This is a genomic window from Streptomyces sp. CC224B (assembly GCF_030010595.1).
GTDB classification, from domain to species: domain Bacteria; phylum Actinomycetota; class Actinomycetes; order Streptomycetales; family Streptomycetaceae; genus Streptomyces; species Streptomyces longispororuber.
Window position 1 is genome coordinate 57,672 of sequence record NZ_JASCXL010000016.1, and the last position, 47,238, is coordinate 104,909.

The 47,238-nt window shown below is 73.6% G+C and carries 44 protein-coding genes and 1 pseudogene (1 of these 45 cut by a window edge); 21 read left to right on the forward strand and 24 right to left on the reverse strand.

Annotated elements, in window-relative coordinates:
• Nucleotides 1–427 carry the 3' portion of a hypothetical protein gene (locus tag QK440_RS08975; protein ID WP_282792471.1) on the forward strand. Its footprint begins 101 nt before the window's first position, so the window shows 427 of its 528 coding nt (coding positions 102–528); its start codon lies beyond the left edge, outside the window; its stop codon occupies nt 425–427.
• An 18-nt stretch (nt 428–445) separates the two neighbouring features.
• On the opposite strand, the gene QK440_RS08980 is transcribed toward QK440_RS08975, so the two are convergent.
• On the reverse strand, nt 446–1,018 hold the full coding sequence (locus tag QK440_RS08980; RefSeq protein WP_282792472.1) for a DUF6328 family protein: 573 nt from the start codon (nt 1,016–1,018) through the stop codon (nt 446–448).
• A gap of 165 nt (nt 1,019–1,183) precedes the next feature.
• Entirely contained in the window at nt 1,184–1,885 is a 702-nt protein-coding gene (locus QK440_RS08985) for a GNAT family N-acetyltransferase (protein ID WP_282792473.1), read from the reverse strand.
• 252 nt (nt 1,886–2,137) lie between these two features.
• Between QK440_RS08985 and QK440_RS08990 the strand changes: the two genes are divergently transcribed.
• On the forward strand, nt 2,138–3,340 hold the full coding sequence (locus tag QK440_RS08990) for a cytochrome P450 (protein ID WP_282792474.1): 1,203 nt from the start codon (nt 2,138–2,140) through the stop codon (nt 3,338–3,340).
• On the opposite strand, the gene QK440_RS08995 is transcribed toward QK440_RS08990, so the two are convergent.
• Nucleotides 3,303–3,875, reverse strand: a complete 573-nt coding sequence (locus QK440_RS08995) for a cupin domain-containing protein (RefSeq protein WP_282792475.1) — start codon at nt 3,873–3,875, stop codon at nt 3,303–3,305. The genes QK440_RS08990 and QK440_RS08995 overlap by 38 nt on opposite strands.
• The gene (locus QK440_RS09000; protein ID WP_282792476.1) at nt 3,872–5,068 is read right to left on the reverse strand and encodes a type III polyketide synthase; all 1,197 of its coding nucleotides are present in this window, start codon (nt 5,066–5,068) and stop codon (nt 3,872–3,874) included. The genes QK440_RS08995 and QK440_RS09000 overlap by 4 nt, the downstream gene beginning before the upstream one ends.
• Before the next feature lie 289 nt (nt 5,069–5,357).
• Here QK440_RS09000 and QK440_RS09005 point away from each other — a divergent pair, with 289 nt between their 5' ends.
• Nucleotides 5,358–6,536, forward strand: a complete 1,179-nt coding sequence (locus QK440_RS09005; RefSeq protein ID WP_282792477.1) for a polysaccharide pyruvyl transferase family protein — start codon at nt 5,358–5,360, stop codon at nt 6,534–6,536.
• 32 nt (nt 6,537–6,568) lie between these two features.
• A complete protein-coding gene (locus QK440_RS09010; protein ID WP_282792478.1) occupies nt 6,569–7,978 on the forward strand; it encodes an FAD-dependent oxidoreductase in 1,410 nt (469 codons plus the stop codon).
• Nucleotides 7,979–8,039: 61 nt separating this feature from the next.
• Here the strand turns inward: QK440_RS09010 and QK440_RS09015 are convergent, their stop codons facing one another.
• Complete coding sequence (locus tag QK440_RS09015; RefSeq protein ID WP_282792479.1) at nt 8,040–8,618, reverse strand: TetR/AcrR family transcriptional regulator; 579 nt, start codon at nt 8,616–8,618, stop codon at nt 8,040–8,042.
• A gap of 70 nt (nt 8,619–8,688) precedes the next feature.
• Here QK440_RS09015 and QK440_RS09020 point away from each other — a divergent pair, with 70 nt between their 5' ends.
• The gene (locus QK440_RS09020; protein WP_282792480.1) at nt 8,689–9,582 is read left to right on the forward strand and encodes an NADP-dependent oxidoreductase; all 894 of its coding nucleotides are present in this window, start codon (nt 8,689–8,691) and stop codon (nt 9,580–9,582) included.
• Nucleotides 9,583–9,836: 254 nt separating this feature from the next.
• Here QK440_RS09020 and QK440_RS09025 read toward each other — a convergent pair whose 3' ends face one another.
• Entirely contained in the window at nt 9,837–10,433 is a 597-nt protein-coding gene (locus QK440_RS09025; protein ID WP_282792481.1) for a hypothetical protein, read from the reverse strand.
• A 561-nt stretch (nt 10,434–10,994) separates the two neighbouring features.
• Between QK440_RS09025 and QK440_RS09030 the strand changes: the two are divergent.
• Nucleotides 10,995–11,828, forward strand: a pseudogene (locus QK440_RS09030) (chitinase); the annotation flags it as partial.
• Between the two features lie 134 nt (nt 11,829–11,962).
• On the opposite strand, the gene QK440_RS09035 reads toward QK440_RS09030, so the two are convergent.
• Nucleotides 11,963–14,851 carry a LuxR family transcriptional regulator gene (locus QK440_RS09035; RefSeq protein WP_282792482.1) on the reverse strand — a complete coding sequence of 963 codons (2,889 nt, stop codon included), beginning with the start codon at nt 14,849–14,851 and terminating at the stop codon, nt 11,963–11,965.
• Nucleotides 14,852–15,468: 617 nt separating this feature from the next.
• Here QK440_RS09035 and QK440_RS09040 point away from each other — a divergent pair.
• Both QK440_RS09040 and QK440_RS09045 read left to right on the forward strand, forming a co-directional pair.
• On the forward strand, nt 15,469–15,882 hold the full coding sequence (locus QK440_RS09040) for an SRPBCC family protein (RefSeq protein WP_282792483.1): 414 nt from the start codon (nt 15,469–15,471) through the stop codon (nt 15,880–15,882).
• Between the two features lie 30 nt (nt 15,883–15,912).
• The gene (locus QK440_RS09045; RefSeq protein ID WP_282792484.1) at nt 15,913–16,926 is read left to right on the forward strand and encodes a DNA topoisomerase IB; all 1,014 of its coding nucleotides are present in this window, start codon (nt 15,913–15,915) and stop codon (nt 16,924–16,926) included.
• Between the two features lie 42 nt (nt 16,927–16,968).
• Here QK440_RS09045 and QK440_RS09050 read toward each other — a convergent pair whose 3' ends face one another.
• Complete coding sequence (locus tag QK440_RS09050; RefSeq protein WP_282792485.1) at nt 16,969–18,363, reverse strand: aspartate aminotransferase family protein; 1,395 nt, start codon at nt 18,361–18,363, stop codon at nt 16,969–16,971.
• A gap of 90 nt (nt 18,364–18,453) precedes the next feature.
• Between QK440_RS09050 and QK440_RS09055 the strand changes: the two genes are divergently transcribed.
• On the forward strand, nt 18,454–19,362 hold the full coding sequence (locus QK440_RS09055; RefSeq protein ID WP_282792486.1) for a LysR substrate-binding domain-containing protein: 909 nt from the start codon (nt 18,454–18,456) through the stop codon (nt 19,360–19,362).
• Here QK440_RS09055 and QK440_RS09060 read toward each other — a convergent pair.
• Nucleotides 19,332–20,189, reverse strand: a complete 858-nt coding sequence (locus QK440_RS09060; protein ID WP_282792487.1) for a polysaccharide deacetylase family protein — start codon at nt 20,187–20,189, stop codon at nt 19,332–19,334. The two genes, QK440_RS09055 and QK440_RS09060, sit on opposite strands and share 31 nt — an antisense overlap.
• A gap of 226 nt (nt 20,190–20,415) precedes the next feature.
• Between QK440_RS09060 and QK440_RS09065 the strand changes: the two genes are divergently transcribed.
• On the forward strand, nt 20,416–20,565 hold the full coding sequence (locus QK440_RS09065; protein WP_282792488.1) for a hypothetical protein: 150 nt from the start codon (nt 20,416–20,418) through the stop codon (nt 20,563–20,565).
• A 17-nt stretch (nt 20,566–20,582) separates the two neighbouring features.
• A complete protein-coding gene (locus QK440_RS09070; RefSeq protein WP_282792489.1) occupies nt 20,583–20,948 on the forward strand; it encodes an STAS domain-containing protein in 366 nt (121 codons plus the stop codon).
• A gap of 79 nt (nt 20,949–21,027) precedes the next feature.
• Here the strand turns inward: QK440_RS09070 and QK440_RS09075 are convergent, their stop codons facing one another.
• The gene (locus tag QK440_RS09075; RefSeq protein WP_282792490.1) at nt 21,028–21,837 is read right to left on the reverse strand and encodes a TetR/AcrR family transcriptional regulator; all 810 of its coding nucleotides are present in this window, start codon (nt 21,835–21,837) and stop codon (nt 21,028–21,030) included.
• A gap of 265 nt (nt 21,838–22,102) precedes the next feature.
• On the opposite strand from QK440_RS09075, the gene QK440_RS09080 reads away from it, so the two are divergent.
• On the forward strand, nt 22,103–24,340 hold the full coding sequence (locus tag QK440_RS09080; RefSeq protein WP_282792491.1) for an MMPL family transporter: 2,238 nt from the start codon (nt 22,103–22,105) through the stop codon (nt 24,338–24,340).
• An 85-nt stretch (nt 24,341–24,425) separates the two neighbouring features.
• On the opposite strand, the gene dctA is transcribed toward QK440_RS09080, so the two are convergent.
• The 5 genes from dctA to QK440_RS09105 all read right to left on the reverse strand — a co-directional run bounded on the left by dctA (nt 24,426) and on the right by QK440_RS09105 (nt 30,570).
• Nucleotides 24,426–25,817, reverse strand: coding sequence for a C4-dicarboxylate transporter DctA (gene dctA / locus QK440_RS09085; protein WP_282792492.1), 1,392 nt, complete (start codon nt 25,815–25,817; stop codon nt 24,426–24,428).
• 148 nt (nt 25,818–25,965) lie between these two features.
• Nucleotides 25,966–27,024, reverse strand: coding sequence for a tartrate dehydrogenase (locus QK440_RS09090; RefSeq protein ID WP_282792493.1), 1,059 nt, complete (start codon nt 27,022–27,024; stop codon nt 25,966–25,968).
• 153 nt (nt 27,025–27,177) lie between these two features.
• A complete protein-coding gene (locus tag QK440_RS09095; protein WP_282792494.1) occupies nt 27,178–28,062 on the reverse strand; it encodes a LysR substrate-binding domain-containing protein in 885 nt (294 codons plus the stop codon).
• 183 nt (nt 28,063–28,245) lie between these two features.
• The gene (locus QK440_RS09100; protein ID WP_282792495.1) at nt 28,246–29,871 is read right to left on the reverse strand and encodes an amidohydrolase; all 1,626 of its coding nucleotides are present in this window, start codon (nt 29,869–29,871) and stop codon (nt 28,246–28,248) included.
• Nucleotides 29,872–29,928: 57 nt separating this feature from the next.
• Entirely contained in the window at nt 29,929–30,570 is a 642-nt protein-coding gene (locus QK440_RS09105) for a TetR family transcriptional regulator C-terminal domain-containing protein (protein ID WP_282792496.1), read from the reverse strand.
• A 68-nt stretch (nt 30,571–30,638) separates the two neighbouring features.
• On the opposite strand from QK440_RS09105, the gene QK440_RS09110 reads away from it, so the two are divergent.
• From QK440_RS09110 to QK440_RS09120, 3 genes are read left to right on the forward strand one after another with little or no spacing between them, the layout of a single operon-like run.
• Nucleotides 30,639–32,144: a cytosine permease gene (locus tag QK440_RS09110; protein ID WP_282792497.1), complete on the forward strand. Its 1,506-nt coding sequence runs from the start codon at nt 30,639–30,641 to the stop codon at nt 32,142–32,144.
• The gene (locus QK440_RS09115) at nt 32,141–32,872 is read left to right on the forward strand and encodes an MgtC/SapB family protein (protein WP_282792498.1); all 732 of its coding nucleotides are present in this window, start codon (nt 32,141–32,143) and stop codon (nt 32,870–32,872) included. Before QK440_RS09110 ends, QK440_RS09115 begins: the two co-directional genes overlap by 4 nt.
• A 14-nt stretch (nt 32,873–32,886) precedes the next feature.
• The gene (locus QK440_RS09120; protein ID WP_282792499.1) at nt 32,887–33,138 is read left to right on the forward strand and encodes a hypothetical protein; all 252 of its coding nucleotides are present in this window, start codon (nt 32,887–32,889) and stop codon (nt 33,136–33,138) included.
• Between the two features lie 33 nt (nt 33,139–33,171).
• Here the strand turns inward: QK440_RS09120 and QK440_RS09125 are convergent, their stop codons facing one another.
• Nucleotides 33,172–33,930: a uracil-DNA glycosylase gene (locus QK440_RS09125; RefSeq protein ID WP_282792500.1), complete on the reverse strand. Its 759-nt coding sequence runs from the start codon at nt 33,928–33,930 to the stop codon at nt 33,172–33,174.
• A 259-nt stretch (nt 33,931–34,189) separates the two neighbouring features.
• Here QK440_RS09125 and QK440_RS09130 point away from each other — a divergent pair, with 259 nt between their 5' ends.
• A complete protein-coding gene (locus QK440_RS09130; protein ID WP_282792501.1) occupies nt 34,190–34,612 on the forward strand; it encodes a hypothetical protein in 423 nt (140 codons plus the stop codon).
• 83 nt (nt 34,613–34,695) lie between these two features.
• A complete protein-coding gene (locus QK440_RS09135) occupies nt 34,696–35,403 on the forward strand; it encodes a DUF6766 family protein (RefSeq protein ID WP_282792502.1) in 708 nt (235 codons plus the stop codon).
• Between the two features lie 99 nt (nt 35,404–35,502).
• Here QK440_RS09135 and QK440_RS09140 read toward each other — a convergent pair whose 3' ends face one another.
• Entirely contained in the window at nt 35,503–35,883 is a 381-nt protein-coding gene (locus tag QK440_RS09140) for a helix-turn-helix domain-containing protein (protein ID WP_190136608.1), read from the reverse strand.
• Between the two features lie 262 nt (nt 35,884–36,145).
• On the opposite strand from QK440_RS09140, the gene QK440_RS09145 reads away from it, so the two are divergent.
• Nucleotides 36,146–36,547, forward strand: a complete 402-nt coding sequence (locus QK440_RS09145; protein WP_282792503.1) for a RidA family protein — start codon at nt 36,146–36,148, stop codon at nt 36,545–36,547.
• 17 nt (nt 36,548–36,564) lie between these two features.
• On the opposite strand, the gene QK440_RS09150 is transcribed toward QK440_RS09145, so the two are convergent.
• From QK440_RS09150 to QK440_RS09170, 5 genes are all read right to left on the reverse strand, one after another.
• Nucleotides 36,565–36,831 carry a hypothetical protein gene (locus tag QK440_RS09150; protein ID WP_282792504.1) on the reverse strand — a complete coding sequence of 89 codons (267 nt, stop codon included), beginning with the start codon at nt 36,829–36,831 and terminating at the stop codon, nt 36,565–36,567.
• 411 nt (nt 36,832–37,242) lie between these two features.
• On the reverse strand, nt 37,243–39,636 hold the full coding sequence (locus QK440_RS09155) for an excinuclease ABC subunit UvrA (protein ID WP_282792505.1): 2,394 nt from the start codon (nt 39,634–39,636) through the stop codon (nt 37,243–37,245).
• 357 nt (nt 39,637–39,993) lie between these two features.
• On the reverse strand, nt 39,994–40,929 hold the full coding sequence (locus QK440_RS09160) for a sensor histidine kinase (RefSeq protein WP_282792506.1): 936 nt from the start codon (nt 40,927–40,929) through the stop codon (nt 39,994–39,996).
• Nucleotides 40,926–41,282 (reverse strand): STAS domain-containing protein, encoded by a 357-nt coding sequence (locus tag QK440_RS09165; RefSeq protein ID WP_282792507.1) that lies wholly within the window; start codon nt 41,280–41,282, stop codon nt 40,926–40,928. The genes QK440_RS09160 and QK440_RS09165 overlap by 4 nt, the downstream gene beginning before the upstream one ends.
• 249 nt (nt 41,283–41,531) lie before the next feature.
• Entirely contained in the window at nt 41,532–42,380 is an 849-nt protein-coding gene (locus tag QK440_RS09170) for an RNA polymerase sigma factor SigF (protein ID WP_282792508.1), read from the reverse strand.
• 678 nt (nt 42,381–43,058) lie between these two features.
• Here QK440_RS09170 and QK440_RS09175 point away from each other — a divergent pair.
• Together QK440_RS09175 and QK440_RS09180 are read left to right on the forward strand one after the other, a co-directional pair.
• Nucleotides 43,059–44,183: an acyltransferase gene (locus QK440_RS09175; RefSeq protein WP_349239275.1), complete on the forward strand. Its 1,125-nt coding sequence runs from the start codon at nt 43,059–43,061 to the stop codon at nt 44,181–44,183.
• A 109-nt stretch (nt 44,184–44,292) separates the two neighbouring features.
• A complete protein-coding gene (locus QK440_RS09180) occupies nt 44,293–44,856 on the forward strand; it encodes a dihydrofolate reductase family protein (RefSeq protein WP_282792510.1) in 564 nt (187 codons plus the stop codon).
• 193 nt (nt 44,857–45,049) lie between these two features.
• On the opposite strand, the gene QK440_RS09185 is transcribed toward QK440_RS09180, so the two are convergent.
• On the reverse strand, nt 45,050–45,598 hold the full coding sequence (locus QK440_RS09185; protein WP_282792511.1) for a DUF1062 domain-containing protein: 549 nt from the start codon (nt 45,596–45,598) through the stop codon (nt 45,050–45,052).
• Between the two features lie 331 nt (nt 45,599–45,929).
• Nucleotides 45,930–46,496 carry a TetR/AcrR family transcriptional regulator gene (locus QK440_RS09190; protein ID WP_282792512.1) on the reverse strand — a complete coding sequence of 189 codons (567 nt, stop codon included), beginning with the start codon at nt 46,494–46,496 and terminating at the stop codon, nt 45,930–45,932.
• A gap of 237 nt (nt 46,497–46,733) precedes the next feature.
• Between QK440_RS09190 and QK440_RS09195 the strand changes: the two genes are divergently transcribed.
• Nucleotides 46,734–47,165, forward strand: coding sequence for a DUF3995 domain-containing protein (locus QK440_RS09195; RefSeq protein ID WP_282792513.1), 432 nt, complete (start codon nt 46,734–46,736; stop codon nt 47,163–47,165).
• Nucleotides 47,166–47,238 lie beyond the last annotated feature (73 nt).

Sequence of the window (47,238 nt, forward strand, 5' to 3'; positions counted from 1 at the left end):
CTTCATCCTCGCCTGGTGGGGCTTCGCCCTCACCTTCGGCGGGATGCGCCTGCTGACCTGGCTCATCCACATCGACGTGGCCGGGGTCGGTGACATGCAGGCCGGTGGCGTCCACATCCACCACTACGTCTGGGGCATCCTGCTCCTCACGGTGGTGGGCGCGGCCGGCCTCGCCGACCGGTCGGCGCGGGCGCGCGCCTGGATGGGGCTGGCCTACGGGGTGGGCCTGGCCCTGGTGGTCGACGAGGCGGCGCTGCTGATCAGCCTGGAGGACGTGTACTGGGACACGGAGGGCGGCATCAGCATCGCCCTGGCCATCGCCGTGATCGCCGTCGCCGGCAGCGTCCTCGCGTTCACCAGCGGCCGGCGCGCTTCGGCGGGCGACCGGGCAGACGGGCAGGCGGACGGTCAGAAGGGCGACGGCTGAGGCGTCCGGCCGCCGCCCTCAGGAACGCTCCCCGGCGGACCGCCGTCCGCGGCGGGTGGACCGCCGGCGCAGCCAGACCGGCAGGGCGTACCAGCACAGGGCGAACCACAGCATGACGCCGCCGACGAGGAGTTCGGCGAGGAGGCCCGGCACCACCACGTGGAGGAGCAGCAGCAGGGTGCCGCCGATGGTCAGCGCCAGGAGCACCATGCCGCAGACCATGAGGCGGCCCGCGATCGCGATGATGTCGTCCTTCATGCGCTGCCCGGACAGGAAGCGGTGCAGGGACACCGGCGCGATGAGCGCCCCGGTGCCGGACGCTCCGAGTATGACAGTGGTGACGTAGACGACGTGGTCGAAGGTCCCCAAGGAGTGGAAGTACGGCGTGAACGCCACGCTGAGCAGGAAGCCGAAGAGGATCTGCACACCGGTCTGCGCGACCCGCGTCTCCTGCAGGATCTCGTTCCATCTGCGGTTCACGCGCTCCTGCGCCGACTCCTGTGTCTCGTCGTCCGCGGACGGGACGGGCGCGGCGCAGGAGGAGCAGGTGTGCTGGGATGCGCGCGGCGTCGACTGTTCCGTCATGGTCATGGCAGCCTCCTCATCTGAGGTGGTTCGCATGCCCGCTCGTCGCGAATTTACGTCGTCGCACGTGAAAGCCGTGGTCCGGCACACGGGTAGCCGTCGCGTGGCCCGCCGTCCGAGTGCTGTGCGGGGCGTCGGCGCGGCGGAGACGAACGCCCGCGCGCGCCCGGGTCACGGGGTGCGGAAGCCCTGGAAGGTCACCGGCTTGCGGGTGTCGAACCCGAGGCGTTCGTAGAGGGCGATGGCCCCGGTGTTCGCCTCGGCCACATGCAGGAAGGGCCGTTCGCCCCGGGCGAGGACACGGGCGACCAGGGCGCGCAGCAGGCGGGCGGCATGGCCCCGGCCGCGGGCTTCCGGGTCGGTGCACACGGCGCTGATCTCGGTCCAGCCCGGGGGCCGCAGCCGCTCGCCGGCCATGGCGACCAGGCGGCCGTCGACGCGGACACCGAGGTAGGTGCCGAGTTCGCAGGTGCGCTGCCCGAAGGGTCCCGGTTCGGCCCGCGCGACGAGGTCGAGCATCTGCGGCACGTCGTGTGGGCCGAGTTCCACGACCGCGGCACCGGCGTCCGGCTCCGGGTCGCCGGGCCGGCGCCCGTCGGGCCAGATCATCTGCCGTCCCTCGAGGACGAACACGGGCTCCCAACCGGCGGGCGGAGCGGCCGTGTTGCTGAACATGTCGGCGAAACCGCCGCTGCCGAGCAGCCGCGCGAGGTCGGCCCAGTCCGACGGGACGGGCTCGGTCGGCAGCGCGCAGAAGGTCGACACGCCCGCCTCGTAGGTGGCTGCCTGCCCGATCCGTCGGGCGAGGTGGGCGTGGCGTCCGAGCAGCGACTCGGCCACGGGGTTGTCGAGCACGGCGGCATCACGGTTCACGCGTGCGATCCTCGCATTCCCGTACGGCCGAGCGGTCGCGGGGGTCGGCGGCACGGCTCGCCGGGGCACGTGCGTCCCGGGACGTTTGGCCCCAGCTACAGCCACAGCCACAGCCACAGCCACAGCCACGGCCACAGGCACAGTCGTACGACGTCACTCGCACGGGGTGGGGCGGCCCGGTGTACGGGGGTGGGCCCTGGGCAAGGTCCAAGGGTCTGTCAAGGCCGAAAGGCCCGTTCCAGGAGGGCGCCAGTGCACCGCGGATCCGTTCCTCTCTACCGCGTCGACGATCTTCCGGCGCTCGACTTCGACCCGTTCCTGCGTGAGTCCGTGGACGCGCATCCGGTGCGCCGCATCCGGCTGCCCCACGGCGAGGGGGACTGCTGGCTGGTGACCCGGTACGACCTGGTGCGCTCGGTGACGTCGGACCCCCGCTTCAGCCGGGACATCGTGGGCCGGCCGATCCCGAAGATGACCCGGCACTTCATTCCGCTGGACCGGGCCGTCAGCTTCGTGGACCCGCCGGAGCACGCCCGGGTCAGGTCGGTCGTCGCGCCCGCGTTCGGCCGGCCCGCCCTGGAGCGCCTGCGGTCCCGGGTGCGGGCCGTGCTGGACGCCCGCCTCGACCGGCTGGTCGGGCAGGGGCCGCCGGCCGATCTCGTCCACCACGTCACCTCGCCCTTCCCGCTCGACGTGATCGGCCTGGTCCTCGGCATCCCGGAGGGCGACCGTGCCCAGGTGCGGGACTGGGCGACGACCCTCTTGACGCGGGCGTCGAGCGAGGCGGCGGCCCGGCGTGCCGAGGGCGTCAAGCAGGACGCCCGTGCCTACTTCCGGGACCTGGCCGGGGCGCGGCGCACCGACCCCGGTGACGACGTCATGACGCTGCTGGTCCGGGCCGTCGACCGGGGCACGATCGACGAGGAGGAGCTGCTGGCGCTCGCCACGCTGATCGGCCTCAACGGGTGGCACGCGGTGAGCAACAACACCGCCAACATGGTGTACGCGCTGCTGACGTCGGACGGCCTGTGGGAGCGGCTGTGCGCCGAGCCGGAGACGGTGCCGAGGGCGGTGACCGAGCTGCTCCGGTGGGTGCCCCACAAGCACGGCGTGGGACAGCCCCGGGTCGCCACCGAGGACGTCGTCGTGGGCGGCGAGCTGATCCGCGAGGGCGAGTACGTGTACGTGTCGTACGTGGCCGCCAACTGGGACGCGCGCGTCTACCCGGACCCGGGGCGCATCGACTTCGACCGCCAGGGCCCGCCGCACGTCGCCTTCGGGCACGGGCCGCACTTCTGCGTCGGTCCCCTGCTCGCGCAGTTGGAGGCCGAGGTGCTGCTGGCCGCGCTCACCGAGCGGCTGCCGTCGCTGCGCCTGGCGGTGCCCGTGGAAGAGGTGCCGTGGCAGACGCGCGTGCTCATCCGCGGCCCGGAGGCGCTCCCGGTGCGCTGGTGACCGTCGGGCCGTGGCGCAGCGGCGTGAGCTGCTCGATGTCGTACCGGGCGCGCAGGGCGGCGACGGCCGCCTCGTCGGGGGGTCCGCCCGCCGAGAGGAGTTCCAGGAGTTCGTCGAAGTACCGCTCGTGGTCGGGCGGGGGCGACGACTGGAAGAACATCCTGGCCGGGGTGTCCGTGGGGTTGGCGAACGCGTGCGGGCAGCCCGGCGGTACGACGATGACCGTGCCCGGCGTCGCCCGCGCCACGCGGCTGCCGGAGGCCGACTCCCAGGCGCCCCAGCCGTCCGGCGTGCGGACGCGCGGTTCGAAGGCGAGCACGTCGACCTCTCCCTCCAGGACGTAGAACAGCTCCTCGCTGCGGCGGTGCACATGGGCCCCGACGTCGAAGCCGGGCGGCACCACGACCTCGAAGCTGGACGCGGCGCGCGCGTGCGCCCCGGTCACCTTGAACGTCACCTGCTGGGCGGGCGTGACGACCGTACGGCCCCCGCCGGGGGGCACGACGAGGCCTTCGCGCGCGGGGAGCGCGGTCATCGGGTCTCCTGCTCGGGTGCGGAGGGCAGGGGCGGCCGCACGGAGCCGGGCGGCGCGGGGACCGGCCGGGGCACGCGCGCGGCGGCGCCCGCCGTGCCGCGGGCTTCTTGGGTGCCTTGAGCGCCTTGAGCGCCTGGGGTGCCGCCGTCGGCGGTCCAGCGGCCGAGGGCCATCTCGGCCGTGATGCCGGGACCGAAGCCCGCGATGAGCCCGCGGGACCGTTCCGCCGCGCCGCCCGCGTCGAAGAAGCGGCGTACCGCGTCCAGGACGGCGGCGCTGGCGATGTTGCCGTACTCGGTGAGCGTGGCCCGGCTGAAGCGGAACTTGCCCGGCGGCACTCCGAGGAAGCGGCACAGGTCGTCCAGGATGCGCGGTCCGCCCGCGTGGACGATGAGGAAGTCGAGGGCGCCCGCCTCCCAGCCGTGCCCGTCGGTCAGGGCGCGCAGGGCCGGGGCGACGTACTCCATCGTGCCCGGCACGCGCCGGTCGAGCAGGAAGTGGAAGCCGGTGGCGCGGACGTCGTAGGCGATCCAGCCCTCGGTGTCCGGGACGAGGTAGGAGCCGTTGCGCTCCAGGCGGATGCCGTGCCCGCCCGTGCCGCGCACGACCGCGGCGGCCACGCCGTCGCCGAACAGGCCGTTGGAGAGCAGGGAGCCGACCTCCAGGTCGGTCGGCTGGTAGCACAGGGAGCAGAACTCGCAGGCCACGACGAGCGCGTTGCGGTCCGGGTACGCCGCGCAGAAGTCGTGCGCCCGGTTGACGGCCGCGGCGCCGGCGGCGCAGCCGAGCTGGGCGATCGGCAACTGCCGCGTGGTGGGCCGGAAGCCCATGGTGTTGATCAGCCACGCGGTCAGCGACGGCATTATGAAGCCGGTGCAGGAGACGTACACGAGCAGGTCGATGTCGTCGGGGCCCAGTCCGCCGTGGTCGAGCGCCTCCCCCACGACGCGCGGCACGCGGGCCTTCGCCTCGGACTCGTAGACCTGGTTGCGCACCGCGAACCCGGGGTGCTCCAGCGTCTCGGCCAGGGGCCGCACCAGGCGGCGGGTGCGGACGCCGGTGTTCTCGATGAGCCGCAGGGCGAGCGGCAGCTGCGGGTGGTCCGCGTGGCGCGTGCGGGCCAGGGCGAGGGTCTCCTCCAAGGTGATCACATGGTCCGGAACGGACACCGCGGGCTTGCACAAGATGGCCATGACGCGCCTTCCGTTCAAAACGCCCGGACCGGGGACCGCCGGGCGGGCGCTTGCGACCACGCCCGGCATGTCCAACGACGGGACCGCCACCCAGGAACCGCCTGTTTCCGGACATGTCGTGTACGCCACGTCATGGGCGCCGCCCCGTCCCGGCCGGGCGCCGTGACACGCCGTGTGGACTGCGGTCCCGCGCCCCTCCCCCGGCCCGGGAGGCGCCGCGCCGCACCTTGGGGTGAACTGGTGTGGATACGCACAAAACGGTGTGGCCTGACGCGAGCCGGGGCCGATCATGGATGAGCGAAGCGACGCGACCATAGGGGTGCTGGGTTCCTACGGGGGGCGGAACGTGGGCGACGAGGCGATCCTCACCGCCCTCCTCGACCGCGTCCGGGCGGAGCGCCCGGACGTGCGCATCCTGCTGTTCTCCCGGGATCCCGGGCACAGCCGCCGCGCCCATCCGGACGTCGAGGTGACCGGCTGGGAGGGCGTGTGCCGGGAGCGGATCTCGGAGCACCTGCGCCGGCTCACCCTGCTCGTGCTCGGCGGCGGCGGGATCCTCTACGACACCGAGGCGCGCCGCTACCTGCGGCTGGCCCGTACCGCCCAGGACCTCGGCGTGCCCGTGTTCACCTACGCCGTGGGCGCCGGCCCGCTCACCGACGGGACGGACTGTGCGTGGGTGCGTACGACGCTCTCCGACGCGGCCGAGGTGACGGTGCGCGACGAGGAGTCGAAGCTGGTCCTGGAGGAGGCCGGGCTGACCCGGCCGGTCACGGTCACCGCCGACCCGGCGCTGCTCCTGGAGCCGGGTGACGGCGGCGGGGAGCTGCTGCGGGCCGAGGCGGTGCCGCAGGGGGCGAGGCTGGTGGGGATGAGCGTGCGGGAGCCGGGCCGCGCCGCCGAGCACCTCGACGAGGAGGGCTACCACCAGCTCCTCGCGGACGTGGGCGACTTCCTCGTCCACCGCCTCGACGCGCACGTCGTCTTCGTACCGATGGAGCGCGACGACATCCGGCACGCGCACGCGGTGGTCTCCCGCATGGCGGACGCCGACCGCTGCACGGTGCTGCACGGCTCCTACCGGCCGCAGCAGGTCCTCGACATCGTCGCGCGGCTCGACCTGGCCATCGGCATGCGGCTGCACTTCCTGGTCTTCGCCGCGCTCGCGGGCATCCCGCTGCTGCCGCTGCCCTACGCGGGCAAGGTCTTCGACTTCGCCCAGCAGGTCGGCGCCCCCGCGCTGCGCGGTGTGGTCCGGGAGAACACCGGCCTGCTCCTGGCGGAGGTGGACCGCCTGTGGGACGAGCGGCCCGCGCGGGCGCCGCACACGTCCGCCCGGCTGGCGTCCATGCGGCTGCGGGCCGCGGGGACCGCGGACCGCCTCCTCGCCTGCCTGGACCGCACCGCGCCCCGCCCCCTCGCCGACCGCGACCGCGCCGCGCCGACGGTCGCCCCCGCGCCCGGCTGACCTCGCCGGCGCGGCTCTCCCCGGGAGGAATCGTGTCCCATCTGCTGCCACCCCGCGTCCCCCGCAGCGTGGAGCTGCCCCCGCGCCGGGCGCTGCACGCGGGGACCACCCAGGTGCTGGTGGTCGGCGGCGGCCCGGCCGGCATCGGGGCGGCCGTCGGCGCCGCGAACGCGGGGGCCGAGGTGGCCCTCGTCGAGCGGTACGGGTTCCTCGGCGGCAACGCCACCGCCGCGCTGGTCATGCCCCTGATGAGCTTCCACAACGAGGTCAAGCAGGCCGTCGCCGGAGACGCCGCGCGCCTGCTGCCGCCCGACCACGGCGAGGGCGAGCCGGTCGTCGGGGGCGTGCTGTGGGTGCTGCTCGACCACTTGGTGCGCGCGGGGGCGGCGATCCGCCCCTCGCTCGAGACCGGCTACACGGTGCCGTTCGACGCCGAGCTGTTCAAGCTGGTGGCGTACGAGCTGCTTGAGACCCACGAGGTCCGCACGCTGCTGCACGCCTTCGCCTCCGGGGTCGTCGCCCTGCCCGACCGCGCGCGGGCGGTGTTCGAGACCAAGTCGGGGCCCGTCGTCATCGACGCGGACGTCATCGTGGACTGCACCGGGGACGGTGACATCGCCGCGGCGGCCGGCGCCGCGTACGACATCGGGCGGCCGGAGGACGGCTGGACGCAGCCCATGACGCTGATGTTCCGCATGGTCCGCTTCGACCACGAGGAGTTCGCCGCCTACGCCCGCGCCCACCCGGACCAGTGGAAGGGCGTGCACGGCCTGTGGGACCTGATCCGCGCCGCCACCGACGCGGGTGAACTGGACCTGCCGCGCGAGGACATGCTCTTCTTCGCCACCCCGAACGCCGGCGAGGTCGCGGTCAACTCCACCCGCGTCACCGAGGTGCTCGGCACCAGCGTCTGGGACCTCACCCGCGCCGAGTTCGCCGCCCACCGCCAGATGGCGCAGATCGCGCGCTTCCTGCGGGAGCGGGTGCCGGGTTTCGCCGACGCGTACGCGGTGCAGAGCGGGGTGCAGGTCGGGGTGCGGGAGACGCGCCGGATCACGGGCGAGTACCTGTTGACGGGCGAGGACGTGCTGAGTGCCCGCACGTTCGACGACGCCGTCGCCCGCGGCGCCTACCCGGTGGACATCCACAACCCGAGCGGGCGCGGCACCACGCTCAGGCGGCTGCCGCGCGGCGCCTCCTACGACATCCCCCTGCGCTGCCTCCTCCCCCGCGGCGTGGACCGGGTCCTGGTCGCGGGCCGGTGCATCTCCGGCGACCACGTGGCGCACTCGTCCTACCGGGTCATGCCGATCTCGATGGCCACCGGGCAGGCCGCGGGCGTGTGCGCGGCGCTCGCGGCGACCCAGGGCAGGCGCCCCCGGGACATCCCGGCGGGCGCGGTCCAGCGGGAGCCGCGCACACAGGGCGCCAGCCTCCGGTGAGACGACGCCGACCCGCGCGCCCCGTCCCGGCGGCCGCGGGAGGGCTCTGACGGTCGCCCGCTCACACGGGGCTCGTGACCTGCCAGGCCGCTTCGATCATCCGGAAGACCTCCTCCACCGCGGCCTCCGGGTCGTCCGCCTCACGGGCCACCGCATAGGCGTCGACCACGAACCGGGCGATCGCCCGGCAGGCCGTCGTGGGGTGGGTGAGGCCGAGGTCGGCGGCGACGGCGGTGGCCAGCGCGTCGGCGTGGCGCAGCCGCATCGCCTCCTCGTACTCCCGCAGGGCGGGGGTCTCGTCGATCATGCGCCAGATCGGGGCGGCGCCCGGGGCCGTGCAGTGCCGCACCAGGGCCTGGACCTCGCGGCACAGCGCGGGCATGAGCGGCTGGTGCGGGCCCCGGTCGGTGACGGCCCGCGCGAGGCGCTGCTCGAAGCCCTCGTCCTGCTCGAAGACCAGGGCCTCTTTGCAGGCGAAGTGGGAGAAGAGCGTGGTCACGGCCACGTCGGCCTCGGCGGCGACGTCCCGGATGCCCACGGCGTCGTACCCGCGCTCCAGGAAGAGACGCAGGGCCGTGTCGGCGATCTTCTGGCGGGTCGCGGCCTTCTTGCGCTCACGGCGCCCGGGCGGCACGGTCATGCGCTCACCCTAGCAAATACGAAGACATACCTGTTTCAAAACCCTAACCGTTAGTGCTACGGTCGGCCGCATGAGGAAAGTGAGCTATGCCGAGTTCGGCGGTCCGGACGTGCTGCGCCTGGTGGACGCCGAGGAGCCCCACGCGGGCCCCGGCCGGATACGCGTCGCCGTGCGGGCGGCCGGTGTGAACCCCGTCGACTGGCGGATCCGCGAGGGCCAGGTCCTGGGGGCCCATCCGGTCGAGTTGCCCGCCGGGGTCGGCCTGGACGCCGCCGGGGTGGTGGACGAGGTCGGCGAGGGCGTCGAGGGGGTCGCGGTCGGCGACCACGTGTTCGGCGAGGGCGTGGACACCTATGCCGAGTTCGCCGTGCTGACGGCGTGGGCCCGGATGCCCGAGGGGCTGACGTTCGAGGAGGCGGCCGGGTACCCCTCCGTGGTGGAGACCGCGCTGCGCGTCCTCCGCGAGGTCGGCGTCCGCCCCGGGCAGACACTGCTGGTCAGCGGCGCTTCCGGCGGGGTCGGCTCGGCGGTGCTGCAGATCGCCCGTGAGCGGGGTGTCACCGTGATCGGCACGGCCGGGGCCGCGAACCAGGAGTACCTGCGCGGCCTGGGCGCCCTCGCCACGACGTACGGCGAGGGCTGGGTCGAGCGCGTGCGGCGGCTCGGCCGGGTGGACGCGGCGCTCGACCTGGCCGGCGCGGGCGTGCTGCGCGACCTCGTCGAGCTGACCGGGGACCCGCGCAAGGTGATCTCCATAGCGGACCTCGGCGCGCCCGAGCACGGCGTCCGCTTCTCCGGCGTGGCCGGAAGCGTGCCCGAAGCCCTCGCGGAGGCCGCCGACCTCATCGCCCGGGGGAAGCTCCACATCCCGGTCGAGCAGTCGTACACGCTCGCGGAGGCAGCGGCGGCGCACGTCGACAGCCGGGCGGGCCATACGCGGGGGCGGCGGGTCATCGTGGTCTGAGCCGCTGCCACTGCCCGCGCGGGTCCGCGGCTCCTGGGCCCGCGGGAGGTCCTTGACGAAGACCAGGACGCCGGTCTGCGCCCGAGCCGGGTCGGCGCCGTGTGCCGGGCATCGACGGAGCCGGCGGCGAGGGAGTCGCCGCCGGCCCGGTCATGGGGAAAATGCTGTCGAGGATGGCTCGTGGGCCCACGCGCCCGGGGCGTGTCACCCCTGTAGCGGTCGGGGCGTATCACCCCTGTGGTAGTCGGGGCGTTCTAGTCGATGCGGACGGGGTTCTTGGTGCCCGCGGGGCCGTAGCCGCACATGGAGGGCGCCATGACGTGCTGCGGATTGGTCCAGCCCGCGCACTGGTAGCCGGAGTGGCCGTACCAGTCGTGGCCGAACTCGTGCGCGGCCAGCAGGGCCTGGTCGCGGACGCCGCCCATGTAGAGCGCGATGCGCTGGCCGCGGCCCCAGTTGCAGCCGACGATCCGGCCGCCTCCGCCGCAGTCGGTGATGTAGGTGTTCCGGCACTCGACCGGGGTCCCCCTGTTCGGGGTCTCGTCCAGGTTGGCCCAGGCGGCCGCGCCCCGGGCGATGGTCGCGGCGTACGACCGGCAGGACGCCGTGAGGTAGTAGCTGCGGTCGGAGGGGACCGGCCAGCCGCCCGGTGGGGGTTCGAAGGCCTCGGGACCCGCTGCCGCGAGCGCCGAGAGCTCCTCCGCCGTGATGCCGTGGCCCTCCGCCGTGACGTCGGCCGCGGCGGGCCGGTCCAGGGGTGCGGGCGCGGCTTGGGCCCCGGATCCGAGCAATCCGACGGCCACGGTCACCACGACGGCGACGAGGTATCTCAGGAGCAGGTTTCCGCGCATGCTTCTCCTCCTGCTGTGGGGGTGCCGGCTGTTGTGGGGGGTGCCGGCGCGAACCCCGTCGAACGCCGCGCCCTTTGGTACGGGCCAACTGCGCCGTCCGGTTCCACAGTTCACGCACCGGCGCGGTGAGAACAATCCGGGTATCGATAGGTAGGGGTACGCAGAAAAAGGGCGGGTGGCGGCGGGGGCCGGGACGGTACGGGCACCCTCGTGGCCGCACGTTCCGCTGCCTATTGGTCCAGACCTTGACTTGATTGGTCCATGCCAATAGCCTCCGTGCTGTCGCCCCTCCTGTCGGTTCCCGCCGCGTCAGCGGCCTTCGCGCGGACCGGCAGCGCGGGCGCGTGTGCGACGGACGGCGAGCTCGTGCGTACGCGTCGTCCGGCCCCCCATCCGGACCCGACACTCGAGGGAGTCCCCTTGAGATCTCCCACCGGCAGACGCTTCGTCAGGCGAGCCGCGACGGCGCTCGTCACCCTGGCCGTCCCCTTCGCCGCCCTCACCGCTCCGGCGCAGGCGGCCGGCCCCGCCCCGACCACCGCCCCGGCGAACCGCGCGCCCGGCTTCGTCCAGGCCGCGCCCTACCTCTACCTCGGCTGGGGCAACCCGCCCAGCGCCACCGAGGTCATGCGGGCCTCCGGCATCAAGTGGTTCACCATGGCGTTCATCCTCGCCCGCAACGGCTGCAACCCCGCCTGGGACAGCCAACGCCCCCTCACCGGCGGCGTCGACGAGACCACCATCAAGTCGATCCGCGCGGCGGGCGGCGACGTCGTACCCTCGATCGGCGGCTGGAGCGGCAACAAGCTCGGCCCCAACTGCGCCACGCCGCAAGCCCTGGCGGGCGCGTACCAGAAGGTCATCGACGCCTACCGCCTCAAGGCGATCGACGTCGACATCGAGAACACCGACGAGTTCGAGAGCCCCGCCGTCCAGGACCGCGTCCTCGGCGCCCTGAAGATCGTCAAGCAGAACAACCCGGGCCTCAGGACCATCCTCACCTTCCCGACCCTCAACACCGGTCCCAACTCCTGGGGCAACCGCCTCATCGAGCGCTCCAAGGCGCTCGACGCGAACATCGACAACTTCACGATCATGCCGTTCAACTTCGGTGGCCACGCCGACATGTACGGCCACACCGTCCGCGCCACCGAGGGCCTGAAGACCAAGCTCAAGGCCGTCTACGGGTGGTCCGACGCCGAGGCCTACGCCCACATCGGCATCTCCGGCATGAACGGCTCCAGCGACACGGGCGAGAACACCACGCCGCAGATCTGGACCCAGATCCGCGACTGGGCCAACGCCCATCACATCGGCCGCCTCTCCTTCTGGGCGGTCAACCGCGACCGTCCCGCCTGGCAGTTCACTTCCATCACCGCCGGATTCACCGGCTGACCGCACGGGGTGTCCGCCGCCCACCCGGCGGACACCCCGGCCGACCGTCCGACCCGTCCCCCGACCCGTCCCCCCGAGGAAAGCGGCGGCGGCGCTCCCCTTCCGCTCCGGGAGCGCCGCCGCTCCGTGCTCCGTCACGGCGTGGCCGCGAGCCCGTGCCGGCCGACCTCGGCCCGTGAGCCGACGTGGAGCTTGCGCAGCACCTTGGCGACGTGCTGCTCGACGGTGCGCGGGGAGAGGAACAGCACCTCGGCGATCTCCCGGTTGGTGTGGCCGAGCGCCACGAGGCGGGCCACCTCGCTCTCCCTCGGGGACAGCCGGTCGCCGTAGCCGCGGCGGCCGCGCCGGGAGGGCAGCGGGACGTTGTGGCCGCGCAGCACCCGGCGGCACCGGGCCGCGTCGCGCGTCGCGCCCAGCTCGGTGAACCGCTCGGCCGCCGCGGCCAGTTCCGCCGCGGCCGCGCGCTCCCCCGCGGCCAGGCGGCAGCGGGCGGCCGCCTCGGCGGCGCGGGCGGCGGAGTAGGGCTGGGGCAGGGCCGCGTAGGCGGCGCGGGCCGCGCCGAAGGACGCGGCGGCCTCCTCGGCGCGGCCGCGGCCGACGGCCAGGACGCCGTGGCACGCGTCGAGGGCGGCCGCTGCCAGGGGGGCGTCCCGGCCCGCGATGCCGTCGGCCAGTTCCGCGGTGACCCGCTCCGCGTCGGCCAGGCCGCCCTCGTGGACCAGCGCGGCCACGGCCAGCGGCGCCAGGTCCCCCGCCCACGCCCAGATGCCCTTGCGGCGGATCCTGGCGATGCCGCGCTCGGCCTCGGCGCGTGCCTCGGTGTGCTCGCCCCGGGCCGCAAGGAGACGGACCATGGCGCCGGACGCGGCCGCGAGGACCGGTGCCGGGGCGTTGTGGGGCGCCGAGAGCCCGGCCGCCCGCAGTTCCGCGGCGGCCTCGTCCCACTCGCCCCGCGTGGAGGCGAGCAGGCCGAGGACGAGGTGCGCGTCGGCCGCGATGCCCGAGACGCCCTGCACCACGTCCAGGACGCGCCGGGCCCGCCCCGCGAGGCCCTGCCACCGGCCCTCGTACCAGTCCAGGCGCAGCGCGGTGCCCTCGACGATGCCCGACAGGAACGCGGCGCCGCACTCGGTGGCCAGCCGGCGCCCGAGCCTGCGGAAGCGGTGGGCCGCCCGGTAGTGGCCGAGGCACGTGGCCGCGTCGGCGAAGTTGCCGCAGGCCCGGGCCACCTGGCGGCGGTCGCCCACGGGTCCGGCGGTGTCGATGAGGTGCTCGGCCTGCTCCCAGACCTCCGGGTCGCCCGCGTACATCGCGAGCGCCAGGTGGTTGGCCCGTACGGCGGTGCACACCGACGGGCCGGGCTCCCGGGCCGCCAGCCGCTCGGCCTGCTCGATCCAGTGCTCGTACACGTGGTAGGGGCGGTCGCCCCAGGCCGGCATGGCCAGGGCGGCCATCCCGCGGGCGGCCAGGGCGGGCCGGTAGCGCAGTTCGTGGACCGCGCGCTCGGTGTCGATACGGCCCTCCTCGTGCCGGCCCGCCTGGTTGTAGAGCAGCAGCCCCAGGTGGAGCCGGATCTCGCCGCGCAGCCCCTCGGGCAGGTCCGAGTCCTGCACGATGCGGCGCAGCAGCGCCGTCGCCCTGCGGTGGGTGAGGCCGACGACCGCGTCCCGGCTGAGGTCGACCGCGATGCGGGCACAGGTCATGCGGCCCAGGCGGCCGTCGGACAGCAGCTCCTCCAGGATCTCCACGGCGAGGGACAGGTCGCCCGTGCCGCGTGCCGAGGCCGCCGCCGCCTCGCCGTAGAGCTGCCACTGGGTCAGCTCGCCCGCCCGGCGGGCGTGGTGGGCGAGTTGGACCAGGGGCTGGGGTTCCCGCGCCGCCAGGGCCCGCATCGCGCGGTGGTGCAGCCGCCGCCGGTCGGGGCCCGGCAGGCTCGCGTAGACGGCCTGCTGCGCGAGGGTGTGCCGGAGCCCGTACTGGTCGTCGTCCCACTCGAACAGGACACCGGCCAGGAGCGCCTCCCGTACGGCCGCCGCGTCCTCCTGCGACGCGGGCCGGCCCACCGTCCCGCGTACGACGTCGGCGAGCAGGGCCTCCCCGGCGGGGACGCGGAGCACGCAGGCGGCGTGCACGGTGGCGGTGGCCATCGGCGAGAGCACGCTCATGCGGTCGGCGATGGCTTCCTGCAGCGCGGTGGGGACCGTCATCGCGTCCAGGGCCTCGTGCCCCGCCCGGCCGGTGCCGCCGAGGTCCTCCGGCAGCGCGCGGACGACCTCCTCCACCACGAACGGGATGCCCGCGGTGCGCCGGTGCAGCTCCGCGGCCCACGCCTCGGAGACCTCCGGGGCGCCGGTGAGGGCGGCGCACAGGTCGCGTACGGCGCCTACGTCCAGGGGGCGCAGCGCGATGGTCACCGCTGTCGTGCCGGGCGGGTGGCGGTAGGCCCGCCCCAAGGGGAGGCGGGCGCCGGGCAGTTCCTCGCGGCGGTGACTGAGGACGACCGACAGCGCGTCCGGCGGGTCGTCCACCAGGAACCGCAGCAGGTCCCGGGTCCCGTCGTCGGCCCAGTGCAGGTCCTCCACGACCATCACGGCCGGGCCGACCGCGTCGAGCAGCGCGCGCACGGCCCGGAACAGCCGGTGTCCGCGCGCCCGCGGGTCGTGCAGGGGCTCGGGGGCGGGCGGCAGCCGGTCGGCGAGCTCCGGCAGGTAGGGGCGGAGCGCGCCGCACACCGGGCTGAGCGCGGCGGGCACCGCGTCGGCCAGGTGGCGCAGCAGGTCGAGGACGGGCCCGTACGGGAAGGGTTCGCGCAGCGGCCGGCACCGGCCCACCAGAACCCGGCGGCCACGGACGGCGGGGTGGCGCAGCGCCTGGTGGATCAGCCGGGTCTTGCCGATGCCGGCCTCTCCCTCGACGAGGGCCACGGACGGCGGGCGCGCCACCGCGTCCACGAGGGAGCGCAGTTCCACCGCTCGGCCGACCAGAACGGGCGTTTCCGGGGTGCGCAGAAGGGAGGCGGTCATGAGGGGCTCCGGCCTGTGGGGGTCCGTTGCGCGCACGGGGGGCGACGCGTGCGGTACCGCGGCGCCAGCGTGAAGTTATGCCTGGCGACGGGCGCCTCGCAAGACTGTGGCGGCGGACCGGTGCGGCGGGCGGCGCAGGCTCGGGACGCGTGTCACGCGTGGTCCGCGCGGCGCTCGCGGTACGCCCGTTGCCGACAGGCGCGCGAGCAGTACGTCCGCGGACGCCCACGGGAGGCGCGCGCCACCGGGGTCCGGCAGGCGGGGCAGGGGGGTGGCGTCGCCGCGGCCCTGCGGGACCTGGGCCGGGACCACATCGGTCTGGAGCGGCGGGAGATCGGTCACGCTCGCCGTCGTAGTCCCCGCCGGGGAAGCGGACCGATCTGTTCCCTCTGCCCACCAGCAGGCTGTCCGCCGGAAGCCCGCCGCGCGCAAGGCGCGCGGACACCGCCGTCCTGCGGTACGTTGCCGCTACTTTCACCAGCGCAAAGGCACCGAGGTCGCGGTGGGACCGGGTGCCGTCGTCGTGGCCGGCGCGGGACACCTGGCTTGGGCCGGGCGGAGCAGGGCACGCGTGCGCTGTACTTCCCGAGCACCTCGAAGAGCAAGGACGGTACGCGATGACCGAGTACGAGCGCTCCCGCACGATGCCCGCCCAGCCCGAGCACGTCTTCGACCAGGCCGCCAACGTCGACCAGCTCGACACCTGGCTGCCGCGGGACCTGCACGTCGAGGCCGGGGAGCCGCCGGCCGTCACCGTGCACGACGACCGCGCCGACGAGGACTCCTCGGCCGTGCTGCGCGCCCGGCGCGAGCAGATGCGGCTGGAGTGGGGCACCCGCGACCACGGCGGCTACACCGGCTGGCTCCAGGTCGCCGGCGGGGACACCGGCACCAGCGAGGTGACCGTGCACCTGTCGTTCTTCGACGACAGCCACGACCCGGGCGAGCAGGCCGTGACCGAGGCCCTGGACTCCAGCCTCCGGCGCCTGGAGGAACAGGTGCGGCTGCGCGTCGACAACGCCGCCGGCTGACCCCGTCCCCGACCTCCCAAGGAGGCCCGATTGCGTCTTTACCACAGTCGTCCCACCGAGCCGGGTTACGTCCGCAAACGGCACGGGCGCGGTTTCCGGTACCTCGACCCGCAGGGCCGCCCCCTGCGGGACGCCGAGGAGTTGGAGCGCATCAAGGCGCTGGTGATCCCTCCCGCCTGGCGGGACGTCTGGATCTGCCGCAGGGCGAGCGGGCACCTGCAAGCGGTCGGTACCGACGCCGCCGGGCGGCGCCAGTACCTGTACCACCCGCAGTTCCGCGCCGAGCAGGAGGAGGCCAAGCACGAGCACGTGCTCGACGTCGCGGAGCGGCTGCCGGAGGTCAGGACCGCCGTGGAGGCGCACCTCAGCGAGCGCGGCCTCACCCGCGAGAAGGTGCTCGCCACCGCCGTGCGCCTGCTCGACCTGGGGTTCTTCCGCATCGGCAGCGACCGCTACGTCACCGCGAACGAGTCCTACGGCCTGACCACCCTGCTGCGTGAGCACACGCAGTGCAGCGGCGGCCAGGTGGTCTTCACCTACACGGCCAAGGGCGGCAAGGAGCGGGTCCAGGCGGTGGCGGACCCGCCGACGTGCCGTGCCGTCAACGCGCTGCTGCACCGCCGCAGCGGCGGCGAGCGGCTGTTCGCGTACTGGGAGCGCCCCGGCTGGCACGAGGTCAGCGGGGCGGACGTCAACGCCTATCTGAAGGGCCTGGCCGGTCTGGAGGTCACCGCCAAGGACTTCCGCACCTGGCACGCCACCGTCATGGCCGCCGTGGCCCTCGCCGTGTCGCGGCCGGTGGCGCACAGCGAGACCGCCCGCCGCCGCGCCATCAACCGGGCCGTCAAGGAGGTCGCCGGGTACCTCGGCAACACCCCCGCCGTCTGCCGCGCCTCGTACATCAACCCCCGGGTCGTCGAGCTGTACGAGGAGGGGGTGACGGCGGACTCCGCGCTGCCGGACCTGGGCGCCGAGGGCGCGTACGGCACTCCGGCGACCCAGGGTGCGGCCGAGCGGGCGGTGCTCCGCATGCTGCGCGGGTGAGGCACCGCCCCCGGCCGCCGTCCGCCGGTCATGTCCGGCTGGTCAGAGGGTCGCCGCGGCCTCGCCGATGGCGGTGTCCAGGATGGAGAGCCCCAGTGACAGCTCGTCCTCGGTGGCGGTGAGGGGCGGGGCCATGCGCAGGACGCCGCCCATGCCGGGGAGCTGGACGATGTTCATGTGCAGGCCCAGTTCGAAGCAGCGCCGGGTGACCAGGGCGCCCAGTGCGTCGGAACCCCGCTTGGTCGCGCGGTCGGCGACGAGTTCCAGCCCGGCGAGCAGGCCCCGGCCGCGGATGTCCCCGACGACCGCGTGCCGCTCGGCGATGTCGTCCAGGCCCCGGCGGAGGAACGTACCGAGCAACCGCGCGCGGCGGTCGAGCCCGTCGCGGGCCAGGACGTCGAGGACGGTGTTGCCGACGGCGGCGACGAGCGGGTCCGACACGTGCGTGGTGAAGAAGAGGAAGCCGCGGTCGTGGGCCTCCTGCTCGATCTCGGCGCTGGTGACGACCGCGGCGAGGGGCAGCCCCGCCCCGAGGGTCTTGGACAGGGTCAGGATGTCGGGGACGACGCCGTCGCGCTCGAAGGCGTACCACGTGCCCGTGCGGCACAGGCCGGTCTGGGCCTCGTCGAGGATCAGCAGCATGCCGCGCTCCCGGCACTTGTCGCGCAGGGCGGCGAAGTAGCCGGGCGGCGGTTCGATGATGCCGCCGGAGCTGAGGATAGGTTCGACGAGGCACGCGGCGAGGCTGCCGGTCGACTGGGCGTCGATCAGGTCGAAGGCGAGGTCGAGCTGGCGGCGCCAGTCCAGGGAGCCGTCGGCCGCGGTGATGTCAGGCCGGTACGCGTGGGGCACGGGGATGGCGAAGTTGCCGGGCGTGCCCGGGCCGTAGCCCTTGCGGCCCGCGCTGTACGTGGCGGACGCGGCGGCCTGGGTCATGCCGTGCCAGGACCGCGCGAACGAGACGATCTCGTGGCGGCCGGTGACGAGCTTGGCCATCCGGACGGCGGCCTCGTTCGACTCGGCGCCGGTGGTCAGCAGCAGCGCCTTCTCCAGCGGCTCCGGCAGCGTGTCGGCCAGGCGGCGGGCGAGGTCGACCACCGGGCGGCTGAGCATGCCGCTGAAGAGGTGGTCGAGGGTGGCGACCTGCCGCTGGACGGTCTCGACGATCTCCGGGTGGGCGTGGCCGAGGATCGCGCTCATCTGGCCGGAGGTGAAGTCGAGGATCTTCCGGCCCTCGGCCGTGTACACGAAGCTCCCGGCGGCCCGCTCGATGATCGCGGGGGTGAACGCGCCGCCGTAGCGGACGAGGTGCCGCTCGGCGTCGGTCCAGAAGGTCTCGCCGGACGCCGGGCCGGTGGTCGCCGAGACGGTGGTCACCGACGCGGCGGACGGCGGCACGGGGGCCGGGGACGGCCCGGTGGGGGTCGAAGTAGCCATGCGGTCGACGGTAGGACGCGCCCGAGCGACACGTCCATCTCACAATTCCGGCTGTGCTGTTCGGCAGACCCGTACAACAATGACGGTGTGATGAACCCCTGGAGACTGCGGCTGCTGAGCCAGTTGGACACCCTGGGCACGGTGCGGGCGGTGGCCCAGGCCGTCAACATGAGCGCGTCGAGCGTGTCCCAGCAGCTCGCCGTCCTCGAGGCCGAGACGCGCACGCAGTTGCTGGAGCGGACGGGCCGCCGGGTGCGGCTCACCTCGGCCGGGCTGATCCTGGCGCGGCGGGCGCGGGCGCTCCTCGACCACATGGAGAGCGTCGAGGAGGAGCTGCGCGGCTTCGGCGAGGAGCCGGCCGGGCTGGTGCGCCTCGGCGCGTTCCAGTCCGCGATCCACACGATGGCCGTGCCGGCGGTGACGCGCCTGGCGCGCGAGCACCCGCACCTCGACGTGGAGCTGCTGCAACTGGAGCCGCACGAGAGCATGCCCGCGCTGCGGGGCGGGGACGCGGACCTCATCATCACGACGACGGACTTCGACGAGCTGCCGCTCGGCCCGGACCTCGACCTGGTGCCGCTGGCCACGGATCCGGTGCTGCTGGTGGTCCCGCCCGGGCACCCCGTGACGGGGCGCGGCGGCGCGGTGGACCTCGCGGCCTGCGCGGACGAGCCGTGGGCGTTCGACATGCCGCAGTCGTACATGGCGAACCTCGCGCAGCGGCTGTGCCGGCAGGCCCGGTTCGAGCCGCGCGTGGTGTGCCGGTTCAGCAACTACATGATGACGCTCCAGCACGTGGAGGCCGGGCTGTCCATCGCGCTGCTGCCCGGCCTCGCGGTCGACCGCCGCTACCGCGTCGCCACCCGGGAGCTGGCGACACCCGTGACGCGTACGATCACGGCGGCCGTCCGCCGGGGCTCGCCGCCGCGCGCGGCGGTGCGCGTCGTCCTGGACGCGCTGCGCCGCCCTCAGGACCTGCCGCTGCCCGGCGCGGAGTGAGGACCGGGGCGGCCGGGGGGCGTGAGGAGGGTGCGCAGGTCGATGACGCGGTAGCCGCGGGCGCGGACCGCGTCGAGGACCGGCCGCAGGGCCAGGGCGTCGATCACCTCGGTGCGGCCCTCGGACGCGCCGACGTGCATCTGGAGGATCGCGCCCGGACGCAGGGCGTCCACCGCCCGGCGCACCGCGCGGTCCACGGTCATGCCGCCCTCGGTGCCCTTCCAGCCGTTGGTGTCGGCGGTGAACTCGATGTCGGCGAAGCCCAACGCGTTGACCTCCTTGATGTGCGCCGGGCTGGTCTCGCTGTAGGGGAACCGGAAGAACGGGGTCAGGGCGTCCCCCGCTCCGGCGGCGCGCAGCGCCCGGTCCGCCGCCCGGACCTCCCGCCGCCGTCCTGCGGCGGTCAGGTCCTTGAAGTAGGGGTGACTGTAGGAGTGGTTGCCAAGGCCGTGCCCCGCCGCCGCGACCTTCCGGACCACCCCCGGGAGGCGGTCGGCGAAGTCGCCGGTCAGGAAGAACGTGGCGGGTGTGCGCCGACGGGCGAGCTCACCGAGGACGCGGTCAAGCCCGGCGTCGTTCCAGGCCGCGTTGAACGTCACCGCGACCACCCGCTCACGCGTACGGATCACGCGGTTCTCCGAGCCGAACAGCGCCCGTAGCCCGGTGCCGTCCGCGGGGGCCGCCGGGTGCGGCGCCCGGGCCCGGGCTGTCGCTGCCGCCGTGGCGGCCCCGGCTCCGGGCAGCGCGTTCCAGGCGGCGGCGAGCAGTCCGGCGGCCACCACGCGGCGGGGGACGGGACGGTGGGCGATGAGGGAGTGTGTTTCCATGCCTCCGTCATCGGCCGGTCCGTACGCGCCCTTGACGAGGGATCCGGCGAACCCCTGTCCGGAACGGGCCGCGCAGGCGGTGTGACCATGGCATATACCGAATGTTCGCCCTCCGGCGGAGAGGAGGCGCGGACCTGCGCGAAGCGCCACAATACGTGAGAGGTGTGTCCGGTGTTCCGGCGCCGGTCCCGTCGTCGGCGCCGGTGGTGAGGGGGTCGTCGAGGCCGTGGGCAGCGCAGCCGCAGCATGGACTTTCCTGACCGACCGCACGCGGGTCCTGCTGATGCTCGCCCGCGATCCGTCCGTACCGCCGTGGCGGGTGGCCGGCGCCTGCACCGACGGCCACGCGGCGGACACCCCGCTGCCTGCCGGTTGAGGCCGGCGGCGGCTGCGATGGGCCAGGAGTCCGCGCCCCGGCTGGTGGTCCGTCATGTGCCGGCGGGCCGCTCCACGGTACTGATGTGCCTGTCGGGCGAGCTGGACCTCGACACCACCGCCCTGCTGCGCGACGAGGTCGTGCGGGTGGCGTCGCGCCCGCGGGACCACCGCGTGCTGTTGCTGGAGCTGTCCGCCCTCACCTACTGCGACAACGCCGGGCTCTACACCCTGGTGGGCGTCTGCCAGGCGTTGGACTCGGTCGGCATCGCGGTCGGTGTCATCGAGACCGGGGTGGTCACCCGCGCCGCCATCGACCGCGCGGGGCTGGCGGAGCGCCTCCCCTTGCGGGACCTCACCGACACGACGGCTCTGTCCGCGTGACCGGCGGTGCCGTGGTCGCGTGACCGGTGCCGCGGCTACGCGGACGGGGCGCGGGCGCGGCTACGGGGCGCGGGCGCGGCTACGCGGACGGGGGCGGGGACGCGGGCGGGGGCGGGGACGCGGGCGGGGGCGCCGCCCCCGACGGGGCCGCCGCGGGAATCCGGCGGTGGATGCCCTCGACCATGTCCCGCATCGCCGTGTGGAAGAGCTCGCCCTGGTGGTCGCCGAGGAACGAGGTGTGCCCGAAGACCTCCAGGACGACGAGGCCGTGCATGTGGCCCCAGGCGCTGAGCAGGAGGGAGGCCGCCGCGGGCGGCAGGTCGCCGAGGCCGTCCTGCGGCAGTCGTTCCAGGTGTGCCCGGAAGGAGGCCGTCAGGCCCCGGGTGTCGGCGGCGGCGAGCTGGGCCAGGGTGAACCCGACGAACATCTCCCGCTGGAAGACCTTGGTCATGCGGCGGACGGCCTGCGTGGTGGGGCCGTCGGCGGGCGCCCGGTAGGACCGCAGCGGGGCTCCGTACAGGAGTTGGAACCGCTCCGGGTGCGCGACGGCCCAGCGCCGGTAGCCCTCGGCCGCGACGACCGGGCGCGGCGTGGCGGAGTCCTCGGGCACGTCCTCGGGCACCGCGTCGACGGCCGCCTGCACGGCGTCGGCCAGGTCGTCGTACGCCTTGGTGATGAGCGCGGTGACCAGGTCGTCCCGGCTCGGGAAGTAGTGGTAGAGCGCCTGCACGGTCATGCCCAGGGCGCGGGCGACGGCACGCAACGACAGGGCGTGCGGGCCCTGTTCGACGATCTGCTGCTCGGCGGCGCCCAGGATTTCCTGCCGGGCGACGGCCCGGCGCCGCTGCCGCAGGGAGGGCATGGCCGCCGCGGGTTCCTCGGGAGACATGCGGTGACCGTACGACGGCCGGCCCCCGAACGACCATGGGCAGGAACCGTGCTGTGAAGAAAATCTAACACTGCCAAAACTTCTTGTCCCTCGCTAGCGTCGACACCGGCGACCAGGAGCGCGCGCTCCCTCTCTCTTCGCCTCTCCCCCCTCGGCTCGACCCGACTGCCCCATGTCCCTGCGCGGCACAGACCCCCTGTGCGTGACAGACACACGTGACGGACCCATACGAACGTGCGTGACAGCAACCCGAAGGAGACAGCGCGTGTTTGAACGCATAGCGGAACTGGCGATCCGCCGGTCCCGGTTGGTACTCGTGGTCGCCGCCCTCGCGGTGGCGCTCATGGGTGTGGTGGGCGCCGGGGCGTTCAGCAAACTGGTGGAAGGCGGCAACGAGGACCCCGGCTCCCCCTCCACGAAGGCCGCGCGGGTCATCGAGGACAAGTTCGGCGGGGAGACCGACCTCGTCCTCCTGGTCCGCCCGCAGGGCCGGGTCGACTCCCCCGCGGCCGAACGGGCCGGGCGGGCGCTCACGGCCGACCTGAAGGAGGACCGGCACCTCGACAACGTGATCTCGTACTGGGATGCGGGCAGTTCCGCCCTGCGCTCCGAGGACGGCCGCGAGGCGATGGTGCTCGCCCATGTGAAGGGCGACGACACCGAGCGGGGGAAGAACGCCAAGGACGTCATCGACGCCTACACCGGCTCGTACGAGGGCGGGTTGAGCGTCCGGGCCGGGGGCGGCGCGGCCGTGGGCAACGACCTGGCCGCGCAGGTGCCCAAGGACCTCCTCCTGGCGGAGGCGGTCGCCGTCCCGCTGACGCTGGTCCTGCTCCTGGTCGTCTTCGGCAGCGTGGTCGCGGCGCTGCTGCCGCTGGTGATCGGCCTCGTCGCGATCGCGGGCACGTTCGCCGGACTCGCCCTCCTCGGCGGCGTCACGGACGTGTCGATCTTCGCGACCAACCTGACCACGGCCCTGGGCCTCGGGCTCGGCATCGACTACGCCCTGCTGATGGTCAGCCGGTTCCGGGAGCAGCTCACGGCCGGGGCGGACGTGCCCGACGCCGTCCGCGTCACCGTGCGCACCGCGGGCCGTACGGTGGCGTTCTCGGCCGCGACGGTGGCCGTGGCGCTCGCCGCGCTGCTGGTGTTCCCGCAGTACTTCCTCCGCTCGTTCGCCTACGCGGGGGTCGGGGTCGTCCTCGTCGCCGCCGTCGGCACGCTGTTCGTGATGCCCGCCCTGCTCGCCGTGCTGGGGCACCGGGTCGACAAGGGCCGGCTGCCCTGGGCCCGGGAGCGGCGGGCCGACGGCGGGGCGCCGTTCTGGGGGCGGCTCGCGGGTACCGTCATGCGCCGGCCCGCGGTCACCGCGCTGCCGGTGCTCGCGGTGCTGCTCCTGGCCGCGAGCCCGCTGCTCGGCATCGGCTTCGGCACGCCGGACGAACGGGTGCTGCCCGAGGACGCGGAGAGCCGCCAGGTCGCCACCGCGCTGCGGGAGAACTTCGACGGCAACGACGACGCGGCCGTCCACGTCGTGATCGACCGGGCCGTCGAGCGGGCCCCGCTGGCCGCGTACGCGACCGAGCTGTCCCGGCTCGACGGCGTGGTCCGCGTCGAGGCCTCCACGGGCACCTACACCGACGGGAGGCCCGGGGCGGCCGCCCCCGGCGGTGCCGCGCTCGGCCGCCCCGACGCCCAGCGGATCAACGTCGTGGGCGGGCTGACGCCGAAGTCCGCCGCGGCCGAGCGCCTGGTGGCGGACGTCCGCGACGTCACGCCGCCCGCCGGGGCCCGCCCGCTGGTCGGGGGCGGCGACGCCGAGCTGGTGGACTCCAAGGAGTCCATCGGCGGGAGGCTCCCGGTCGCCGTGGCCCTGGTCGCCGTCAGCACCTTCCTGCTGCTGTTCCTCTTCACCGGGAGCGTGCTGCAGCCGCTGCGGGCCCTCGTCCTCAACGCGATCAGCCTGGGAGCGGCCCTCGGCGTGATGACGTGGATCTTCCAGGACGGCCACCTCGCCTCGCTGCTCGGGTTCACCCCGCAGCCGATGGAGACCGCGATGACGGTGCTGATGTTCTGCATCGCCTTCGGCCTCTCGATGGACTACGAGGTGTTCGTGACCAGCCGCATCAAGGAGCTCCACGACCGGGGCGAGAGCACCGGGTCAGCCGTGGTCCAGGGCCTCGGGCACACGGGGCGGATCGTCAGCGCGGCGGCCTGCCTGCTGGCGGTGAGCTTCTTCGCCTTCGGCACGGCGCAGGTGAGCTTCATGCAGATGTTCGGCCTGGGCAGCGGCCTCGCCATCCTCATCGACGCCGTGGCCGTGCGCGGGGTGCTCCTGCCCGCCGCGATGCGGCTGCTCGGCCGCCGGGCGTGGTACGCGCCCGGGTTCCTGCGCGGCCTGCACGGGCGCTTCGGGCTCAGCGAGGGCGGCCCGGCGGACGCTCCCGCCGCCGCGGAGGCCGTGGCCGGTACGCCGCGCGAGCGGAACTCCGCCGGAGTCTGACACCGCGGACCACTTCCCCGACGTGCCCGCCTCCGCCCCCGTCGGAGGTGGGCACACGTGTCCGTGGCCGTGGGCCGGCCGGTGGTCAGCCGGGTCCGGGGGCCCGTCGTGTGCGGCGCCCACTGTGGTGCTCCGGCGCGGCCGAGGCCTTCTTGAAGTGGCGCAGGCGAGGGCGGGTGGAGCCGGTGCTTAGGGCCTCGTTGACGCGGGTGGTGTCGAGGGCGTTCTCCCAGCGGGCGACGACGAGGGTGGCGACGCTGTTGCCCGCGAGGTTGGTCAGGGCGCGGCACTCGGACATGAACTTGTCGACGCCGAAGACCAGCATGATGCCCGCGGCGGGGACGGTGCCGACGGTGGAGAGGGTGGCGGCGAGGGCGATGAAGCCCGCTCCGGTGACCCCGCCCGACCCTTTCGAGGTGAGGATCATGACGGCCAGCAGGCCGAGTTGCTGACCGAGGCTCAGCGGGGTATCGGTGGCCTGGGCGATGTAGACGGCGGCGAGGGAGAGGTAGAGGGAGCTGCCGTCGAGGTTGAAGGAGTAGCCGGTGGGGACGGTGAGCCCGACGATGTCGCGGCGGATGCCGAGCCCTTCGAGCTTCACCATCAGGCGGGGCAGCGCGCTCTCGGACGACGAGGTGCCGAGGACCAGCACGAACTCCTCGCGCAGATGGGCGAGGAGCCGGAAGATGTTGATCCCGAGGGCCGCGGTGACCCCGCCGAGGACGACCACGACGAAGAAGGCGGACGTGCCGTAGAACAGCCCGACGAGCCGGCCCAGGCCGGTGAGGGTGGAGATCCCGTACCGTCCGACGGTGTACGCCATGGCGCCGAAGGCCCCGATCGGGGCGGCCAGCATCACCAGGTGCAGGACCTGGAAGACCACGGCGGTGAGCCGGTGGACGCCGTCGACGAGGGGTTCGCCGACGGGGCCGACGGCCTTCAGGGCGACGCCGAAGAGCACCGAGACGAAGATGACCTGGAGGATGTCGCCCTCGGCGAAGGCGCCGACGGCGCTGGTGGGCACGAGGTCGGTGAGCAGGTGCCACCACTCCTGGTTCTCGCCGTCCTTGACGTACTGTCCGGCGTCGCCCTCCAGGCGCAGGTCCGCGGGGTCCGCGTGGACACCCGCGCCGGGCCGGAAGACGTTCACGGCGACCAGCCCGACGAGCAGCGCGGCCAGGGTGCCGGCCTGGAAGTGAAGCAGGGACTTCAGGCCCACGCGGCCGACCCGGCCGAGGCTGTCGACGCCACCGATGCCCGCCACGACGGTCAGGAAGACGATCGGCGTGATGAGCATCTTGATCGCGGCGACGAAGGTGGTGCCGACCGGTTCCAGGGCGGCACCGGCCGAGGGCCACAGCCAGCCGGTGAGCACCCCGGCGACGATGGCGGCCAGGACCTGGGCGTAGAGCTGTCGGTACCAGCGCTTCCGGCCGGTTCCGGCCCCGGAGGGCACGGGAGGTGCGGGTGCTGCCATGGCGTTTCACCTCGTCGGGGGGAACGGGGCACGGCCGGGGGGTGCGGACCCCGGCCGGGGCGCGCACCTCAGCCGGGGAGCTGGGAATGCGGCAGGGGGCGCGGAATGCGGGCAGGGGGAACTCGGTGCCGCCCCGCGCGCCCGGCGCTCAGAGGAGTTCGAGGAGGGTCTCGGTGAAGTCGGCGGTGGTGGCGGTGCCTCCCAGGTCCCGGGTGCGGACGTCCGTCTTGGCCAGGACGGTGGCGATCGCGTCGGTGACGTCCTTGGCGGCGGCCGGGTGGCCGAGGTGGTCGAGCATCAGCGCCGCGGACCAGATCGCGCCGATCGGGTTGGCGACGCCCTGCCCGGCGATGTCGGGCGCGGAGCCGTGCACCGGTTCGAACATCGAGGGGAACTCCCGCTCGGGGTTGAGGTTGGCCGCCGGGGCGATGCCGATGGACCCGGCCACGGCGGCGGCGAGGTCGCTGAGGATGTCGCCGAAGAGGTTGGAGGCGACCACGACGTCGAAGCCGGCCGGGTCGAGGACGAACTTCGCCGCGAGGGCGTCGATGTGCTCCTGGTCCCAGGCGACCTCGGGGAAGCGCGCCGCCCGCGCGGCGACGAGCTCGTCCCAGAACGGCATGGTGTGCACGATGCCGTTCGACTTCGTCGCGGAGGTCAGCCGGCCGCCGCGACGCGCGGCGAGCCGGAAGGCGTAGTCCAGGACGCGGGTGACGCCGGTCCGTGTGAACACGGCTTCCTGTACGGCCATCTCCTCCGGCGACCCGCTGTGCAGCCGTCCGCCGACCTGGCTGTACTCGCCCTCCACGTTCTCCCGGACCACGACGAGGTCGACCTCGCCGGGCCGCGCGGCGCGCACCGGGCTGTCGACGCCGTCGAAGACGCGGACGGGCCGCAGGTTGACGTACTGCCGGAAGCCGCGGCGGATCGGGATCAGCAGCCCCCACAGCGAGACGTGGTCGGGCACGCCCGGGTGGCCCACCGCGCCCAGCAGGATGGCGTCCTTGTCACGGAGCTGGTCGAGGCCGTCCTCGGGCATCATGGCACCCTCGCGCAGCTGGCGCGCGCACGACCAGTCGTCGTAGGAGGTGTACGACAGGCTGAAGCCGTGCCGGGGGCCGAGGCGGTCGAGCACCCGCCGCGCAGCCGGGAGCACTTCGGGGCCGATGCCGTCGCCGGGTATCAGGGCGATGCGGTGGTTCGTCATGCCGTCGATTGCAGCAACGCGCCGGTGGCGGCGTCCAAGACGGAAAGCGGATCTGCCTGATAGGGCACGACTATCAGCAGGCGCGCCCCCGCCACCAGAGCGCGCCCCTCACGCGAGCACGGGCCGCGCCCGCACCCGCCCCCGCTTCCCCTCTCAGCCGCCGTCGCACCCGGCCGCCGTCGACCAGAACGCGGCAGCCGCCGGGGACAGCCCGCCGCGGCGGCTCACCAGGGCCACGCGCAGCGCGGTCGCGGGCTCGATGTCGAGGACCCTGGCCCCGGTGCGCCGGGCGGTCTCGCGCCACGCCTCCGTGACGACGGCGAGCCCGACCCCGGCGAGCACCAGCGGCAGCAGCGACACGCGGTGCTCCGTCTCGGCCGCGACGGTGAAGTCGACGCCCCGGTCCCGCAGGGCGTCGACGTAGGCCCGCATCCCCGTCCCGGGCTGCCCCACGATGAGGCGCTGCCCCGCCAGCTCCTCGCAGGCGACGGAGTCGCGGCCCGCGAAGGGCCCGCCGGGCGGCACCACCAGGACGAAGCGCTGCTCCCCCAGCGGACGGGCGGCGACCTCCCTGTCCGGCACGGGCTCCGCCGAGGCGAGCAGGCCCAGTTCCACGGCCCCGGTCCGCACCGTGTCGATCACGTCGCGCGCGGTGAAGACCGCCCTGACCGCCACCGTGACGCCGGGGTAGCGCCCGCTGAAGACCCGGATCAGGGTCGTCAGGGGCTCCACCGCCTGCGACGGCATCGACGCGACGTCCAGGCGCCCCTCGCGCAGCTCGCGCACCGCCGCCACGCTCGCCCGCGCGGTTCCGAGGCTCCGTACGGCCGCGCGGGCGGGCTCGATCAGCGCCCGCCCCGCCTCCGTGAGCACCGCCCGGCGGCCGACACGGTGGAACAGCTCCGCCCCCAGGTCGCGCTCCAGCGCCCGCACGGCCTGCGACAGCGACGGCTGCGACACGTACAGCGCCGAGGCGGCCCGGTGGAAGCCCCCGCGGTCCACGATCGCCAGGAAGTACTCCAGCTGCCGGACGTCCATGGTCCTCCTCCCCGTCCCGGGCTCCGACCCGCGCGGGCCCCGCCCCGCCGCGGGCGCCGTCCTCCGGCCCGCCGACCCGGCCGGTGTACGACGGTACGTGCCACGCGCGCCCCGCCTGCCACAAGGCACCTGCTCACGCGGCCCCGGCGCGCCGGGGCCGCGCGGTCCCGGCTCCCCCGGCGGTCACAGGCTCCGGTCGCGGTACGTCGGTACGCCGTCGAGGACGGTCAGCAGCACCGGGACGTCCGCCAGTGCGGTGGCCGGGGTGGCGAGGGGGTCCGCGGCGAGGACCGTCAGGTCGGCGCGGTGGCCGAGGGCGATGCGGCCCGCCTCCCCCTCCTCGCTCGCGGCGTACGCGGCGTTGACGGTCATGCCCTGGAGGGCCTCCAGTGCCGTGAGGGCCTGCTGCGGGGCGTGCGGCGGCCGGGTCAGGTCGCGGCTGGGGCGGCGGTGGCGGGCCCCGGCCATGACGCCCAGCGGCGGGTACGGCGCGATGGGCCAGTCGGAGCCGAGGACCACGACCGCGCCGGAGTCCTGCAGGTCGCGGCAGCGCCAGGCGCGGGCGGCGCGCTCCTCGCCCAGCCTGCGCGACCAGTTGTCGGTGTGGTCGGCGCGGGTGAAGTCGCAGCAGTGGGTCGGCTGCATGGAGGCGACGACGCCGAGCTCGGCGAACCGGCGCACGGTGTCGTCGGGGACGGTCTCGATGTGCTCGATCCGGTGGCGCACCGGCCGCCAGTCGTCCGCCTGCGCCTTCTCCACGGCGTCGAGGGCGTGGCGGACGGCGGCGTCGCCGATGGCGTGGGTGGCGGTGGGCACGCCCGCCCGGTGCAGGGCGGCGACGACCCCCGTGTACTCCTCGGGGTCCGGCCAGAAGGCCTGCCGGGACTCGCCGTCGCGGTCGGGGTGTTCCAGCCAGGCGGTGCCGTTGTCGATGGTGCCGTCCATGAAGATCTTGACGCCGTCGGTGCGCCACAGGCGCCCGCCCGTGCCCTGCTGCTCGATGAGCGCGCGGACGCCGTCGGGGCCGGTGCCGGGCTGGCACCAGGGGGCGACGCGCAGCCGCACCGGCAGTTCGCCCGCCTCGTCGAGGTCGGCGTAGAAGGCGAGGCTGTCGCCGTTGGCGTCCATGACGTGGCCGCCGGTCAGGCCCGCCGCGGCCATGGCGCGCAGCGCGGCGGCGAGGCGGTCGCGGCGCTCCTCGCGGGTGGGCTGCGGGGCGGCGCGCTCCACGAGGTCGCAGGCGGCGTCCTCCAGGAGCAGCCCGGTGGGCCGGCCGTCGGGGCCGCACACCACGTCGGCGGTGGCCTGGGCGAAGGCGCGCGGCCCGTCGACACCGGCGAGTTCCAGGGCGCGCTCGCTGGCCAGCATGGAGTGGGCGTCGAAGAGCAGCAGCAGGGCGGGCACGCCGGCGAGCACGGTGTCGAAGGGGGCGGTGTCGACGGGGCGGCCCGCGAAGACGTTGGGGTCGAGGCCCCAGCCGCGCAGCCACGCGCCGGGGGCCAGGTCCCGTACCGCGCGGGCGAGGGCGTCGCGCACCTGCTCCACGTCGGTACAGCCCGACAGGTCGAGACCGTGGGTGAGTTCGGCCCCCGAGACGGGGTGGATGTGCCCGTCCACCAGGCCGGGCACCGCCACCGCTCCCTTGAGGTCGACGACCTCGGTGGAGGCGTCCGTGAGCGCGCGGATCTCCCCGTCGTCGCCGAGGGCGGTGATGCGTCCGTCGGCGGCGGCGAGCGCGGTGCCGGGCAGGAACTCCCCGGTGGCGGGGTCGAGCAGACGGGCCGAGAGCAGGACGAGGGAGGGGCGCACAGGGGCTCCTTGTGTGCGGGCCGGTGGACGGCCGGTGAGGTCGCTGGGGGCAGGCGGTCAGAGCGCCGGGGCGTCGGTCAACGCGCCCGCGGGCAGGCCGAGTTCGCGCTCGGCGGTGGTGAGCGGCAGGAGCCGCACGGCGGGCGGGTCGTCGGCGCTGCCGCCGCTGTTCACGAGCATGCCGAGGCCGTCGAGGACCACCAGGATCTGGATGGCGGTCACCAGGGGGTCCGCCGTGCGGAACTCGCCCTCCCGGACACCCTCGCGGATCAGCCCTTCGAGCCGGTCGCGCCAGGCGGTCTCCTGGACGGCCACGCGGTCGCGCAGCGCGGGGCGGTAGCGGCTGAGGTGGCGGGCGTTGAGCCAGAGGCGGCTGATGTCGTCGTAGGTCTCTCCGGTCGTCCGGGTCAGGAAGCGGGCCAGGTGGCAGGTGGGTGTGGCGCCGGCGCGGTCGGCCGGGAGGAGTTCGTCGAGCTCGGCGCCGACGGCGGTGCCGTAGGCCTCGGCCACGAGGTCGTCCACGGCCGGGAAGTAGTGGCTGATCAGCCCCGGCCGGACGTCGAGTTCCTCGGCGACGCGCCGCAGGGTGATGCACTCCAGCCCTTCGGCCAGAGCAACCCGCGCGGCCGCGGCAACGATTTCCGCACGTCTTTCCGTCGGAGACTTACGAATTCGCCTGTTCGGGAGGGTTGACGACATGGAAACCATGCTATTGAGTGTGCGACCAATAAACAAGCAGGTGGGTAACCAGCATCCGGAGGGGCCGCATGGCGTCCACGATTCCCGACCCGCAGCAAGGCCCCCGCACCCCCGCGCAGCAGGCTCCGGCGCGGCCTCAGGCCCCGTCCCCCACGGACGGGGCGGGCCGCGTCGAGGCCCATGGCATCGACCACATCCCCGAGCACGAACGCCACGGCCACCCCCGGCAGTTGTTCTCCGTGTGGGCGGCGGCGAACGTCAACTACCTGAACCTGGTGATCGGCGGCACCCTGATCCTCATGGGCCTGACCCTCTGGCAGGCCCTCGCCGTGATCGTCGTGGGCAATCTGTGCTGGCTGCTCACCGGGGTGCTCGCGATGTCCGGCCCGGCCGCGGGCGCGCCGAGCGAGGTGATCACCCGCGCGATGTTCGGCGTCCGCGGCAACCGGGTCAACAACGCGGTCGTGGGCTGGATGGTCTCCGTGGCGTACTTCGCCCTGAACCTGGCCGCCGCGGCGACCGCCGCCTTCTCCCTCGTCGAGAAGGCCGGCGTCCCCGCGACCACGGGCGTGCAGGTCGTCGTGGTCCTGGTGATCGCCGCGCTCACGCTCGCCATCGGCGTGTACGGCCACGGCACGATCATGAAGCTCTACCTGCCGATCACCCTGGCGCTCGCCGCCGTCTTCGCGGTCGTCGCCGTCGGGGTGTTCCGGCACGCCGACTACGCGTACACCCCGGCCGAACCGCTGACCGGCAGCGCCCTGTGGGCGGTCCTCGTCTCCGGAGTCACCCTCATCGGCTCCGGCCCACTGACCTACACCACCAGCGCCGACTTCTCCCGCTACCTGCCGCGGACCGCGTCCGCGAAGGCCGTGCTCGGCTGGACCGCGCTGGGCGGCTTCCTGCCCAGTGTCGCCGTCAGCTCCCTCGGCGCGCTCGCCGCCACCGCCGTGGACATGACGGACCCGCAGTCGGGGCTCCAGCAGATCCTGCCGGGCTGGTTCGGCCCGGTCTTCCTGCTCGCCCTGGTCCTCGGGACGATCGCCATCAACGCCCTGACCGCCTACAGCGCGGGGCTCGCCCTGCAGGCCGTGGGCATCCGCGTCCGCCGCTCCCTCAGCGTGCTCGCCGACGGCGCCGCGGCGGTGTCGCTCACCCTGTACGGGCTCCTCGTCTCCGACTTCCTCGACACCGTCAGCAACGTCCTCCAGCTCACCGTCGTCCTGCTCGGCCCCGCCGTGGCCGTCTACGCGACCGACATCCTGCTGCGCCGCAACCGCTACGACGGCCCCGCGCTGATGGACGAGACCCCGGACAGCCCCTTCTGGTACACCGCCGGCGTCAACACGGCCGGAGCCCTCGCCCTCGCCGGGGGCGTCACCGCGGCGGCCCTGAGCGTCGACACGCTCTACACCGGGCCCCTCGCCCGGGCTCTGGGCGGCATGAACCTCGCGCTCCCCGTGGGCATCGCCGTTTCCGCGTGCCTCTACGCGATACTCATGCGGACCACGAGGCAGCAGGTGTGTCCGCCGTCGTCCGGGGCAGGGGCGAGGTCGGACAGGAGGTGTGCATGATCCATCTGGCGGTTCCGCTGTGGGACGTGGGGAACGGGCAGGGCGTACGGCAGCTCTCCGAGCTGGGGCTCGCCCTGGTGCTCTCGAGCCTGATCGGCTGGGAGCGCGCGGCCCAGCAGAAGAGCGCGGGGCTGCGCACGCACACCCTCGTGGGCATCGCCAGCGCGCTCATGATGGAGGTCTCCCAGCACGGCTTCAGCAACGTCCTCGGCCTGGACAACGTGTCCTTCGACCCGTCCCGGGTGGCCGCGCAGATCGTCTCCGGCATCGGCTTCATCGGCGGCGGCCTGATCTTCGTGCGCCAGGACGCCGTGCGCGGCCTGACCACCGCGGCGACGATCTGGCTCACCTGCGCGGTCGGCATGGCCTGCGGGGGCGGCTTGCCCGTCCTCGCGCTGGCCGTGACCGCCCTGCACTTCCTCGTCGTGCGCGGGTATCCGCTGCTCGCGGGGCGTCTGCTCGCCCGCACCCGCAGCTCCGCCTTCGAGCTGCGCCTGACGTACCGCACCGGTACGGCGCTGCTGCCCCGGCTGATGGAGACCTGCACCCGGCGCGGCTTCCGCATCCTGAAGGTGCGGGTCGACCGGCTGCCCGGGGACGGTGACCCGGCGGCCCGCGTCCTGCTCGCGCTGGAGGGCGCGGCCGCCACCGGGCCGCTCACCGCCGAACTGTTCGACAGCGACGGTGTGCTGGATGTCGAGATGACCCCGGCCGCCGACGACGAGTAGCCGAAGAGGGGCGGGTGACGGTGGCCTTCGCCGAGCGGAACACGTTCGGTGCCCTCGACCACGACGTCACCCTGTCCTCGGGCGAGGTCGTCCACAACCCGCTGCGGGTGCTGGGCGGCGGCGACGGGTGCGAGGTGGTGTGCACGCCGCGCCGACGGCCGGGGACGAGCGACGAGGACGTCCGGCGCGACGCGGACGCGGTGCTCGCCGGCCTCACCGCGCTCAAGCGGGTCGTCGAACGGCCGGGCGGTCCCGGCCCGCGCTGAGGCGGCGGCCGTCGGCCCGGCGGCCGCCGGGTCTCACGGGCGCGGCCGGTGCCGGGGCGCGTACGGCGGGATGCCCGCCTCGCCCGCCGCCTCCCGCAGGACGTCCCGGAGCATGGCCGGGGTCAGCCGCCCGGTGAACGTGTTGCGCTGGCTGACGTGGAAGCAGCCGTACAGGGTCACGGGACCGGGGGCGCCCGCGTGGCCGTCGGCGGGCGGGGAGCCGCGCTCCAGCGTGACCCGCGCGCCGTGCGCGAAGCGCGGGCGGGGCCGGGGCAGCAGCCACCCCGCCTCCGCGAAGGCGGGCAGCGCCGCCTGCCAGCCGAAGGCCCCCAGGACCACCACCGCGCGCAGGTGCGGCGCGAGCAGCTCCAGTTCCCGTACGAGCCAGGGCCTGCAGGCGTCCCGCTCCCCCGGGGTCGGCTTGTTCTCCGGTGGCGCGCAGTGCACCGGGGACGTCACCCGGACGCCACGCAGGGTCAGCCCGTCGTCCGCGGACACCGCCAGCGGGCTCGACGCGAGTCCCACCTCGTGCAGGGCCCCGTACAGGACGTCGCCGGAGCGGTCGCCGGTGAACATCCGGCCGGTCCGGTTGCCCCCGTGCGCGGCGGGCGCGAGGCCCACGACGAGCAGCGAGGCGTCCGCGGGCCCGAACCCGGGCACCGGGCGGGACCAGTACGTCCAGTCCTTGAACGCGGCCCGCTTGACCCGCCCGACCTCCTCGCGCCAGGCCACCAGCCGTGGACAGGCGGTGCACCCCGCGATGCGGGCGTCCAGTTCGGCAAGAGGATCCATGGCGTGCACCTGCCCGGGACTGACGGCGTCGAACGGAGGAGTGATCAGCGGATCTCCACCGTAGTGCGGCCGCCGCCGGGCGGGGCGGCCGCGGCCGAACGGCCGCGGCCCGATCGGGGCATCCCGCCCGTGTCACCCGCGCGGCACCGCCGCGGGCGGCCGGTGTGCGGCATCGTCGACGTGCCCCGCGCCCGGGGCGGTGTCCGGCGACGGGCCGGCACCCGGGCAGGCGCCGGGACGGTACAGGGGAGCGGCATTGGTGCGTGGCAGGACGACGGGCGGGTTCGCCGGGGCGGGTGCGCTCGCGGTGGTGCTGCTCTCCGCGCTGACCGGCTGCGGCGCCCTCGCCGAGCGCGAGGACGCGGCCGCCGCGGCGGCGGACCGGTTCGGGAGGAGCCTGCGCGCCGCGGACGCCGGACGCGGCTGTGCGGCGCTCGCCCCCGGAACCCGCGAGGAACTGGAGCGCACCGCCGAGCTGCCGTGCGCGCGGGCCCTGCCGGACGCGGGCCTGCCCGACGCGGGCGAGGTCCGGTCCGTCGACGTGTACGGGCGTCAGGCGCGCGTCGTCCTGCGCCGCGACACGCTGTTCCTGTCGTCCTTCCCGGACGGCTGGAAGGTCACGGCCGCCGGCTGCACTCCCCGGCCCGAGCGGCCGTACCAGTGTCTGATCAAGGGTGGGTGAGGGATGCGCACGCTGTTCACCCTGTATCTCGTCGTCATCGTCGGCGGTCTTGCCTACTGCGCGTCGCTGGGGCTGATGCACCGGTGAAGGGGGCACGACACACCCCGGCGAAGGGCCTGCGGCGCTTCGTGCGCGACAACGGGCTGTCCCTGGCCTTCGGTCTCGGCTTCCTCCTCACGCTGGCGGGCCAGGCGGTCGCCGGGCACGCCGAGTTCACCAACCGCCTCGTCGCCGAGGAGCTCCAGCCGGTGGGCTTCGGCGGCTATCTGCTCACCTCCGACTTCGCCGTGGACGTCACGGAGAACTGGCAGTCGGAGTACCTCCAGTTCTTCCTCTACGTCTTCGGCACGGTGTGGCTGCTGCAGCGCGGCTCGCCCGAGTCGAAGGAGCTCGACAGGGCGGGCCCGGAGACGGACAGGCAGCAGGGCGTCGGCGCGTACGCGAGGGCCGACTCGCCGCGCTGGGCCGCCGTCGGCGGCCTGCGGCAGGCCTGGTTCTCCCGCTCCCTGGGCACGGTCATGGGCGTGGTGTTCCTGCTCTCGTGGCTGGCGCAGTCCGTCACCGGCGTCGCCGCGTACAACGAGGAGCACCTGCGGGAACTACAGGCACCCATCGGCTGGACCGCGTACCTCACGGCCGCCGACTTCTGGGACCGCACCCTGCAGAACTGGCAGTCCGAACTCCTCGCCGTGGGGTCGATGGCCATCCTCTCCGTGTATCTGCGCCAGCGCGGGTCACCGGAGTCCAAGCCCGTGGGCGCGGCGCACACCTCCACCGGGGTCGAGGGCTGAGCGGGGCCGCCACTGCGTCGCGCGCCCCGGTGCCAGGTGCCGACCCGCCGCCGGGCGTACGGGTGTCAGGCGTCGACGCGGGCGGCGGGCGCCCCGGCGTCAGGCGTCGACGCGGCGGCGGGCGGCCTCGATGTCGCCGAGGTACTGGTGGGTCCAGCCGCACATGCCGTCGACCACGCCCCGCAGGGCACGGCCCGGCGCGGTGAGGGTGTACTCCACGCGCGGCGGGACGGTGGGGTGCACGGTCCGCTCGACCAGGCCGTTGCGCTCCAGCATGCGGAGGTTCTGGGTGAGCATCTTGTGGCTGATGCCCTCGACCTCGTTCCGCAACGCGCTGAAGCGCAGGGTGTGTTCACCGAGGGCCTCGATGATCAGGAGCGCCCATTTGTTGGCCACGTCCGAGAAGATCTCGCGCGCCAGCGAGTCCGCCCGCCGCAGATCCGCGTCCTCGGCCGTGCCCGTGTACTGCTTGGTCACCATCTGGTTCCCCAGTCACTGAAAAGTGCGTTCTTCCGGCTCGCTCGGCACTCTCCTACAGTTCCTGAGTAACCACAAGAGAGCACAAGCGCTCGGTGCGCGCGTGCCGAAGGGGGCGGAAGTGCGCGTGCGTGCCCGCGAGCGGGCGTGAGTGCGCGTAGGACGCGCGTGGGTGCGCCCACGCGCCGGCGCGCGGTGGCGCGGTGGCGCGTACGAGCGGTTCCCGTCGTCGCTCCGCCTCCTCCTCGACCGAAGGGCAAGCACTGTGACCACCCTCGACGTCTACGACCACCACGTGCCCGCGGAGAGCGACTTCGGCTACACGCAGGCCATCAGGTCGGGCGATCTGATCCACGTCTCCGGGCAGCTCTCGCTCGACGAGGCGGGCGCCTTCGTCCACGCGGACGACTTCGCCGCCCAGCTCCGGCAGACCTACGCCAACGGCGACAGGGTCCTCGGCCACTACGGCGCCACTCGCAACCAGGTCGTCTCCCAGACCTTGTACGTGGTGAACCTGCTGCGCAACGCCGCGGCGACGGCTGAGGGCAACCGCGCCTACTTCGGCGCGCACCGGCCGGTCAGCACCGTCGTCGGCGTCGCCGAACTGCCCTTCCCCGGCCAGGCCGTCGAGATCGCCTTCGTCGTCGACACCAGGCTGCCCGCCTGACCCGGGCGGCTCGTCCCTCACGGCACGTCGCCGCGCCAGTCCCACAGCTCCGGCGCGTCCGGGCGGGGAGCGTACTCGCTGCGCCCGCCCGGGCCGTACCGGCCTATCTCCGTGGCGAGCAGAGCGCCTTCGGCCAGTTGCCGGGGCGTCCAGTCCGTGACGTCGAGCAGGAGGCCGTCGAGCGGCCCGCCGACGAGTTCGCGGTAGACGTGGCCCACCCGGGGGCCGGGGTCGGGAACGTCGTGGTCGGTGCCGTAGACGCGGCGGTTCGTGAGCTCGTCCATGGTGCCGAGCCTCCCATCCACCACTGACAGTCGGCGTGGGGGCCGGAGCGGGACGGGGGCGGAGCGAGGGCTCGGGCGAGCGGACCCGGAGCCGGGCCGGGTACGGCCCCGGGTCACGCCGCGTACGCCTCCACGGCACACATCCGGCTGCTGCGTTTATGCGGAGGAAACCTCCATGTCGCACCGGCACGGCCGTGTCGTCACGGTACTTCCGCTGCTCAGCACGGGGCCGGGGCGGGGCGGGAGCCTCCCGGATGGCGTCGCGCGACCAACAACACTCAGCCAAACTGCGTCCCGGCAGCGCATGTCCGCCGCCCGCGCTGGCACACTGAATGCAGGGCCCGCCGTGCTCCCCCGTCGCGGCGGGCCCCTCTTGTCGGTGCGCCGGCGCAGAGGGGCCCGGCTCCCCGTTCAGGCGCCGACGTAGTCCGCGAGGTGCTCGCCGGTGAGGGTGGAGCGGGCGGCGACGAGATCGGCGGGCGTGCCCTCGAAGACGACCTCTCCGCCGTCGTGGCCGGCGCCCGGACCGAGATCGATGATCCAGTCGGCGTGCGCCATGACCGCCTGGTGGTGCTCGATGACGACGACGGACTTGCCGGAGTCGACGAGCCGGTCGAGGAGGCCGAGGAGCTGCTCCACGTCGGCGAGGTGAAGGCCGGTGGTCGGCTCGTCGAGGACGTACACGCCGCCCTTCTCCCCCATGTGGGTGGCCAGCTTCAGGCGCTGCCGCTCGCCGCCGGACAGCGTGGTGAGGGGCTGGCCGAGGGTGAGGTAGCCGAGCCCGACGTCGACGAGCCGGTCGAGGACCTTGTGCGCGGCCGGGGTGCGCGCGTCACCGGCGCCGAAGAACTCCTCGGCCTCGGTCACCGACATCGCGAGCACCTCGCTGATGTCGCGGCCGCCGAGGCGGTACTCGAGGACCGACGCCTGGAACCGCTTGCCCTCGCAGTCCTCGCAGGGGGTGTCGACGCCCGCCATCATGCCCAGGTCGACGTAGACGACGCCGGCGCCGTTGCACGTGGGGCACGCGCCCTCGGAGTTGGCGCTGAACAGCCCCGGCTTCACACCGTTGGCCTTCGCGAAGGCCTTGCGGATCGGGTCGAGCAGTCCGGTGTACGTCGCCGGGTTGCTGCGCCGCGAGCCGCGGATCGGCGTCTGGTCGACGGCCACCACCCCTTCGTCGGCGGGCAGGGAACCGTGGATGAGCGAGCTCTTGCCGGAGCCCGCGACACCGGTGACGACGCAGAGCACCCCCAGCGGGATGTCGACGTCGACGTCGCGCAGGTTGTTCGCCGTCGCCCCGCGGATCTCGAGCGCCCCGGTGGGCTTGCGGACCGACTCCTTGAGCACGGCCCGGTCGTCGAGGTGGCGGCCGGTGACGCTGCCGCTGGCGCGCAGCCCCTCGACGGTGCCCTGGAAGCAGACGGTGCCGCCCGCGGTGCCGGCGCCGGGGCCGAGGTCGACGACGTGGTCGGCGATCGCGATCGTCTCCGGCTTGTGCTCCACGACGAGCACCGTGTTGCCCTTGTCCCGCAGCCGCAGCAGCAGGTCGTTCATCCGCTGGATGTCGTGGGGGTGCAGGCCGATGGTGGGCTCGTCGAAGACGTAGGTGACGTCGGTGAGCGAGGAGCCGAGGTGCCGGATCATCTTGACCCGCTGCGCCTCGCCGCCGGACAGGCTGCCCGCGGGCCGGTCGAGCGACAGGTAGCCGAGGCCGATCTCCGTGAACGAGTCGAGGGTGTGCCGGAGCGCGGCGAGCAGCGGCGCCACCGAGGGCTCCTCGCGGCCGCGGACCCACGCGGCCAGGTCGCGGATCTCCATGGCGCAGGCGTCGGCGATGCTGATTCCGTCGATCTTCGAGGACCGGGCGCCCTCGCTCAGCCGGGTGCCGTCGCACTCGGGGCAGGTCATGAAGGTGACCGCCCGCTCGACGAACGCCCGGATGTGCGGCTGCATCGCCTCCTTGTCCTTGGACAGGAACGACTTCTGGATCTTGGGGATCAGGCCCTCGTAGGTGAGGTTGACGCCGTTGACCTTGACCTTGGTGGGCTCCCGGTAGAGGAAGTCGTGCATCTCCTTCGTGGTGAAGTCACGGATCGGCTTGTCCGGGTCGAGGAAGCCCGACTCGGCGTAGACGCCCACGGTCCACACGTTGTCCGACTTCCAGCCGGGGATGGTGAACGCGCCCTCCGCGATGGACTTGGAGTCGTCGTAGAGCTGGGTGAGGTCGATGTCGGAGACCTTGCCGCGGCCCTCGCAGCGGTTGCACATGCCGCCGACGCGCTCGAAAGTGGCCTTCTCCGCCTTGGTCCTGGCGCCGCGCTCGACGGTGATCGCACCGCTCGCCCTGACCGATGCGGTGTTGAAGGAGTAGGCGCTGGGCGGGCCGATGTGCGGCTCGCCGAGTCTGCTGAAGAGGATGCGCAGCATCGCGTTGGCGTCGGTGGCGGTGCCGACGGTGGAGCGGGGGTCGCCGCCCATGCGCTGCTGGTCGACGGTGATCGCGGTGGTCAGGCCGTCGAGGACGTCGACGTCGGGCCGGGCGAGGTTCGGCATGAAGCCCTGCAGGAACGCGCTGTAGGTCTCGTTGATCAGCCGCTGCGACTCGGCGGCGATGGTGTCGAACACCAGGGAGCTCTTGCCGGATCCGGACACGCCGGTGAACACCGTGAGGCGGCGTTTCGGGATCTCGATGCTGACGTCCTTGAGGTTGTTCTCCCGCGCGCCGTGCACCCGGATCAGGTCGTGGCGGTCAGCGGCGTGGGACGCAGGCGACTGCGTGTCGGTGCTGTGGCCCTTGCTCATCGTGTCTCCTCCGTGCGGCGCGGCCGCCTGCGCGGCCCGTGACGCATCGCCTGGCTCGGTCCGTTCGGGTGCGAGCAGTATGCATGGTCGCTTCCCGCCGGTCATCGGGCGTGCGGCGGCGCCCGGTACGGCGGGGTGGAGCCGGCACCGGGGAGCGGTACGGAGTGGTGGGGGCGTACGCACGCCGAGGGGCGGCCACCCGGATCGGTGGCCGCCCCTCGGTGTCACGGGCCGCGCGGTGGGCCCTCGTGGTCAGTCGGGCGGCGCCGGGCCGTGGCACCGCCGGCCGGGACGGGCCCGGTCCGTCACCGGGTGGTGGCGGGCCGCGGTGTCACCGGCCGACTGCGGGCCCCGGTGTCACCGGCCGAGGTAGAACCGCACGGTCGTGCCCTCGTCGCCGGTGTGCAGGCGTACCAGGTCGGACACGTAGTGGACCAGCATCAGGCCCCGGCCGCCGAGCTGCCCCCGCTCCGGCGGCCTGCGGCCCGCGAGCGGATCGGTCAGGCGGCCCGCGTCGCGCACCTCGAACACGAGTTGTTCCCGCTCGGCCCAGACCGCCAGCGTCCCGCGGCCGCCGCCGTGGATCACGCTGTTGGTGGTCAGCTCCGCGACCGCCAGCTCCACGTCCATGACCCGCTCCCCCGCCAGGCCCAGGCGGCCCGCCTCGGCGACGGCGAACTGGCGGGCCGCGGGCAGGTCCTCACGGCCGTAGGAGAAGACCGCGGCGTCCGGCGCGGCCACCAGGGGCTCGTTGTAGCGGGCGACGACCGCCTGCCAGTCGTAGACGTCGCTGGTCCCCTCCCGCCCGTCACCGCTGATGAGGGTGGGGTGGGTGATCCGCGCGTCCTCGATCACCTCGGGGTCGAGCCGCGTCTCGTCGTACGGACACAGGATCGTCACCGGGCGGCCCTCGAAAGCGGCGTTGATCAGCGCCTCGTGCTGGGCGCACGCCGGGTACTCCACCGCGGACCTGCCCGCCCAGATCGGCTCGCCGATGATCCGTACCCGCCCCTCGGGGTGGGCGTCGGCGAACCCGCGCAGCACCCGGGGGATGATCCGTCCCGGGTTGCGTCCGGCTTCGGTCATGTCGAGGAACGTGACGCCGTCGGCGTCCGCGCCGAGCCCGTCCTTGATCAGCTCCAGGTTGGGGCCGGGCACGGCGACGGCCAGCGGCTCGCCGTTGGCCAGGCCCTTGCGCAGGAACGACACCGTCTGCCGGGTGTACTCCTGCTCGGTGCGGTAGAAGAGGGCGGGGTGGACGAACGCCTCGTCGGTGGTCACCTGGGTCGTCATCGGGGAGCCACCTCGATCCGGTCAAGACCGGGCCAGAACATGCCAAGGACCCGCGGGAGCTGCGGCGGGGGGTGCTCGACCACGACTCTTCCGTCGGACAGGTTCATGGCAGTGACGGCCAGGGCCGACACCCCGGCCACGTCGACGAAGTCCACCTGCGACAGCTCCACGTAGGACACGCCCTCGTGGTGCCGGGACATCTCCGCCAGGGCCCGCTCCCAGGACGGGCGGGTGACTTCGCAGATCTCACCGCTGGCACGGATCCCAGCGCGACCGGACAACGGGCTCACCTCCAACGCGGCCCTCCCGGGCACCACCGGGCCAGACCCGCCCACCGTGTGCAGGGCATCCATGCTCGGACTCCTCAAACATCCCGTCAGCCGCCTGTCGACTGCCTCAGCCCAGCACCGGCAGAAGGAGACTTCTTCCAGCCGGGCAGTCTACCGCCGCGCGCCGTCCGCGAGAGCGGCGGGCAGGTCCCGGCCCGGAGCGCCCCGTCGGCCGTGGGGCGTCGGACCGGTGGAGCGGGGCCATGGACCGGTGGGGCCGCTCGGGCGTCCGGGGAGCACGAGGTGAGGGCCCCCGGTGGGTCCGGTCGGTCGTCACGACGTCATCAGCATGCCCTCACGCAGGCGGGCCAGGCAGCGCGCCAGGAGACGGGAGACGTGCATCTGCGAGACGCCGAGGCGTTCGCCGATCTGGGCCTGGGTGAGCTCCTCCACGAACCGCCAGTGGATGATCTGCCGGTCGCGCTCGTCGAGGGCGGCGATCATCGGGGCCAGGGCGTGGAAGTCCTCCACCAGCTCCAGGGCCGCGTCGTCCAGGCCGATGAAGTCGGCGAGCGCGGTCTCGCTCTCGTCGTTGGTGGCGAGCGCGGCGTCCAGGGAGGCGGCGTTGTAGCCGTTGGAGGCGACGCGGGCCTCGATGACCTCGGCCTCGCTCAGGCTCATCAGCTCGGCGAGTTCCTTGACGGTCGGCGTACGGCCCATGCGGCTGCGCAGTTCCTCGGTGGCCTGCGCGAGGTGGACGCGGGCTTCCTGGAGGCGGCGCGGGACGTGCACGGCCCAGGAGGTGTCGCGGAAGAACCGCTTGATCTCGCCGACGATGTACGGGATGGCGAAGGAGGTGAACTCCACCTCTCGGGATATCTCGAAGCGGTCGATGGCCTTGATCAGCCCGATGGTGCCGACCTGGATGATGTCCTCCATCTCCTCCGGGTTCCGGCTGCGGTAGCGGCCGGCCGCGAAGCGGACGAGGGACAGGTTCATCTCGATCAGCGTGTTCCGCGCGTACTGGTATTCGGCGGTGCCTTCCTCCAGTACCGCCAGCCGGTCGAAGAACGTCTTCGACAACTGCCGGGCGTCCTTCGGTGCGATCGCCGCCGGGTCGGCGATCGCCGGCAGCTCGGTGGTCACCTGGTACTGGGTGCTGGCTGTCGCCGTCATGGCCATTCCCTCCCGTCGTTCAGTCGTGCCCCGGCGTCCGCGGGGCGACGTGAGGGCGGCTACCCGGCCGTAGCCCTTCCACTCCCCTGGATCCGAACATCCTTGAAACCGGTCGGGCCCGGATGTTGCCGGGCCCCGGCCATCAGCGGGGCGCGGTCCGGGCGTGCGGCCGGCGCGCGACCCGGGCGTACCGCACCGCGATGCGGCGTCGGCCACGGGCGGGGCCGGTGGCCGTCACCCGGGACGGATGCGCCCTGACCGCGGTCGCAGGGGGTCCGCGCGAAGTCCGCCCCGGTGCCCCCTCTTTCCGGTACCTGGTATTCCGGATGGCTTCCGGAAGGGCGCCGGGGCGCCCGTGCCCCTCTCACAGATCCATTGCGCGAGCCCCACCCTTTTTACTCTCCCTTTACCTCTTCTCTCGCGCGCGTACTGTCGGCAGTACACGCGCGCCACGAAAAAGCCGCGGAATCTTGCGCCGCGAGGCCTCCAGCCGCCAACCTCTGTCCACTACTCAAGGATCACAGGTGCCCCGCCCCGGAAGACGCGGTGCCGCCCCGTCTGCGCGGGCCCGGGGCCGTCACCGGCGTGGAACGCCCGCCGCCGGGGCACAGCAAGCGGAGGGTTTTCACCATGGCCACAGATGCCGCACGCCCCAGAATTCCGAGACTTCCGTCCCTGAGCGGAATGCGTTTCATCGCGGCGCTCCCCGTATTCGCTTTCCACGCGACCGCGGCGCCGAATTTCCTGCGCGGTGACGTCGGGGAGTTCTTCAGCGATGTCTTCCGCGACACCGGAACGCCCAGTGTGAGTTTCTTCTTCATTCTCAGCGGTTTCATCCTGACCTGGTCGGCGCGGCCGAAGGACACCGTGCCCGGCTTCTGGCGGCGCAGGATGGTCAAGGTCTACCCGAACCACCTGGTGATGTTCGCGGCCACCGCGGTCGTGATGCTGGCCGCCTCCGATCCCATCGAGGCGAAGAAGTTCTTCACCAGCCTCTTCCTCGTGCAGTCCTGGGTGCCCGAGCTCATGGTCCCCACCGGGATGAACCCCGTGGCGTGGTCGCTGTCCTGCGAGGTCTTCTTCTACCTGAGCTTCCCGCTGCTGCTGCTCCTGGTGCGGCGCCTGCCCGTGCGCGGGCTGTGGGCGCTGGCCGGAGTGCTGCTCGTCCTCCCCTGGCTCGCGGTGCCGTTCTCCAAGGGCGTCATCGGCGGCACGCCCCTGCCCGGCGGTTACGGCGTCAGCTTCGAGCAGCTCTGGTTCATCTACTTCTTCCCGGTGACGCGCATGGCCGAGTTCGTCCTCGGCATCGTGCTCGCGCGCCTGGTGCTCGCCGGGGCCGTGCCGCGGATCGGCATGCTCCCCGCCGCCGCCCTCACCGTGGGCGGCTTCGTACTCAACGCGCACCTGCCGTACGCGTACAGCGTCGGCGGCACGGCCGCCGTCTGGGTCGCGCCGCTGGTCCTCGCCGGTACGACGGCCGACGTACGCGGCACGCGCTCGCTGGTGCGCGGCCGGGTGCTGGTCAAGCTCGGCGAGATGTCGTTCGCCTTCTATCTGGTGCACACGCTGCTCCTGACGTCGGCGGGCCGGTGGCTGCTGCCGGACGCGTCGGCCGGTGGCGCGCTGGGGCTGCTCGTCGGCTGCCTGGTGGTGAGCCTCGCCGCGTCGTACGCGATGTTCACGTGGGTGGAGGCGCCGCTGGTACGGAAGTTCGGCAGCTACGGCGGCGCCTCGCGGCGGCGGCCGGGGCCGCAGGAGCCCGCCGGCGCCGCTCCCGCTCCGCTGGCGGCGGTGGAGGCCAAGGAGTAGCCGCCCCGGTGCCGGGCGGTTCGCCCGCGCCCCGGCCCACGACGGGGCCGGGGCGCGGGCGTGCGCATAGGATGCGGCCCGACACCTCGCGAGACCTTGGGGCAGACGCATGGACGATGTGAGCGGCGGCACCGGCAAGGTGGTCGTGAACAGGGCGATGTCGCTGGACGGCTTCATCGCCGGTCCTGGTCACACGATGAGCTGGATCTTCGAGTACATCACCGCGGACACGTTCCCGGACGTCATGGCGGCCACGGGCGCCATGCTGATCGGCCGGGGCACGTACGAGGTCGGCAAGCGTATGGCCGACCAGGACACCGGCTACGACGGCGGAGCGCGCTTCGTCCTCACCCACAAACCTCCCCCGGAGCCGGACCCGGCCGTCACGTTCCTCACCTGCGACGTCGAGGAAGCCGTCGCCACGGCCCGCGGCGCCGCTGGCGGCAGGAACCTGGAGATCCTCGGTGCCGACGTGGCCGCCCAGTGCCTGCGCCGCGGGCTCGTCGACGAGATCCTGGTCTACGTCCTGCCGGTGCTGCTCGGCGACGGTGTCCGCTTCACGCCCCCGGGCCTCGGCAGAATCGACCTGGAGCCCTCCAGCACCATCCGGTCGGGCGCCGTCACGATGCTCCGCTTCCGCGTGCGCAAGGAGACCCGGCCCGCCGGCGCCTGAGGTCGCCGCGCGCGGGCGCACGAGGGGCGCGGCGGCAGCTGCGATGACAGCCGCCGCCAGGGGCCTGCCCGGCGGAAGTGCTCCGGACAGGCCCCTGGCCGTGCAGGCTTTGCACGGGCTCAGCGCTTCAGCGCCTCAGGGGTTGAGCGCCTCAGGGCTTTGAGCGCTTTCGGCGCTGCAGCCTGAAGGTGAATCAGCGCTTCAGCGTGAAGGTGAAGTTGTCGGACAGCTTGCCGCTCAGCGGGACCGCCGAGACGAGCCTCCCCTCCGTGAGCAGCCGCTCGACCTCGGCCCGCGAGAGACCGCAGCCTTCGGCGATCAGCCGTACCGGCCGCACCGGGATGCGCGCCGCGAAGCGCACCGAGACGTCGATCACCTCGTGGTCCAGGTGATCCGGTGCGCCGGTGTCGAGGCGCCAGGCGCGGTCCCAGTCGAGGGCGATGCGGTTACGGCGCCGCACGACCGGGTCCTGGAGCAGTTCAGCCGTCAGGCCGAGGTCGTTGTCGTGCAGCCGGTCCAGCAGCTCGGGTCGTACGGCACGCACGTGTGTCCGCTCGAAGACCGTGATCTTCGCGGTGTCCCCGCACGCGGTGCAGAGCACGAGGAGCCAGGCGTCGATGAGCTTGTGGTGGGCGTTGACGCGGAATTTTCCGCTCGCGCGGAAGCGGTCCGACGCGCACGTGTGGCAGCGACGGCGGACGAGCGGCAGGCAGGTGGGTATGACCACCCAGTTCTTGAGCACAGAGGTACACCGGTTCCAGTGAGAAGTCCGCAGCAAAAAGCAGCGCGGCGCGCAGGCGCGACGCGCGACGAATCAGCGCTCGGGGGGTCTCACAGGGTGTACAACGGCACGTCCTTGCCTAGCTGACTGGGCCGGGCAGCACGGTAGTGGCGCACGGCGACGCCGCTCCACTGGTTTTCGCTCGCTGCGACGCCAGGTTCGCCGAGTGACCGAACCTGGCGGCGGCTGTGCCCCGCGTGCAGGCGAAAGCGACTGGCGAGCGGGCGAGTCGAACGAACGGTGCGGGGACAGGATCGGAACATGCGTCCAAGACGCTGACCGGAAGCTCCCTCTAGCGCGAGGAGTCGAGCAACCACTTCGTCGTCAGTTCGCGGACCTCGGCAGGGCTGCGGTCGCCCTGGTCGGCGAACATGAACTGGTCGGCGATGTACAGCGAGAAGGTGATCCGGCAGCGCGCCTCGACGTCGTCCTCGTCGGCGCAGAAGGCGCGGAACAGGGAACGCAGGTAGTCCATGTGGCGGTTGTCGACGCGTCGGACCCGCTCGGCGACCGCCGGGTCACGCCGGGCCCAGTCGCGGATGGCCAGGTCGGTGGCGAGGTCCGTGTCGAGCCCGTCGCCGGTGTCGACGATGGCGAACAGGTGGCGCAGCCGGGCTTTCGCGTCGCCGCCCTCCTTCTCGACCCGCGCTTCCACCTCGTCGGTGACCTCCCGCTCCCAGCGCTCCAGCATCTCCTCCAACAGGGCGCGCCGGTCGGCGAAGTAGCCGTAGAAGCCGCCCTTGGAGACGCCCAGCGCCTTCGCCAGCGCCTCGATCTGGACGGCGTCCGGGCCGCCCGCGGCGAGCGCGCGCAGCCCTTCCTCGATCCACTTGTGGCGCGGGGTGCGGGCCACAGCCATGATCGGCTCCGTTTCTCTCGGGTGCGCTCGGAAGCGTCAAGAGGCCATCTATACGCCATCGTATAAATGGCTGCTAGGGTCCATCTATACGGGGCCGTACAGATGTGGCCGCCGGGGTGGAGCCGCGTGAGGGACGCGCTTCGCCGGTGGCGCCCTTCGTGACGGCCGCGCGTGGCGCCCGCCGCGGCGGGCGCCACGTGTCGAGGGAGCGAGCACGTCGAGCTGGAGGTACGGGACATGGTCCGCACGGTGGCCCCTGTGGTGCTGACGATCACCCTGGCGGGGATCGGCTTGCTGCACTTCGTCTGGGCGTTCACGCCCTGGCCCATGAAGGACGCCCTCACGTTCACCAGGACGATCGGTGGCAGCGACGACGGCGTCATGCCGTCGGCCTCCAGCACCACGCTGGTAGGGGTGGCGCTGGTGGGCGGCGCCGTGCTCACCCTCATGGTGAACGAGACGATCCCGGCGATCGGCCCGAAGTGGCTGCGGCTGGCGGGCATGTACGGCCTCACGCTGGTGCTGCTGGTCCGCGGCCTGGGCGGGTACGTCCTGAACTCCGGTGCCGCCGAGGCGTTCCAGCGGTGGAACACGGTGCTGTACTCCCCGCTGTGCGTGGCACTCGCCGTCCTGGGCGGCACGGTCGCGACAGCCGCCACGCGGCGCTAGGCCGTTTCCTTCGGATCATCCGGTCGTTGGTCTGGGTGTGTCGTTGACTGACGCCCAGTGGGCGCGGATCGAG

What these genes read in the sequence shown, in the direction of transcription:
- QK440_RS09090 (WP_282792493.1), bottom strand. Translation starts at nt 27,024, where the DNA reads ATGACGAACCACCGCATCGCCCTGATACCCGGCGACGGCATCGGCCCC.
- QK440_RS08995 (WP_282792475.1), bottom strand. Translation starts at nt 3,875, where the DNA reads ATGACCGCGCTCCCCGCGCGCGAAGGCCTCGTCGTGCCCCCCGGCGGG.
- QK440_RS09015 (WP_282792479.1), bottom strand. Translation starts at nt 8,618, where the DNA reads ATGACCGTGCCGCCCGGGCGCCGTGAGCGCAAGAAGGCCGCGACCCGC.
- QK440_RS09050 (WP_282792485.1), bottom strand. Translation starts at nt 18,363, where the DNA reads ATGGCTACTTCGACCCCCACCGGGCCGTCCCCGGCCCCCGTGCCGCCG.
- QK440_RS09040 (WP_282792483.1), top strand. Translation starts at nt 15,469, where the DNA reads ATGACCGAGTACGAGCGCTCCCGCACGATGCCCGCCCAGCCCGAGCAC.
- QK440_RS09190 (WP_282792512.1), bottom strand. Translation starts at nt 46,496, where the DNA reads ATGGCTGTGGCCCGCACCCCGCGCCACAAGTGGATCGAGGAAGGGCTG.
- QK440_RS09170 (WP_282792508.1), bottom strand. Translation starts at nt 42,380, where the DNA reads ATGGCCATGACGGCGACAGCCAGCACCCAGTACCAGGTGACCACCGAG.
- QK440_RS09095 (WP_282792494.1), bottom strand. Translation starts at nt 28,062, where the DNA reads ATGGACGTCCGGCAGCTGGAGTACTTCCTGGCGATCGTGGACCGCGGG.
- QK440_RS09160 (WP_282792506.1), bottom strand. Translation starts at nt 40,929, where the DNA reads ATGACGACCCAGGTGACCACCGACGAGGCGTTCGTCCACCCCGCCCTC.
- QK440_RS09105 (WP_282792496.1), bottom strand. Translation starts at nt 30,570, where the DNA reads ATGTCGTCAACCCTCCCGAACAGGCGAATTCGTAAGTCTCCGACGGAA.
- QK440_RS09125 (WP_282792500.1), bottom strand. Translation starts at nt 33,930, where the DNA reads ATGGATCCTCTTGCCGAACTGGACGCCCGCATCGCGGGGTGCACCGCC.
- QK440_RS09000 (WP_282792476.1), bottom strand. Translation starts at nt 5,068, where the DNA reads ATGGCCATCTTGTGCAAGCCCGCGGTGTCCGTTCCGGACCATGTGATC.
- QK440_RS09175 (WP_349239275.1), top strand. Translation starts at nt 43,059, where the DNA reads ATGCGTTTCATCGCGGCGCTCCCCGTATTCGCTTTCCACGCGACCGCG.
- QK440_RS09195 (WP_282792513.1), top strand. Translation starts at nt 46,734, where the DNA reads ATGGTCCGCACGGTGGCCCCTGTGGTGCTGACGATCACCCTGGCGGGG.
- dctA (WP_282792492.1), bottom strand. Translation starts at nt 25,817, where the DNA reads ATGGCAGCACCCGCACCTCCCGTGCCCTCCGGGGCCGGAACCGGCCGG.
- QK440_RS09140 (WP_190136608.1), bottom strand. Translation starts at nt 35,883, where the DNA reads ATGGTGACCAAGCAGTACACGGGCACGGCCGAGGACGCGGATCTGCGG.
- QK440_RS09155 (WP_282792505.1), bottom strand. Translation starts at nt 39,636, where the DNA reads ATGAGCAAGGGCCACAGCACCGACACGCAGTCGCCTGCGTCCCACGCC.
- QK440_RS09165 (WP_282792507.1), bottom strand. Translation starts at nt 41,282, where the DNA reads ATGGATGCCCTGCACACGGTGGGCGGGTCTGGCCCGGTGGTGCCCGGG.
- QK440_RS09115 (WP_282792498.1), top strand. Translation starts at nt 32,141, where the DNA reads ATGATCCATCTGGCGGTTCCGCTGTGGGACGTGGGGAACGGGCAGGGC.
- QK440_RS09070 (WP_282792489.1), top strand. Translation starts at nt 20,583, where the DNA reads ATGGGCCAGGAGTCCGCGCCCCGGCTGGTGGTCCGTCATGTGCCGGCG.
- QK440_RS08980 (WP_282792472.1), bottom strand. Translation starts at nt 1,018, where the DNA reads ATGACCATGACGGAACAGTCGACGCCGCGCGCATCCCAGCACACCTGC.
- QK440_RS09035 (WP_282792482.1), bottom strand. Translation starts at nt 14,851, where the DNA reads ATGACCGCCTCCCTTCTGCGCACCCCGGAAACGCCCGTTCTGGTCGGC.
- QK440_RS09110 (WP_282792497.1), top strand. Translation starts at nt 30,639, where the DNA reads ATGGCGTCCACGATTCCCGACCCGCAGCAAGGCCCCCGCACCCCCGCG.
- QK440_RS09180 (WP_282792510.1), top strand. Translation starts at nt 44,293, where the DNA reads ATGGACGATGTGAGCGGCGGCACCGGCAAGGTGGTCGTGAACAGGGCG.
- QK440_RS09075 (WP_282792490.1), bottom strand. Translation starts at nt 21,837, where the DNA reads ATGTCTCCCGAGGAACCCGCGGCGGCCATGCCCTCCCTGCGGCAGCGG.
- QK440_RS09055 (WP_282792486.1), top strand. Translation starts at nt 18,454, where the DNA reads ATGAACCCCTGGAGACTGCGGCTGCTGAGCCAGTTGGACACCCTGGGC.
- QK440_RS09025 (WP_282792481.1), bottom strand. Translation starts at nt 10,433, where the DNA reads ATGCGCGGAAACCTGCTCCTGAGATACCTCGTCGCCGTCGTGGTGACC.
- QK440_RS09005 (WP_282792477.1), top strand. Translation starts at nt 5,358, where the DNA reads ATGGATGAGCGAAGCGACGCGACCATAGGGGTGCTGGGTTCCTACGGG.
- QK440_RS09150 (WP_282792504.1), bottom strand. Translation starts at nt 36,831, where the DNA reads ATGGACGAGCTCACGAACCGCCGCGTCTACGGCACCGACCACGACGTT.
- QK440_RS09060 (WP_282792487.1), bottom strand. Translation starts at nt 20,189, where the DNA reads ATGGAAACACACTCCCTCATCGCCCACCGTCCCGTCCCCCGCCGCGTG.
- QK440_RS09020 (WP_282792480.1), top strand. Translation starts at nt 8,689, where the DNA reads ATGAGGAAAGTGAGCTATGCCGAGTTCGGCGGTCCGGACGTGCTGCGC.